50 protein-coding genes and 1 other RNA gene (2 of these 51 cut by a window edge) are annotated in these 57,671 nt (G+C 39.4%); 6 read left to right on the top strand and 45 right to left on the bottom strand.

What is annotated here, in order from left to right; all coding sequences use genetic code 11:
* The 9 genes from murG to lgt all read right to left on the bottom strand — a co-directional run.
* Positions 1-352: the beginning of an undecaprenyldiphospho-muramoylpentapeptide beta-N-acetylglucosaminyltransferase gene (gene murG / locus ISALK_RS08430; RefSeq protein ID WP_160721198.1), read on the bottom strand. The gene continues 728 nt to the left of window position 1, outside the view; only the first 352 of its 1,080 coding nucleotides appear in the window; it begins with the start codon at positions 350-352; its stop codon lies beyond the left edge, outside the window.
* Positions 349-1,479, bottom strand: a complete 1,131-nt coding sequence (ftsW, locus tag ISALK_RS08425; protein ID WP_160721196.1) for a putative lipid II flippase FtsW — start codon at positions 1,477-1,479, stop codon at positions 349-351. Before ftsW ends, murG begins: the two co-directional genes overlap by 4 nt.
* Positions 1,472-2,848 carry a UDP-N-acetylmuramoyl-L-alanine--D-glutamate ligase gene (gene murD, locus ISALK_RS08420; protein WP_160721194.1) on the bottom strand — a complete coding sequence of 459 codons (1,377 nt, stop codon included), beginning with the start codon at positions 2,846-2,848 and terminating at the stop codon, positions 1,472-1,474. The genes ftsW and murD overlap by 8 nt, the downstream gene beginning before the upstream one ends.
* A 66-nt stretch (positions 2,849-2,914) precedes the next feature.
* On the bottom strand, positions 2,915-3,907 hold the full coding sequence (gene mraY / locus ISALK_RS08415) for a phospho-N-acetylmuramoyl-pentapeptide-transferase (protein ID WP_160721192.1): 993 nt from the start codon (positions 3,905-3,907) through the stop codon (positions 2,915-2,917).
* Positions 3,900-5,312 carry a UDP-N-acetylmuramoyl-tripeptide--D-alanyl-D-alanine ligase gene (locus tag ISALK_RS08410; RefSeq protein ID WP_160721190.1) on the bottom strand — a complete coding sequence of 471 codons (1,413 nt, stop codon included), beginning with the start codon at positions 5,310-5,312 and terminating at the stop codon, positions 3,900-3,902. The genes mraY and ISALK_RS08410 overlap by 8 nt, the downstream gene beginning before the upstream one ends.
* A 228-nt stretch (positions 5,313-5,540) precedes the next feature.
* On the bottom strand, positions 5,541-7,739 hold the full coding sequence (locus ISALK_RS08405) for a penicillin-binding transpeptidase domain-containing protein (protein ID WP_160721188.1): 2,199 nt from the start codon (positions 7,737-7,739) through the stop codon (positions 5,541-5,543).
* A 20-nt stretch (positions 7,740-7,759) separates the two neighbouring features.
* The gene (locus ISALK_RS08400) at positions 7,760-8,296 is read right to left on the bottom strand and encodes an FtsB/FtsL family cell division protein (RefSeq protein ID WP_160721186.1); all 537 of its coding nucleotides are present in this window, start codon (positions 8,294-8,296) and stop codon (positions 7,760-7,762) included.
* Between the two features lie 16 nt (positions 8,297-8,312).
* Complete coding sequence (rsmH, locus tag ISALK_RS08395; protein WP_160721184.1) at positions 8,313-9,248, bottom strand: 16S rRNA (cytosine(1402)-N(4))-methyltransferase RsmH; 936 nt, start codon at positions 9,246-9,248, stop codon at positions 8,313-8,315.
* Positions 9,249-9,388: 140 nt separating this feature from the next.
* On the bottom strand, positions 9,389-10,120 hold the full coding sequence (gene lgt / locus ISALK_RS08390) for a prolipoprotein diacylglyceryl transferase (RefSeq protein ID WP_160721182.1): 732 nt from the start codon (positions 10,118-10,120) through the stop codon (positions 9,389-9,391).
* Positions 10,121-10,339: 219 nt separating this feature from the next.
* On the opposite strand from lgt, the gene ychF reads away from it, so the two are divergent.
* Complete coding sequence (gene ychF, locus ISALK_RS08385; protein WP_160721180.1) at positions 10,340-11,434, top strand: redox-regulated ATPase YchF; 1,095 nt, start codon at positions 10,340-10,342, stop codon at positions 11,432-11,434.
* A gap of 141 nt (positions 11,435-11,575) precedes the next feature.
* Here the strand turns inward: ychF and deoC are convergent, their stop codons facing one another.
* The 5 genes from deoC to ISALK_RS08360 all read right to left on the bottom strand — a co-directional run bounded on the left by deoC (position 11,576) and on the right by ISALK_RS08360 (position 15,140).
* On the bottom strand, positions 11,576-12,247 hold the full coding sequence (gene deoC / locus ISALK_RS08380) for a deoxyribose-phosphate aldolase (RefSeq protein WP_160721178.1): 672 nt from the start codon (positions 12,245-12,247) through the stop codon (positions 11,576-11,578).
* A gap of 14 nt (positions 12,248-12,261) precedes the next feature.
* The gene (gene pduL / locus ISALK_RS08375) at positions 12,262-12,843 is read right to left on the bottom strand and encodes a phosphate propanoyltransferase (protein WP_160721176.1); all 582 of its coding nucleotides are present in this window, start codon (positions 12,841-12,843) and stop codon (positions 12,262-12,264) included.
* Positions 12,844-12,859: 16 nt separating this feature from the next.
* Positions 12,860-13,402: a hypoxanthine phosphoribosyltransferase gene (gene hpt, locus ISALK_RS08370; RefSeq protein WP_160721174.1), complete on the bottom strand. Its 543-nt coding sequence runs from the start codon at positions 13,400-13,402 to the stop codon at positions 12,860-12,862.
* 14 nt (positions 13,403-13,416) lie between these two features.
* Complete coding sequence (locus ISALK_RS08365) at positions 13,417-14,262, bottom strand: 3-hydroxybutyryl-CoA dehydrogenase (protein ID WP_160721172.1); 846 nt, start codon at positions 14,260-14,262, stop codon at positions 13,417-13,419.
* Between the two features lie 101 nt (positions 14,263-14,363).
* Positions 14,364-15,140: an enoyl-CoA hydratase-related protein gene (locus tag ISALK_RS08360; RefSeq protein ID WP_306770722.1), complete on the bottom strand. Its 777-nt coding sequence runs from the start codon at positions 15,138-15,140 to the stop codon at positions 14,364-14,366.
* A 259-nt stretch (positions 15,141-15,399) separates the two neighbouring features.
* Here ISALK_RS08360 and ISALK_RS08355 point away from each other — a divergent pair, with 259 nt between their 5' ends.
* On the top strand, positions 15,400-17,013 hold the full coding sequence (locus ISALK_RS08355) for a putative manganese-dependent inorganic diphosphatase (protein WP_160721170.1): 1,614 nt from the start codon (positions 15,400-15,402) through the stop codon (positions 17,011-17,013).
* A gap of 77 nt (positions 17,014-17,090) precedes the next feature.
* On the opposite strand, the gene ISALK_RS08350 is transcribed toward ISALK_RS08355, so the two are convergent.
* Positions 17,091-17,939, bottom strand: coding sequence for a universal stress protein (locus ISALK_RS08350; RefSeq protein ID WP_160721168.1), 849 nt, complete (start codon positions 17,937-17,939; stop codon positions 17,091-17,093).
* A complete protein-coding gene (gene tkt, locus ISALK_RS08345) occupies positions 17,929-19,929 on the bottom strand; it encodes a transketolase (protein WP_160721166.1) in 2,001 nt (666 codons plus the stop codon). The genes ISALK_RS08350 and tkt overlap by 11 nt, the downstream gene beginning before the upstream one ends.
* A gap of 191 nt (positions 19,930-20,120) precedes the next feature.
* On the opposite strand from tkt, the gene ndk reads away from it, so the two are divergent.
* Positions 20,121-20,528 (top strand): nucleoside-diphosphate kinase, encoded by a 408-nt coding sequence (ndk, locus tag ISALK_RS08340; RefSeq protein WP_160721164.1) that lies wholly within the window; start codon positions 20,121-20,123, stop codon positions 20,526-20,528.
* 6 nt (positions 20,529-20,534) lie between these two features.
* Here the strand turns inward: ndk and ISALK_RS08335 are convergent, their stop codons facing one another.
* The 15 genes from ISALK_RS08335 to ISALK_RS08265 all read right to left on the bottom strand — a co-directional run bounded on the left by ISALK_RS08335 (position 20,535) and on the right by ISALK_RS08265 (position 37,870).
* The gene (locus tag ISALK_RS08335) at positions 20,535-21,539 is read right to left on the bottom strand and encodes a slipin family protein (RefSeq protein WP_160721162.1); all 1,005 of its coding nucleotides are present in this window, start codon (positions 21,537-21,539) and stop codon (positions 20,535-20,537) included.
* Positions 21,540-21,559: 20 nt separating this feature from the next.
* On the bottom strand, positions 21,560-22,858 hold the full coding sequence (locus ISALK_RS08330; protein ID WP_306770724.1) for an NfeD family protein: 1,299 nt from the start codon (positions 22,856-22,858) through the stop codon (positions 21,560-21,562).
* Between the two features lie 221 nt (positions 22,859-23,079).
* Positions 23,080-23,420, bottom strand: an RNA gene (gene rnpB, locus ISALK_RS08325) — RNase P RNA component class A.
* Positions 23,421-23,486: 66 nt separating this feature from the next.
* Positions 23,487-24,596, bottom strand: coding sequence for a Nif3-like dinuclear metal center hexameric protein (locus ISALK_RS08320; protein ID WP_160721158.1), 1,110 nt, complete (start codon positions 24,594-24,596; stop codon positions 23,487-23,489).
* Complete coding sequence (locus ISALK_RS08315) at positions 24,587-25,363, bottom strand: tRNA (adenine(22)-N(1))-methyltransferase (protein ID WP_160721156.1); 777 nt, start codon at positions 25,361-25,363, stop codon at positions 24,587-24,589. Before ISALK_RS08315 ends, ISALK_RS08320 begins: the two co-directional genes overlap by 10 nt.
* 120 nt (positions 25,364-25,483) lie before the next feature.
* A complete protein-coding gene (rpoD, locus tag ISALK_RS08310; RefSeq protein WP_160721154.1) occupies positions 25,484-26,629 on the bottom strand; it encodes an RNA polymerase sigma factor RpoD in 1,146 nt (381 codons plus the stop codon).
* Positions 26,622-28,457: a DNA primase gene (gene dnaG, locus ISALK_RS08305; protein WP_160721152.1), complete on the bottom strand. Its 1,836-nt coding sequence runs from the start codon at positions 28,455-28,457 to the stop codon at positions 26,622-26,624. The genes rpoD and dnaG overlap by 8 nt, the downstream gene beginning before the upstream one ends.
* A gap of 186 nt (positions 28,458-28,643) precedes the next feature.
* The gene (locus ISALK_RS08300; protein WP_160721150.1) at positions 28,644-29,672 is read right to left on the bottom strand and encodes a deoxyguanosinetriphosphate triphosphohydrolase; all 1,029 of its coding nucleotides are present in this window, start codon (positions 29,670-29,672) and stop codon (positions 28,644-28,646) included.
* A gap of 180 nt (positions 29,673-29,852) precedes the next feature.
* Positions 29,853-32,483, bottom strand: a complete 2,631-nt coding sequence (ppdK, locus tag ISALK_RS08295; RefSeq protein WP_160721148.1) for a pyruvate, phosphate dikinase — start codon at positions 32,481-32,483, stop codon at positions 29,853-29,855.
* A 16-nt stretch (positions 32,484-32,499) separates the two neighbouring features.
* Entirely contained in the window at positions 32,500-33,333 is an 834-nt protein-coding gene (locus tag ISALK_RS08290) for a pyruvate, water dikinase regulatory protein (protein WP_236660330.1), read from the bottom strand.
* A gap of 11 nt (positions 33,334-33,344) precedes the next feature.
* A complete protein-coding gene (ccpN, locus tag ISALK_RS08285) occupies positions 33,345-33,974 on the bottom strand; it encodes a transcriptional regulator CcpN (protein ID WP_503466087.1) in 630 nt (209 codons plus the stop codon).
* A 209-nt stretch (positions 33,975-34,183) separates the two neighbouring features.
* Positions 34,184-34,762 carry a hypothetical protein gene (locus ISALK_RS08280; RefSeq protein WP_160721144.1) on the bottom strand — a complete coding sequence of 193 codons (579 nt, stop codon included), beginning with the start codon at positions 34,760-34,762 and terminating at the stop codon, positions 34,184-34,186.
* A 182-nt stretch (positions 34,763-34,944) separates the two neighbouring features.
* Complete coding sequence (locus ISALK_RS08275) at positions 34,945-35,889, bottom strand: DUF1848 domain-containing protein (protein ID WP_160721142.1); 945 nt, start codon at positions 35,887-35,889, stop codon at positions 34,945-34,947.
* A 41-nt stretch (positions 35,890-35,930) separates the two neighbouring features.
* On the bottom strand, positions 35,931-36,947 hold the full coding sequence (locus ISALK_RS08270; RefSeq protein WP_160721140.1) for a ThiF family adenylyltransferase: 1,017 nt from the start codon (positions 36,945-36,947) through the stop codon (positions 35,931-35,933).
* 11 nt (positions 36,948-36,958) lie between these two features.
* Positions 36,959-37,870, bottom strand: a complete 912-nt coding sequence (locus ISALK_RS08265) for an aminoglycoside phosphotransferase family protein (protein WP_160721138.1) — start codon at positions 37,868-37,870, stop codon at positions 36,959-36,961.
* Positions 37,871-38,104: 234 nt separating this feature from the next.
* Between ISALK_RS08265 and ISALK_RS08260 the strand changes: the two genes are divergently transcribed.
* Entirely contained in the window at positions 38,105-39,307 is a 1,203-nt protein-coding gene (locus ISALK_RS08260; protein WP_160721136.1) for a metal-dependent hydrolase family protein, read from the top strand.
* A 9-nt stretch (positions 39,308-39,316) separates the two neighbouring features.
* Here ISALK_RS08260 and ISALK_RS08255 read toward each other — a convergent pair whose 3' ends face one another.
* The 8 genes from ISALK_RS08255 to ISALK_RS08220 form a co-directional block, all read right to left on the bottom strand.
* On the bottom strand, positions 39,317-40,267 hold the full coding sequence (locus tag ISALK_RS08255; RefSeq protein WP_160721134.1) for a hypothetical protein: 951 nt from the start codon (positions 40,265-40,267) through the stop codon (positions 39,317-39,319).
* 75 nt (positions 40,268-40,342) lie between these two features.
* A complete protein-coding gene (locus tag ISALK_RS08250) occupies positions 40,343-41,269 on the bottom strand; it encodes a pseudouridine-5'-phosphate glycosidase (RefSeq protein WP_160721132.1) in 927 nt (308 codons plus the stop codon).
* Between the two features lie 99 nt (positions 41,270-41,368).
* Positions 41,369-42,475, bottom strand: coding sequence for a PfkB family carbohydrate kinase (locus tag ISALK_RS08245; RefSeq protein WP_160721130.1), 1,107 nt, complete (start codon positions 42,473-42,475; stop codon positions 41,369-41,371).
* A 131-nt stretch (positions 42,476-42,606) separates the two neighbouring features.
* Positions 42,607-43,782: an alpha/beta hydrolase gene (locus tag ISALK_RS08240; RefSeq protein ID WP_160721128.1), complete on the bottom strand. Its 1,176-nt coding sequence runs from the start codon at positions 43,780-43,782 to the stop codon at positions 42,607-42,609.
* A 252-nt stretch (positions 43,783-44,034) separates the two neighbouring features.
* Entirely contained in the window at positions 44,035-45,081 is a 1,047-nt protein-coding gene (locus tag ISALK_RS08235) for an ADP-ribosylglycohydrolase family protein (protein ID WP_160721126.1), read from the bottom strand.
* A 119-nt stretch (positions 45,082-45,200) separates the two neighbouring features.
* On the bottom strand, positions 45,201-46,679 hold the full coding sequence (locus ISALK_RS08230) for an alpha-amylase (protein ID WP_160721124.1): 1,479 nt from the start codon (positions 46,677-46,679) through the stop codon (positions 45,201-45,203).
* Between the two features lie 228 nt (positions 46,680-46,907).
* Complete coding sequence (locus tag ISALK_RS08225) at positions 46,908-47,885, bottom strand: zinc-binding metallopeptidase family protein (RefSeq protein WP_160721122.1); 978 nt, start codon at positions 47,883-47,885, stop codon at positions 46,908-46,910.
* Positions 47,886-47,963: 78 nt separating this feature from the next.
* Positions 47,964-49,205: a GTPase gene (locus ISALK_RS08220; protein ID WP_160721120.1), complete on the bottom strand. Its 1,242-nt coding sequence runs from the start codon at positions 49,203-49,205 to the stop codon at positions 47,964-47,966.
* Positions 49,206-49,403: 198 nt separating this feature from the next.
* Here ISALK_RS08220 and ISALK_RS08215 point away from each other — a divergent pair, with 198 nt between their 5' ends.
* Complete coding sequence (locus tag ISALK_RS08215) at positions 49,404-51,047, top strand: BCCT family transporter (protein WP_160721118.1); 1,644 nt, start codon at positions 49,404-49,406, stop codon at positions 51,045-51,047.
* On the opposite strand, the gene ISALK_RS08210 is transcribed toward ISALK_RS08215, so the two are convergent.
* The 3 genes from ISALK_RS08210 to ISALK_RS08200 form a co-directional block, all read right to left on the bottom strand.
* Entirely contained in the window at positions 51,044-52,063 is a 1,020-nt protein-coding gene (locus ISALK_RS08210) for an alpha-hydroxy-acid oxidizing protein (RefSeq protein WP_160721116.1), read from the bottom strand. The genes ISALK_RS08215 and ISALK_RS08210 overlap by 4 nt on opposite strands.
* A 46-nt stretch (positions 52,064-52,109) precedes the next feature.
* Complete coding sequence (locus ISALK_RS08205; RefSeq protein ID WP_160721114.1) at positions 52,110-53,942, bottom strand: PAS domain-containing hybrid sensor histidine kinase/response regulator; 1,833 nt, start codon at positions 53,940-53,942, stop codon at positions 52,110-52,112.
* 140 nt (positions 53,943-54,082) lie between these two features.
* The gene (locus ISALK_RS08200; protein ID WP_160721112.1) at positions 54,083-54,610 is read right to left on the bottom strand and encodes a PsbP-related protein; all 528 of its coding nucleotides are present in this window, start codon (positions 54,608-54,610) and stop codon (positions 54,083-54,085) included.
* 216 nt (positions 54,611-54,826) lie between these two features.
* Between ISALK_RS08200 and ISALK_RS08195 the strand changes: the two genes are divergently transcribed.
* Entirely contained in the window at positions 54,827-55,246 is a 420-nt protein-coding gene (locus ISALK_RS08195; protein WP_160721110.1) for a hypothetical protein, read from the top strand.
* 9 nt (positions 55,247-55,255) lie between these two features.
* Here the strand turns inward: ISALK_RS08195 and ISALK_RS08190 are convergent, their stop codons facing one another.
* The 3 genes in view from ISALK_RS08190 to ISALK_RS08180 are tightly spaced (at most 15 nt apart) and all read right to left on the bottom strand, a layout consistent with a single transcriptional unit that may run on beyond the window.
* Positions 55,256-56,050 (bottom strand): ABC transporter permease subunit, encoded by a 795-nt coding sequence (locus ISALK_RS08190; protein ID WP_160721108.1) that lies wholly within the window; start codon positions 56,048-56,050, stop codon positions 55,256-55,258.
* A 15-nt stretch (positions 56,051-56,065) separates the two neighbouring features.
* A complete protein-coding gene (locus tag ISALK_RS08185) occupies positions 56,066-56,869 on the bottom strand; it encodes an ABC transporter permease (RefSeq protein WP_160721106.1) in 804 nt (267 codons plus the stop codon).
* 14 nt (positions 56,870-56,883) lie between these two features.
* A protein-coding gene (locus ISALK_RS08180) for an ABC transporter ATP-binding protein (RefSeq protein WP_160721102.1) crosses the window boundary here: on the bottom strand, positions 56,884-57,671 show its 3' portion. It continues 85 nt past the right edge of the window; the window shows 788 of its 873 coding nt (coding positions 86-873); its start codon lies off the right edge, out of view — the gene reads right to left on this strand; its stop codon occupies positions 56,884-56,886.

Genomic DNA, 57,671 nt, shown 5'->3' with positions numbered 1-57,671 from the left:
TGGGAAAATTCTCCCTTGCAGCAGTGTATACGATCGGCCCGCTTACAAAACCTCCGGTTCCAATTACAACATCAGGCGAAAACTTCCGAAGGATCTTTTTGGATTGAGCTAGACCCTGTAATAGTTTCAACCCGCTTTTAACATTATGAAAGGATAGCTTACGCTTTAAATATCCTACGGTAATAAACTCAATAGGATAGCCGTATCTCGGTATAATTTCACTTTCTAAACCATCCTTCCTGCCCACGAAAAGAATTTCCGCGTCGGGATTTTTAGCTTTTATGGTATCGGCTATGGCCAGGGCAGGGTATATATGTCCCCCGGTGCCACCACCGCTTATAATCACTTTCATTTTGTGCCTCCTTTAGTAAAGTCACAGTATTTTGAGATGTTTATCATTATGCCCATAGCCGTCATAAAAATCAACAAAGAACTCCCCCCATAACTAATGAAAGGAAGAGGCATGCCGGTGACTGGCATGGAAGAAGTGGCTACCGCAATATTGATAATCACTTGAACAGCAATCATGGTAACAATTCCCGTAGCCACTAATGTACCAAAGAGATCCGGCGCATTCATGGCGATTTTAATACCTTTCCAAATCAGCAACATAAACAGCAACATTACGAAGAGTCCTCCTATAAACCCTAATTCTTCACCTATTATAGAAAAAATGAAATCGTTATGAGCTTCCGGAAGATACAAGTGCTTTTGCACACTTTTTCCCAGACCCTTTCCTAGAATACCTCCGGCTCCAAGGGCATATAAAGATTGTATTATCTGATAACCGTCTCCCTGGGCATAAGCCCATGGATCAACAAATGTCATTAAGCGGTCCGTTCGATAACTGGCTCTTTCCGCTACAAAAACTAATTGATAGAGCATATATCCTATTCCTGAAAACACAACACCGCTTAACAAAGCAAAGTGAGATATCTTCATACCACCAATAAAAACCATGGTAATCATTATAGCAATCACCACAATAGCAGTACTAAAATCATGTTGATCAATCAAGTAAAAAAACACCCCTCCAAGTACTAAATAGGGAAGAACCCCAGTAAAAAAATTTCGAATTCCCTCTCCTTTATTCTCGATAGATGCCGCTAAATAAATAATAATTCCCAACTTAGCAATCTCCGAAGGCATTATACGTATCGGACCGACGCCTAGCCAGCGGGTTGCCCCTTTCACTGTAATTCCCAAGGGGGTAAACAAAAGTAGTAAAGCTACTAAACTCACGACGAGAATAAACTTCGACCACCTTTTCCAAACAATGTATTTGATTTTTGAAGCCATAAACATCCCGAGACTTCCTAGAACTGTCCACATGCCCATCCGCTTTAAATAATGAAGACCATCGTTATATTGTACCAGAGAATATGTATAGCTGGCACTAAATACCATGATGATACCTATAGTCACCAAGCTTGCAACGGCAAAAACGATGGTTAAATCCGTTGCTTTTTTTTTAATCATCGGATACCCTCCCTAATTTTTTAAAGATCTCTTTAAAATGTTCTCCTCTTTTTTCATAGCTCGAATACATATCCCAGCTAGCACAAGCAGGGGATAATAAAATCACATCCCCGGTTACCCCTTGATCAAAAGCAAACTTTGCTGCCTGTTCCAAATTCTTCACGGCTTTTGTATTTCGAAAGCCTTTTTCTTTCGCCGTTTTTTCAATAACTGGAGCAGTTTCCCCATAAACCACCAAATACTTTACCCTTCCCGGAAAATGATCAATCAGCGCTTCAAAATCACTGCCTTTATCCATCCCTCCGGCCAAGAGGATAATAGGGTCATTTACGGCTTCCACCGCTTTTATTGATGCGTCGGGATTTGTTCCCTTTGAATCATTGATAAAAGTAATCCCATGGACTTCCCCACAAACTTCCATACGATGTTCGACCCCTTTAAAGCTTTTTAATCCCGCTCGAATATTTTCAATACTGATGCCAAGGCTCCAAGCTATTGCAGTGGCTGCTAATGCATTTTCTACGTTGTGCTCCCCTAAAATCTTCAAGTCTTTTTTATCTACAACTGCGATCTCCTTGTTATGAGTCTTTACGGTAATTTTTTCTGATTTTATAAAAACCCCTTCTTCCAAAGGTGTCAGGCGACTGAAGTAAAATTTTCGAGCCCCTAAGTGCAGTGTAGCATCCCTTAAAAATGAGTCATCATAATTAATGATCGCCGTATCATTGAACCTTTGGTTGCTAAAGATGTTCATCTTACATCGGGTATAATTCTCCATTGTTTTATGGCGATTTAAATGGTCCGGTGTAAGATTAAGAATTGCGGCGATATCCGGCCTGAAATTTTTCACGCTTTCAAGTTGAAAGCTACTGACTTCTGCAATAAAACAATCCTCTTCGGTAGAGTTTAACACTTTAGATATCATTGGGAACCCAATATTTCCTACAATATGGGTTTTGGGATTCTCTTTTTTAATAATCTCACCGGTTAAGGCGGTTGTTGTGGTTTTTCCGTTGGTTCCTGTAATCGCCACTAGCTGTCCCTTCATCAATCGGTAAGCCAGTTCAATTTCTCCAATCACTTCAATTCCATTTAGCTTCGCATCTAACACAAGGGGAATCTCCGTCGGCACCCCCGGAGAGAGGATCACAAGCTCCGGATCCCCTGCTTCTTTTAAATTCCTTAATTGTTGCCCTAAAAGTAGTTCTTCCCCGGTTAATTTTAATTTTTCCGTAGTCTCTTGCAGTTCTTTTCTAGACTTAGTGTCAGTAATCATCACCTTTGCCCCCAGCTTTTTCAGTACCTTTACCAAGGGGATCCCCGTTGTTGCCAAACCCACAATTAGTACTTTTTTATTTTTTAAATTCATTATCCCACACCCCTGTTTTATATTTCAAACCGGACACTAACGATACTGAATAAATATAAATCATATTTAACGAATAGCAAACACTGCGAATACAGCCAGCATTGTGGTTGCGGTCCAAAATACCGTTACCACCTTCGTTTCTTGCCAACCGCTCATTTCAAAGTGATGATGAATCGGACTCATTTTGAATACCCTTTTTCCGGTAAGCTTAAAGGAGATGACTTGAATAATAACTGAAAGAGATTCGATAAAAAAGATCCCTCCCACTATAGGGATCAATAACACGCTTTCCGTCAATACGGCCACTGCTACAATACCCCCCCCAAGAGCCAATGATCCGGTATCACCCATAAAGACCTTCGCCGGGTTTGCATTGAATATTAAAAACCCAAGACAAGCTCCGGCAATTGCTCCGCTAAAAATACCCGCTTCTATAAACCCTAAACTTGTGGCGAGCAAAGCGAAAAAAACCGCTACCACTGCAGATACCCCGGAGGCCAGTCCATCTAATCCATCCGTTAAATTTACACTGTTTACTGTTGCAATTATCACAAATATCATAAAAGGTATGTAAAATCCGCCTAAATCAAGATATTCCGGAATGATGAACCCTCCTATCTGAATACTTTCCTTAATAAAAGGGACCAGTACAAAAGTGCTTCCCGAAGTTTGCAAATGGAACAATACCAATAATAGAGCAGCAAGAAATTGCATAATAATCTTTTGATAGGCCCTCAGACCAAGATTTCGTTTTAATACAACTTTGATGAAATCGTCAACAAAACCGATGGCTCCAAAGACCAGAAGAGAGAAAATAAGGATCCACATTTCCGAACTGCTCCCACCAATAATCAAGGCGGCAATAATCGTAGCCAGGATGATGATAATCCCTCCAATAGTTGGCGTTCCAGCTTTTGAAAAGTGACTTTCCGGCCCCTCTTCCCTGATACTTTGGCCGGCTTTTATTCGTCTTAACAAAGGGATTATCAATGGACCTGAGAGAGCTGCAAGAAAAAAGCTTACAAATAATGTGATGATGATTTGAGTATAGTTAAGCATTTTGTTGTCTTCCTTTCTTTAGGATTTCAATAATTTCTTCCATTTTCATGCCCCTCGAACCTTTAATCAGCACGAGATCTTCCTGCTTTAACAGTCTATCTAAAAGCTCTGCAGCTTTTTTATTTGTCTCAACATGTTCTACCATCTCCGAAGGAAAGCCCTGTTCGATCGCTTCTAGACCAATCCACTTAGAATCAGTCCCTTTGGTAATTAATCGGTGGAAACCGCCTTTTGAAATAAACGAACCAACTTTCCGATGCCCCTCCTGAGAATACTCCCCAAGTTCAAGAATATCTCCCAGAACTAATATCCGGCGACAACCTTCCATTTTTTTTGCAACAGCTATGGAAGCTTCCATAGACTCGGGACTGGCGTTGTATGCATCGTTAATGATCTTTGCCTTTGAAATTTCATGGGTTTCAAATCTCATATCAGAGATCTTAACTTTCCCTAGCCCCTGCTGAATGTACTTATATTCCATATCATAATAACAACCAATCCATATTGCGCTTAAGGCATTGACTATTTGATGTTTCCCAGGAAGTCTTATGTGAAACTTTCTAATTTCGCCGGCTATTTGAACCTGAAATTCACAACCGGTGTCCTCTTCCCGAATTTCAAGAGGATAAAAGTCATTACGTTTATTAATTCCGTAAAACACTTTTTCATAAGGGGTGTCCATAGTTCGAAGACTCCAAAGTAAAGGATCATCTCCATTTAACAAAAGAACATCTCCCTCTTTCAGCTCACTTGCTATTTCTAACTTAGCCTTTAAAATATTTTCTTTGGATTTCAGGTTTTGAATATGGGCTGATCCAATATTCGTAATTACTGCAATATTAGGGGGTGCAAGTTTTACCAAAGTTTGAATTTCCCCTAAATCCGACATTCCCATTTCCAGCACTGCCAGTTCGTGATTTTCCTGAAGGTTCAGCAATGTTAACGGAAGCCCCACTTCATTATTGAAGTTCCCTTTAGTTTTATGGATAGAGAAGTCTTCTTCAAGCACTTGAGCGATCATATCCTTCGTGGTGGTTTTTCCCACACTTCCAGTAACACCGATGATCTTCGGTGAGATTTTAGCCGTTTGATACCGTCCTAGGTTTTGCAAAGCTACTAAAGTATTATCCACTTCAATGACATTTATCTCAGGATAGTTTTCAAGGATTTCCTCTGTTTTCAAATTACTCCAGAATTTTTCTTTAAAAAAACCTAGGGCTCCTTTATCGATGGCTTGATAAATAAACTCATGGCCATCGAAATTTTCTCCTTTAAGCGGCAAATAAAAATCCTTTGGGCGGATGGTTCTAGTGTCTATGGATAAGTTTTTGACCGAGGTATCCGGATCCCCTTGAATCAATGTTCCCTTCGTAGCTTCCAACATGTTTTTTATTGTTAAGTTCAAATTGATCCTCCTTCTAAACTTTCGTTCGTTTTAACAAGAGATGTTTTGTAATCTAAAAGTTTTACAATCATCTATATTATAGCAGATTTCATCCAAGGTTATCTATGGCTATTTAGTCTTTATTACTATTTAGATTCACTTCTTTATCTCCAAAGTTTACTATCGGTATATAACTATAATTAAAAGAGAAAACTATTCCCCATTACTATCTCTGAGGAATAGTTTCTTTTATTGAAATTCCACTACGATAACCTTTTCTTTTTCCACAATCGTACCCGGTGCAGTATCCTGATTCACGACTCTACCTTCTCCTTGTACTTTAAGCTGTAACCCCATAGCTTTCAGTATTCTTTTCACTTCCGATACAGTCATTCCTTCCAGGTCTGGCATAAGCAGTTCTTCTTCCTGGTCACCCTGTTCAATATAAATACTGATTGTAGAATTTTTTTCGACTTTTACCCCGGGCTTTGGACCGGTTTCCACAACTAAAGCTTCTTCATTCACCAAAAATTCATTAACCACCAGATACTCTAAATTATCATGCCCCAGTATTTCCCTGGCCTCTTTTAGTGTTTTATTCAGTACGTTTGGAACTTCAATTTTTTCCTCATCCTCAATTTTCTCTAGTTCTTCCTCTGTATATCTTGGTTCAATTCCTAAATAGCGAAAAGTTTCGGAAAAAATTTCACCAGCAATGGGAGCAGCGGTGGTATTACCATAAAGGGTTCCTCCCCTTGGTTCATCTACAATGGTTATTACTGCAATTTCCGGGTCATCCATAGGGGCTGCTCCGACAAAAGAACCGATAACCACCCCCGAGGGGTAATGGCCATCCACTAGCTTTTGTGCAGTCCCCGTTTTTCCTCCTACCGCATAACCGGGGACATAGGCCTGACTGTTACCTAGACGCATAGCTTCTTCAGAAATCCGTCGAATATCCCTGGATGTCTCTTCGGAAACCACTTGACGTACCATCCGATGCTCAACTTTCTCTACTGGGTTTCCCTCAGCATCCAAAAGTTCTTTAACAATCTGAGGTTCCATTAGTTCCCCATTATTTACCGCCGCTGAATAAGCGGTTAGAATCTGTAAAGGTGTGGTATTAAAAGATTGGCCAAAAGACATCGTTGCTAAATCCCGGGTGAAATTTTCCGGTCCTTCGGGTCGTACCTCTTCCAAACTTGGGATAATAGATCTTGATTCTCCAGGAAGATCGACCCCTGTCAGATCAAAAAATCCAAAACCTTCGATGTACTCATAAAAAGCCTCGCCTCCCAAATCTTGGAGCATCTCAACAAATACGGGATTATCTGAATTTCTGTAAGCTTCGGAAAAAGTTTGATGACCAAAAGGATCATAATATCGCCAACTGCGAATAGGCGGTCCTCCTACATCAATATAACCATCGGAATAATATTCGGAGTCCAAACTTGCCGTTCCCTCTTCTAAGGCCGCAGCAGCAGTAATTGCTTTAAATGTAGAACCCGGCTCATAACTATCATTAATAACAGGGTTTCGCCACATGCTGAACCAATACTCCAATCGCTCTTGAGAATCCATTAAAGCTAAAGCTTCTTTTTCCTTCAGATCCAAAGGTTCCCGTGGATTGTTAGGATCGTAATCCGGTTTTGCAGCCATTGCCAATATTTCTCCGGATTTCACGTTCATAACCACTGCCATCGCTCGCTCCGGGTTGTGAATCTCCATAGCATTGTCTAAAGCTTTTTCCGTAATATGTTGAATCACCTCGTCGATAGTCAGAACTATTCCTAATCCTTCTTCCGAAGGGTGATATACTTCTGAAGAAGAGGAAAGTTGTCTTCCGTCACGATCCACAGTTCTTATCCACCTTCCGGGAACGCCGCTTAAATGTTTATCATATCTCAACTCAATCCCTGCAACTCCCTCATTATCCGCATCGGTATGACCCAGTACATAGGACGCAAAATTACCATAAGGATAATAGCGTTTATGATCGTCAGTTATCCATATTCCCCGAAGTCCTTTATCTTCAATTTCTTTTCCTGTAGATCGGTCTACCCAACGCTTTATAGTTATCACCTGAGACGTTTCATTTTCCATTCGTTCCAGTAAGTCTTTGGCATCAACTTCCAACAGCTTCGCTAAAACCTTCGCCGTTTCTTCTTTGTTGCCTATTTCATCAGGACTGGCATAAACCGCATGGGTACTGGCACTTAACACAAGTTCTTTTCCATTTCGATCATAAATTGTCCCTCTACTGGGAGTGAGGGTGATATCACTGGTTTGTTGTCGCCTAGCCATCTGTTGAAACTCTTCTCCACGGATTACTTGAAGCCACCCTAAACGTAGAACCAGAGCAAATATGCAAAGACTTAAGGTTAAAAACACTAGAACCAATCGGGTCTTGGTGGATTTCCCAGGTTTTTGATTCTGATTTCTCGTCATGCTGAACCTCCTTCATAGGTCTAAAACAGAGCCTCTACCCTGGATAACCACTGCTGTACTCTTTCATTAGCTTTTTCCATGAATCCCGGGGCTAAAGACTCCCGGTTATCTAACTCTTCTAAATGGTTGGCAACTCGATTAACCTCATTAGAATCCACCTGTACATAATTCACTTCTTGAATCTCAGGATAAATCATTTCTAATCTTTCAGCGGCTTCAAGCTCCACACGATTAGAGCGGGACAAAGTTTCCAGCTCGATGCGTAGGGCCCGCTCATCATTTTTCAACTCTGTTATTGCACTGTTAAGTTGATGAATATCATGTCGAGCTTCAGTAATCATTACATATCTTAACAGCAATCCCAGGGAAACCAAAGTAATCACCAGAATCATCGTGCAAAACAATAATTTTTCCAGACGATATTTCTTTTGCATTTCTTCATGCTGTTTTCGAAGTATTTTCTTTTTTTTCTTTTTATGAGGTTTTGCTCTACCATTTTTCAACGGTTTACTATTTATTTCTTCCGGATAAATAATTTCTTCTCTTGCGGCCTCCATGCTTTTCACCTCACTCTTATCGTTTTTCCATTATTCTCAGCTTAGCACTTCTGGATCTTGGATTTTGCTCCAGTTCTTCCTCCGAAGGAAGCACCGGTTTTCGGGTAATGATTTTTACTTCCGAGCGTTTATCACAATTGCAAATTGGAAATTCCGGCGGACATACACAAGACTTGGCAAGCTCTTTATAGGTATTCTTTACTATTCGATCCTCTAAGGAGTGAAAAGTGATAATCACCAGTCTGCCTTTTGTTTTTAGGTAAGGCAAAACGGATTTAATTGTGTCTTCAATAATCCCCAACTCATTGTTTACCTCTATTCGAATCGCTTGAAAAGTTCTTTTAGCCGGATGAGGTCCTTTCTCACGAGCTTTTTTAGGAATAGCTCTTTTAATGATGTTTACCAATTCTTCGCTCCGGGTAATCTCTTTTTCTTTTCGATCTTCTATAATGAATTTCGCAATTCTCTTTGCCCAATTTTCCTCTCCATATTCTTTGATAATTCGATGGAGTTCTTCTTCGCTATATCGGTTCACAACTGTTTTTGCAGTGAGTGACGCATTGGTATCCATTCGCATATCCAACTCCGCATCCTGCATATAGGAAAAACCCCGATCTGCCGTATCTAATTGATGGGAAGATACTCCGAGATCCAATAACATTCCGTCAATTTCGTTAATTCCCAATTCCGTTAGAACTTCTTGGATATTTCTGAAGTTATTATGTACCAGTTGCACATGTTCTTCATAATTTTGTAACTTTACTTTGGCATTGTCTAAAGCTTGTTGGTCCTGATCAACTCCAATTAAAAGGCCTTCGCCTCTTAGTTTCTTAACAATTTCTAAACTATGGCCGGCTCCTCCCAGGGTACCATCCACATAGATGCCATTCTCGTATATATTAAGTCCTTGAATACATTCATGTAATAATACAGATTCATGATTATAGTTCATTGTAATCTCCTTTTCTATACTTTTGTCGGATTTCCTATTACTATACTTATATATTCGCTGTTTTTCAATGAAAATCCTTCTTTTTTTTAAAAAAAACTAAAAAAAATAAAAAAACTGCCATTTTTGGCAGTCTTTTATGACTAGTGTGTTTTTTTCCTAATCAAAATATGGCGAATCCCAAAGGCTGCAAGGATTAAAGCTACACTGATCAGCTGAGCAACCCGGAACTGACCAAGCATTAAACTGTCCGTCCTAAGACCTTCAATAAAAATTCTTCCCAAAGAATATAAGGCAATATACAGTAAAAACACTTCTCCTGTAACCTTTTTTTTCTTAGAATAGACCAATAAAAATACAAACACACCGATATTCCAGAGAGATTCATATAAAAAAGTGGGATGGACCATTTCTCCGTTAACTTCAATCGCCCAAGGTAAATCCGTAGGCCCTCCGTGGGCCTCTTGATTTACATAATTCCCCCAACGACCAATGGCCTGTCCTAAGATAATACTAGGAGCCACGATATCTGCCAACTTCCAAAAATATATGTTTTTGTATTTAGTAAAAAGATAGCCCCCAAGAACTCCTCCGATCAAACCGCCATGAATCGCCAACCCTCCGGATCGGAAGGAAAATACATCCAAAAGACTGTGGATTTCAGGATTGTAAGTGAAAACAAAATAGTAAACCCTCGCACCTATTATAGCAAGGGGAATAGCGACAATAGACATATCCACTATAGTATCGGAATGCAGTCCAGCTCTATTAGCCCTAATACTTGCAACGACAACTCCGAGGATCATTCCAAAGGAAATAATAATCCCATACCAAGCCACGTCCACTCCAAAAATTGTAAAAGCTATTTGATTCATTATAGCAGCTCCTTTAACTCTTTAAATTCAATTCCGTTCATATCCTCCATTATAGGCAAGACCTTAGGAAAAGTCAATTGTTTTGAAGTTTTGGTTGAAGGTTTAACGGTTATAAGGTATAATCGTATAGGTTTACATTATAAACGTTCTATCGGGATTTTTCATGCACATCCCTCCTATAGTTCTTAAATAATTACATTGAAATGAGAGGAAGATTTTATGAAGTTAGGAATAGTTGGTTTACCCAACGTTGGAAAAAGCACATTGTTTAATGCGGTTACTAAGGCCGGAGCCCAATCGGCAAACTATCCGTTTTGTACCATTGATCCGAATATCGGCGTGGTATCCGTACCGGACAAACGTTTAAAAGTACTTGAAGAAATGTATCAATCAAAATCCGTAATCCCTACCTCTATAAATTTTTATGATATTGCAGGTCTTGTTAAGGGAGCTAGTAAAGGAGAGGGCCTGGGTAATAAATTTTTATCCCATATTCGGGAAGTTGCCGCTATCTTACATGTAGTTCGTTGTTTTGAAGATTCCGATGTGACTCATGTAGACGGCAGTGTGGATCCAGAAAGAGATGTAGAAACCATTGGTTTAGAGTTAATTTTTTCCGATATAGAAACCATTGAAAAGAAAATGGAACGTTCGAAAAAGCAAGCTAAAACTGATAAATCCTTACAGGAAGACATGAGAATACTTGAATCCATAAAAGAACGTCTTGAATACGGTCACTCTGTAAGAGAGATGGATTTGAGCGAAAAGGAAGAGTCTGTAACTCGTGAGCTGAACCTTTTATCTTCCAAACCCGTTATTTACGTAGCGAATGTCTCTGAAGAGTATATTTCCGATGACACCTTAAGCAATAAGTACCTTGAAGCATTGCAAAAAATTGCGGATGCTGAGGGTTCCGCCATGATTAAGGTATGTGCAAAAATTGAAGAGGAAATATCAGAACTTGAAGAAGAAGAGAAGGCTATGTTCTTAGAAGACTTGGGACTGGAAACTTCCGGCCTCGATAAACTCATTCAAACCTCCTACGAACTTTTAGGTCTTATAACGTACTTAACCGCGGGACCACAGGAAGTTCGGGCTTGGACGATTAAAAAGGGAACGAAAGCACCCCAAGCCGCTGGAAAAATTCATACCGATTTCGAGCGGGGGTTTATCCGGGCGGAAGTCACCGCCTTCGATGATCTTGTTGCTGCAGGAAGTCCTGTGGCGGCTAAAGAAAAGGGATTAGTTCGCTTGGAAGGCAAGGACTATGTAGTAAAAGACGGAGATGTGATTCTCTTTCGATTCAATGTATAAGACTCCCTATTTTTCATTAATCAACTGTATAACCCGTAAGTAAATCCTATGGTTTTCACAAAACATTTCAAAAAGGATGGCACTCATATCAGAGTGCCATCCTTTTTACTCGTACTGATTTTTACATCTTTTGAGTTATCTTTACTTACTTTTCTGCTCTTTTTCAAACTCTTCCACAATATCCACGGATGCGCTGGCTCCAATTCGCGTAGCTCCAGCCGCGATCATTTCCTTTGCCTTAGCAAAATCTCTAATCCCTCCGGAAGCTTTTACTTCTACGTCGGGACCTACGGTTTTTTTCATCAAGGCAACATCTTCCTTCGTGGCACCGGCCGTACTAAAACCGGTTGAAGTCTTTACAAAATCAGCCTTGGCTTCCTTTGCCAACTCACAGACTTTAATTTTTTCATCATCACTTAGTAAGGCCGTTTCAATAATTACTTTAACAGCGGCCTTTCCCTTTGCTATATCCACAACAGCCTTAATATCATTAAAGACGTAATTATGGAAACCATCCTTCAGAGCACTGATATTGATAACCATATCAATTTCTTCCGCTCCTTTCATAATGGCATTTTCCGTCTCGAAGACTTTTGTTTCCGTAGTTGAAGCCCCTAGCGGAAATCCAACTACTGCTGCAACTTTCACTTCTGTATCCTTCAAGAGTTCTTTTGCTTTTTCCACATAAGCCCCATTTACACAAACCGCATAAAAGTTATATTCTATAGCTTCTTTTACGAGTTTTTCAATATCCCCTAGTCGGGTATCCGCTTTTAGCGCGGTATGGTCTAAGTATTTTTCAATAGACTTCATTTTATTTTCTCCCCCTATTCTGTGATCATCTCAACTAGTACCCCATTCTTGAGGTTCGCTGCATTTCCTTCATCGGTGTCTAAGTGCATTTCCAGGGCATATTTGGGACTTACCCGCACAAGTACGTTTTCAAAAACAACAGCCCGTTCTCCAGAGGTTCTGACTTTCACCTTTTGTTTATCTACCACATTAAACCGTTCCGCATCAGAGGTATGCATATGAATGTGTCTCGCAGCAATGATTACGCCTTTATTAAGATTAACTTCTCCTTTTGGCCCCCTAAGGGTTACTCCCGGACTTCCTTCGATATCTCCGGAGTCCCGAACTGGAGGTTTTACGCCTAATATAAAACTGTCACTAACTGAAACTTCAATTTGAGTTTGAGGTCTTGCAGGGCCAAGCACTCGAATTCCTTTAATTTCTCCTTTCGGACCGATCATATCCACTTTTTCTTCACAGGCGAATTGTCCCGGTTGGGATAGGTCCTTCAACGTACAAAGATTGTAATTTTCACCAAACAATTGCTGAATATCTTCTTGGGATAAATGTAAATGTCTGTTGGATAAAGCTGCGGGAATCATTTTTTTCTCCGTCATAGGTATTCCTCCTTTTTTACTGGTAAACTTCTCTTTTAAGTGTTGCAATATAGGGAAGGTTTCGATATTTCTCTGCGTAATCAATTCCATAGCCTACAATAAACTCATCGGGAATTTCAAACCCCACGAAATCCACAGGGATTTCTACTTTTCTTCGATACTCTTTGTTTAAAAGAGTAACGATTTTTATACTGTTGGCTTTTCTAGTTCCCAAATTTTCAGTAAGATAATGTAGGGTTAATCCTGTATCGATGATATCTTCAACAATTAAAACATCTTTGTTTTCTACTTCCATATCCAAGTCCTTGACAATTTTAACAACACCGGAACTCTCTGTGGATTGTCCATAACTGGAAACCGCCATGAAGTCGATGTAAAGAGGGATATTCATTTTCCGAACTAAATCCCCTAAAAACACATTAGCTCCTTTTAAAATTCCGATCACCACTAAATCCTTTTCCCTATTTTTATAATGCTTTTCAATGGATTTCCCTAGTTCCTCGACTTTCTTTTGTATTTCCTCTTCACTAAACATAATTTCTTGAATGTCTTTTTCCATAAGTACAGTCCTTTCTATGCGTAAGAGTAAAAGCCTTCGCCGGTTTTTCTTCCTAGTTTTTGTGCCCGAACCATTTTTCGCAGTAAAGGATGAGGTCTGTATTTGGAATCTGCGAACTCTTCATACAAGACTTCCATTATGGCTAGGGTAACGTCTAAGCCAATCAAATCTCCTAGAGCAAGGGGACCAATGGGATGATTTGCCCCGAGTTTCATAGCTTGGTCAATATCCTCAGCCTTTGCTACTCCGTCCCCTAATACACCGATGGCTTCATTAATCATCGGTACAAGTATTCGATTTACAACAAAACCCGGGGCTTCCTCGACTTCCACAGGAGTTTTCCCGATGTTTACCGTTAGTTCCACCACTTGATCTTTTACTTTTGCATCTGTGGTAATTCCTTTGATAATTTCTACAAGCTTCATCATTGGTACAGGATTGAAGAAGTGCATCCCCAAAACCTTATCAGGCCGGGAAGTTGCTGTGGCTATTTCCGTAATCGATAAAGAAGAAGTATTCGTTGCTAAAATGGTATCCTCTTTACATACTTCGTCAAGCTCCTGAAAAATCTTTTTCTTTACCGCCATATTTTCTGTAACTGCTTCAATAACCATATCACAATCCTTGATTTTTTCAACTTCAATAGTAAAATCAATGCGATTCATGGTTTCTTCCAGTTCAACTTCTTCCATTTTTTCTTTGGCAATCAACTTCCCTAAACTTTTTTCAATAGATTTCCTTGCCTTTTGTAAATTTTTCTCCGAGAGATCTCGAACTACGACATCGAAACCCTTCACCCCAAAAGTCTGAGCAATTCCTGTTCCCATGGTTCCTGCACCTAAAATGCCTATCTTTTTCATATAAACCCTCCTCTTTTTAGTTTTTATAAAAGAACCCTAACACACCTTATTCCTTTAGTAAATGAATCTTCTTTCACTGGTATTTATTGGTTTGGATGGAATCACTTAAAGTTTGGTTTCCTTTTATTTAAAAAAGCATCCATACCTTCTTTTTGATCCTCTTCAGCAAAACAAAGACCGAACAAGTCCCGTTCAATTAAATTCGCTGTGTCTAAATTTTGCATGTGGGATTTCTCAATAGATATTTTGCTGTATGCTACCGCTGTTTTACTATTATTACTAATTTTCTTTGCCACCTTTGTAGCTTCTTCCACAACCATTCCTTCAGAGGTAAGCCGGCTAACCAAACCGATTTCATAAGCTTTTTCACAATTGATAATCTCTGCAGTAAAAATCAATTCCTTCGCCTGGGATATCCCAACATGTTTTGCTAATCGGTGGGTTCCGGAAAATCCAGGGGTGATCCCGAGACCTACTTCTGGTTGTCCAAATTTGGCATTTTCATCGGCTATGCGGATATCACAACTAAGGGCTAATTCCATTCCTCCCCCCAAGGCATAACCATTAATTGCCGCAATAACAGGACAGGGAAATTGTTCAATCTTTTTAAAAAGAGACTGCCCTGTTAAAGCAAAATCCCTGGCCTGTTGGGGAGTCATACCGCGCATCTCCTGAACATCGGCTCCGGCTATAAAAGCCTTCCCTTCCCCTGTAATAATTAAAGCTCTTAGTTTTTCATTTTCCAATTCTGAAAAAATCTGCTGTAATTCATATAAAAGTTTGTGATTAAGAGCATTAAGAGCTTTGGGCCTGGAAATCATAATTTTCCCGATCTTTTGATCAATTTCAGTGTATTTTATTGTTTGATAATCTTTCAATGTATCCCCTCCTCTTATGATTCTTCATTATATTATAACAAACTTCATTCCCAGTTTGTAGACAGGCCACGGATTTCTTTGTTTTTTTGTGTAATTTTTGTCTATAGCTCTATTGACTTGGATGTTTTTTCTATATATTATAGGGGTACTTCTTTTGATGAACCCTAAAGAATTTTTCTAAAATGATATGCTGTTTTCTATGGTTCAATATTATAAGGCAAATTGTTAGCTACTAATTTATTTATAAAGGAGCAGTGTTATGTCAACTTTAATTTTTGGTCATAAAAACCCCGATACAGACTCTGTAGTATCGGCCATATCCTTATCTTATTTAAAAACACAACTAGGATACGAAACGATGCCCTGTATATTAGATCCTATAAACAAAGAAACCGCCTTTGTTCTTGATTATTTCCAATTAGAAATCCCTCAACAAATTGATAACGTTAAGGTTCAGGTTAAAGATCTGGATTTCCATATTACTGAAGGTATCAAAGAAAGCACTTCAATTCTCTCCGCCTATAATCTTATGGACAAAGAAAAAATTGCCACATTGGCTATTGTAAATCAGCTAGGAGAGTTACTAGGGATCGTTAGTATCAAGGATATTGCTGTCAGCCTTATTACCGGAGACTTCCGAAAACTGGAAACCTCTATGGACAATCTTATTTCCGACCTAGATGGGAATTTGCTTTCGAAGGGCTTATGGTACTTCAGAGGGAATGTGTCGGTAATAGATGATTACCATAAAACCATCCGAGGTCTCTTAGGTCCTGAAGATATAATCATTGTCGGGGACCGCTACGACATTATAGAATACGCTATTGAATCCAATGTACAATTAATTGTTGTAACTGGAAACCGGGAAATACCTGAAAAATTTCTTATTCGAGCTCAAGAGCAGAATATTGCCATGATATCCGTTCCCTATGATTCTTTGTATACCACAAGAGTCATTGACCAATGCAATTACATCTCTAAAATTATGCGTTCCACTAATATCACCCGATTCAGTAATAGAGACTATTTGGATGATGTAAAGGAAACCATGAGCCAAAGTCATTATAGAAACTATCCCGTAGTCAATCAGGATAAGAAATTCTTAGGCTTTGTGGGACGGAAGCATATCCTTAATCCAAAAAGAAAAAAAGCCATCCTAGTGGATCACAATGAATACGCCCAAAGCGCTGAGGGTCTTGAAGAATCTGAAATTCTGGAAATAATCGATCATCATAAATTAGGTGATATTTCCACCGCCATGCCAATATCCTTCAGGAATAATCCCGTAGGAAGTACAGCTACCATAGTTTACTCTATGTTCCGGGAAAACCAGGTAAAGATACCTGTTTCCATTTCCGGAATCTTACTTTCCGGGATTTTGTCCGATACTTTATCCTTTAGGTCTCCCACTACCACTCCAGCTGATCAAGCAGCCGTTAAATCATTAAATGAAATTCTTAACTATGATTTGGAAAACTATGCTATGAAAATGTTTAAAGCCGGAACATCCTTAGAAGGACAAAGCATCGATGAAATATTTTATAAGGATTATAAGGAGTTCAATTTGAACTTTTATAAAGCAGGTATCAGTCAAGTTTTCACTTTAGACATTGAAGAAGTCTTCCGGCAAAAAGAAGAGTTTTTAGCTTTCATTAATCAAACTCATAAAAAAGAAAATCATGACATCACCCTGCTTTTAATCACTGATATCCTTAAAGAAGGCTCTTATATTCTCTATGCATCAAAAAAAACAAATATTATATCAACCGCTTTCAACATTCCAAAAAAACAGGGGGGGTTTATCCCCGGAGTGGTTTCAAGAAAAAAACAGGTGCTTCCAAGACTAATAAATGCAATCGAATTAATGGAGTAAAAAAACCCCGAAAATTAGTTATCCAGTCTAATTTTCGGGGTTTTTTACTTTTTCCGTCATTATTATGGTTTTGTGTTTTAAACCTCCTGTGACGGGAAAATAAGCACCGGCGCCTTTGAATTGGTTATTACCGTTGTTGCGGTGCTTCCAATTAGTAGCTCTTTAATTCTTCCTTCCCCTCTTTTAGAGAGAATTACCAGATTCACCGCTTCATTTTCCGCTACTTCCAGAATGTTATTCGATGCCGTTCCCTCTTTAATAATATAATTCGAGGCAAATCCTGCGTTGAACAAATCCATTCGAATTTTCCCTAAATGTCTTTCAAGTTTGTCTCTTGCCTCGGTTAGCTCTTCTTCAGTTTGACTATACTCAATAGCCGAGACCAAAAGGATTTCCCTGATTTTTTTCATTCCTTTTACTTTTTCTAACACACCCATTGCATGAGAAGAATAGTCGATCGGAAGCAACACTTTATCAAACTTGTTTTGAATGAGGGTCCGGTTCTGGTCTTTTTCTACCCCCTTATATTTTTCTACAAGAACCGGTATTTTGCTGAGTCGAATCACATCAAAGGTTGTGCTTCCCAAAAGAATCCGTTTAATAAATCCTTTCCCGTGGGAGCCTATCAAGATTAAATCAACATTCTCTTCCTCCCCTTTTTTCACAATATCTTTCGCAGGAGTTCCTATTTTAATGTCGATCTTAACCTTCAATCCCTCCTTTTCCAACTGCCGTTGATCCGCTTTTAGCGCTTCTTTTTTCTGCTTCTGAAAACTAGGGGCGTTACTTCCTGCAGAATCAATTTCAACCACATTGAAAACAATTACCTCTTCCAGTCCTAAGTCTTTTAATTCATATAATGTTTGAACCAATTTTTCAGACTCTACAGAGAAATCTGTACAAAGCAGGACTTTTTTAAATTCCATTCTTAATCCCCCCTAGTTTTTCAAGTATGCTTTTCATGATGACCTCTGCTTCAAAACCGAATTTTTTTCCCACTTCCGATCCGGGACCACTAGCTCCATAGGTTTCCATTGTAATCATAAGATCCTTTTCTCCTAAGAAGCGATACCAACCACTTTTGACTCCGGCTTCTATCAGAACCCTAAGCCTACTAGGGTCTCCAAGAACCTCTTCTCTGTATTTTTCCGGTTGCTCTTCAAAGGTTTTACGATCAGGAACCGAAACCAACCTGGAAGAGATGCCTTTTTCTTTTAATGCTCTACGGACTTCCATGGCTAAGGATACTTCACTTCCTGTTGCCATTAGTGTTACTTTTTCTTCAAGGTCCTCCGCTACAACATAGCCCCCTTTCGTAAATTTATCAATATCTTTTTTATCTTCGATTAAAGGTACGCCCTGTCTACTTAGAATAAGCGCCGTGGGGCCCTCCTGGTTTTCCAAGGCTTCAATCCATGTTTTTACAACTTCTTCCGTATCTCCGGGCCTTAGCACTTTCAAGTTCGGAATAAGACGTAAAGATTCCAGATGTTCCACTGGTTCATGGGTTGGTCCATCCTCTCCGACATAAATTGAATCATGAGTGAAAATAAAAATCACCGGTTGTTTCATAATCGCAGCCATACGAATCGACGGCCTCATATAGTCGGAAAAGACTAAAAAAGTTGAAACAAAAGGTCTAAGTCCTCCGTATAATGAAATACCGTTAGCCACACCCGCCATAGCATGTTCCCGTACACCAAAGCGAATGTTCCTTCCATTAAATTGTTGCTTTTGTATTTCACCATAGTTATTCAAATAGGTTTTTGTCGATGGGGATAGATCAGCGGAACCACCAATAAGATTCGGCATAACCTCAGAAAGACGATTCAGTACCTCCCCGGAAGATTTTCTAGTGGCAACTTTACCATTTGAATCCAAAGGATAGTTTTCTAGTAATTCCAAAGCTTCTTCCGGCGTGTTTCCGCTTAAAAATTGATTCAGTTCATTTTTTAAACTGGGATATTTCAGAGACCAAGTATTATAGAGCTCTTTCCATTCTTCATACTTCATTTTTTTGGTCAATTTTAACTCTTCAAAATAATCCGTAACCTCTGGAGAAATGTAGAATTCCTCTTCTACCGGAAGACCTAAGAACTTTTTCATCCCTATCAGATCCTCTTTGCCCAGAGGTGCACCATGAACATCAGCAGTATCCTGTTTGGTAGGGGCTCCATAACCAATATGGGTTCTTGCAACGATCAGTGTCGGCTGTTCTTGATTTGCTTTCCCTTCCTTTATGGCCCGGCGAATCTGACCTACATCATGTCCATCAATATCTTCAATCACCTGCCAGTTGTATGCTTTAAAACGGTCAGCTACCGACTCGGTAAATGCAATTTCTGTACCACCGCCAATGGATATTTTATTATCATCATAAATTGCGATCAGTTTTTCCAGCCCCAAATGTCCTGCAAGGGATGCAGCTTCCGAAGTAACTCCCTCCATCATGCACCCATCTCCCAGAATGGTGTAGGTATAATGATCAATAATATTTAAAGAGTCACGATTGAATTTTTCTGCTAGAATTTTTTCCGACAAAGCCATACCCACAGCATTTGAAAACCCTTGTCCTAATGGACCCGTGGTCGCTTCCACTCCGGGGGTGTCTCCATATTCAGGGTGCCCCGGAGTTTTTGAATCCACCTGGCGAAATTCTTTTAAATCATTTAATGACACGTCATAACCGGTAAGATGTAAAAAAGAATACAACAGCATAGATCCATGCCCCGCGGATAGAATTAATCGATCCCGGTTGATCCAATCCGGTTCCTCCGGGAAATAGTTTAGATACTCTCCAAAGAGCACCGCTCCGATTTCAGCACAACCCAGGGGTAAACCGGGATGACCGGAGTTGGCTCTTTCCACAGCATCCGCTGATAAGCCTCTTACAATATTTGCAACATCTTTTAACATATGCAGCCCTCCATTTTGTAGTATTATTCTTTGTAGTATTATTCTTTGTCCTATATTATACCCATAGATTTACTCTTTAATGACCGATTATTAAAATACAAGCTAAACTTTGTAGCTTCCTATGATTTTTCAGTTGCAGAACCTTTCGATAATTTGTATAATTACAATAGAATACATTGGAGGCGATACCTATGGAAAGAACTTTTGTCATGATAAAAAGCGACGGAGTACAAAGAGGTCTGGTGGGAGACATCCTTACACGAATCGAAAAGAAGGGCTATCGACTTATAAAAGCCGAATTAAAACAACCGGATCGAAATACTGTGGAAGCCCACTACGCAGAACATAAAGATCGCCCCTACTTTCAGTCCTTAGTTTCCTTTATTTTGGAAGGACCGGTTATGGCCATAGTAGTTGAAGGGGAAAACATTATAAAAGTAATGCGTTTGATGATTGGAGATAAAAATCCGGGAAAAGCGATTCCCGGAACAATTCGAGGTGATTATGCAAAGGATACTACCCGAAACTTAATTCATGGGGCGGATTCCATAGAATCCGCCCAAAGAGAAATAGCTATTTGGTTTCCTGATGAAGGATAAACTCTATCAATTGTTTTTCTCATCATCCGCATTTTCTTTCGGGCCTTTCTTCGGCCCTGCTTTATTTTCATTTTCGCCGGGTTCTTTTTTCTGCTTTTCCACCATTTTTTTTGCTTTTTCCATTTCTTCAATATCTTCTATTTTCTGTTCTTCAATGTCTTTTTTTATCTTTTCTTTTTTTTGTTCAATATCTTGATCGGCTTTATTTTTTTCCCGATAATCCATAGACTCTTCCATTATTTTATCAAGGTTCGGAAGCAGACGTCGCATTTCCATAGGAACCGGGAATAAAATGGTGGTGCTTTCTGAATTGGACATGTCCGAAATGGTACGCAGGGTCCTTAAGGTTAAGGACCCTTCTTGATGACTAAGGATCTCTGCTGCCTCAGAAATTTTTACCGCGGCCTGTTTTTCACCTTCCGCTTGAATGACTACCGCTCTTCGATTACGCTCCGCTTCTGCTTGACGGGCAATGGCCCGTTGCATAGTTTCCGGTATAATCACATCTCTAAGTTCTACTGCAGTGGCTTTAATCCCCCAAGGGTCTGTAGCTTCGTCTACGATCTCTTGAATTTTTTTATTGATCTTTTCCCTCTCGGAAAGCAGTTCATCGAGATCCGCTTGTCCCACAACACTTCGCATAGTTGTTTGGGCAAATTGACTGGTAGCATCATAAAATTTTTCCACATTTACGACGGCTTTATCCGGCGCTGTAACTCGGTAGTAAAGCACAGCATTCACCTTACAGGTTACATTATCCCGGGTAATAACTTCCTGAGGCGGTACATTGTCTACTACGATCCTTAAAGAAATTCGCTCAATTTTGTCAATAAACGGGATGATAAAAACTAACCCCGGGCCTTTTACTGTCACTAAACGTCCAAGACGAAACAAAACTCCTCTTTCATATTCAGGAAAAATTTTGATTGCCATCTTCAGCAAAAGAAAGAGAATTACTATTAAAACAATAAATGGAACGGCACCTTCTACATTTTCAATAATCTCCGTCATATTTAATCATCCTTTCTCCGTTATTTGTCTTTCCTTTCCCTTTCATCATGCTTTCCCTGTTCTTTTTCAACAATACACACCATACCTTCTCTATTTAAAATCCGAACCTTTTCCCCTTCCTGAATTGTAACAGCATCCTTGGATTTTGCTCGCCATATCTCTCCCTGTACTTTTATCAGCCCTTCAGGGTCAATGGTGTCATTAACAATACCTATAATATCAGCAAATTCGTCATCCCCATGGATCACTTTAGATTTTTTCAAACGGTAAAGAGCGGCTACAATAACAATCAAAAGAACCGAAGCAATGATCGCAACACCGATGGCAATGGTTCGAAACTCTGCTAACCAACGTTCTGAAGCTAGGGGTTCTACAGGTAAATATACTATCCCGAAAATCATACTGATCACTCCTCCAGTTCCGAGCACACCATAAGTTGGTGTGTAAGCTTCCGCGATGATTAATCCTACGCCTAACAAAATCATTATTGCAGCAAAGACGTTCACTTCAAAAAGTCCTAACCCGTAGAGAGCTAATACAAGGGCAATGGCCCCCAGGACTTCAGGGAAAAAGGTCTCCGGCGCGTTGAATCCGATTACCAGCCCGTACACACCTAATAGAAAGAGTATAAAGGCAATCTGGGGATTGCTTATCAAATGGGTAATGGTATCCCTTGTGTTCTTCTCAATATTTTGGATTTCTGCATTATCTGTGTTTAGTGTTACTGTTCTTGTCTTTAGCACAAACTCAAGACCGTCTATATCCTCTAACAAAGCCGGAATATCCTCGGCTATATCATCAATGATCTCTAATTCAATTGCCTCCCTTCCGCTTAAAGTCAGATTTTCTGTTACGAAACGTTCTGCTACATCCGCAGGGCGATTTCTGGATTCTGCAATGCTTCGAATATGACCGGCCAAGAACTGTACAGTTTTGTCATCCGCCGGTTCGCCTTCCCCTTCCGGACTCATGGTCACTGGCATTGCTGCGCCGATGGTAGTGCCCGGTGCCATGACCGCCTTATGGCCTCCTAATAAGATAAATGTTCCTGCAGAGGCTGCAATTCCCCCATCGGGATAAACATAGGTAATAATGGGTACATCGGCATTGATCATATCAGAAACAATATCTAAGGTTGCATTAACAAGACCTCCCGGGGTGTTAAGCAGGATCAGTAAGGCCTCGGCACCTTCCTCCTCCGCCATCTCAATTCCTCTCTGTATATGGGATGTTGTACCTGCTGTAACCATTCCTTCTACCTCGATACTATATACAGTAGCTCTCTTATTGTCTTCTTGCCCGTATCCAACAGTTAACATACTCGCAATCATAACAAAACATAATATCAATAGAGGCCATGGATGTCTCATCTTTTGAAAAGATTTCAATTCAATCCCCCCTTTCTATTCCAAAACAGAAATAACAGGCATTCTATTTTATAAATACCCCATTAAAGTGACTTTAAGAACCGGAATTAGAAGTTATTCAAAAATCAAAAAAAGAAACACCCTTTACTAGGGTGTTTCCTTTTTACTCTCAAAGAGCGAGCAAATCTGTAAGCCGAGTTCTGTATTAAATGGTCATCTATCTAGACTTGCTGTTGCCAGCAAGTTCAAGCAACCTACCACGGGACACGACGGGCAGCCGCATTTCTAGTCCCTACTTGGTCTTGCTCTAGGTGGGGTTTACATAGCAGACTAGTCACCTAGCCTCTGGTGAGCTCTTACCTCACCATTCCAACCTTACCTTCATAGAAGGCGGTATCTTTCTGTTGCACTGTCCTTAGAGTCACCTCCACTGGGAGTTACCCAGCACCCTGCCCTGTAGAGCTCGGACTTTCCTCGTTAACTCTGCGGTTAACGCGACCATTTGATTTACTCGCTCTACATATATTTCATTAGATAATACTACCACAAAATGTCGCGAAAGTCAAAGTTCAACACCTAATCAAAGGACTTTGAAGGGGTTCTTAAGATCCTCAGCTATATAGATTTCCACTTCTTCTTTAAACCGATTTTTTAGTTGATTTTTTATGAACTCTCGGAAAATTATTTCACTTTCATAATGCCCAATGTCTAATATCGATATTTCTTCGTCCATAGCGTCCTGGGCTTCATGGTATTTTAGATCTCCGGTAATAAAACAATCTGCTCCTGCTTTATTTGCCTGTTGTATAAAATCTCCACCGGACCCGTTTAAAATCGCAACCGTAGAGATTTCACGATGTAAATCCCCTACATAACGCACTTCTTTTAATTTTAAAACCTTTTTCAAGTATTCTATAAAACTCTCAACACTTGTAGCCTGTTTAAGCCTTCCGATTCTTCCCAATCCAACTTTCCCTAAAGGAATTTCCAAAGGATAAAGATCATAAGCCACTTCTTCATAAGGATGGACCTTTTCCACTTCTTTTAACAGTTTTCCAATATTTTTTCGCTCTACAATAGTTTCTAGTTTGTTCTCTTCTGTCCTCTCCAACTCATCTTTCTTCCCAAGAAAAGGGTTGGAGCCCTCCCCAGGCTTAAAAGTTCCGATGCCTGCAGTTCCAAAGGTGCAATGACTATAGTTTCCGATATGCCCACCGCCACCTTTGTCTATAGCCTCAATTACTATCTCCCTATGAGTTTCGGGAACGTAGACGATAAATTTACAGTATGGCTTTATTTCCAAAGGACTGATTACATCCATGTTCTTTAATCCAATTTTTTCACCAATATATTCATTGAGTCCTTCCGGAGCAATATCCATATTTGTATGACTGACATAAATATGAATATCCTCTTGAATAATCCTTTGAATCATAGCTCCTTTTCTGCTTTCGAAGTCAATCTCATCTAATGCTTTAAAAATTAAAGGATGATGAGAAATGATGAGATCCACTCCCCTCTCCGAGGCTTCTTGAAGAACTTCCAGATTTATTTCAAGCGTAACCATAATCCGCTGAACCTCTTTTTCTGGTGAACCGATCTGCAGCCCTACTCGGTCCCATGCCATTGCATAGGACTTTGGTGCGATGGATTCCATGTGCTTTATAATATCTTTTACTTTTAGAGACATCCTTTTACCTCCTTAAGATTTTCCAATTTTTTCATCGCCCTTTGATTCACTAAATTCGCTGCTTGACTTTTAGCCCCTTGGGTTTCACGGATAATTTTCTCCATTTGGTTAATCTTTTGGTCTAAAAACTTCAAAACAAGGTTCTTAGGGTTCTCAAAAAGAAAAAATCCTAACTCCCATCGTAATTCATTATAAATTTGAAAACCAGTAGGATGGTTTTTAGCTATTTGAGCCGTTTTTTCTCCCAAGACAGAATTCTCCCGATTTGATTTTCCCCCACTGTTTGAGTAAGTTTTTAAAGATACTACAAGGACTTCATAAATTCTCCGGTCTTCCTGTACTAATAGATCCTTTTTGATGTCAAATCCTTGCTTAAACAAATACATACGCAATTCTTTTTGTTGTTGCATAGGTTGTAAAATTATACGATCCACTGACTTTTTTAGGGATCTGCTTTCTTTTAAAATCTCGATTATGAGTTTCCCACCCATACCGGCGATTATCACAACATCTAAATTTTCCGTCTCTAAGGGTAGTGTCCCCGCTCCTAACTTAGTTTTAATCTGCTTTTCCATACCATGACTTTTTATATTCTTATATGCGGCTTTTAATGGCTCCTGATTGATATCTGTTGCAATAACTTCTTTTGCAATGCGATTTTCGACTAAATATATGGGCAGATAGCCATGGTCCGTACCAATATCCCCCACCTTTTCTTCAGACCGAATCTCTTCTGCAATTTTTAGAAGTCGCGGAGTTAGATCCATTTACACTCCTCCCAAATTATGAATGATTTTTTTAAAAATGAAGTTTTCTCTATTTTATCTAATAGGAAACCAATAGATTCGATTAAGAAGCTATTGGCTTAGTTTGATTTGTTTATATGCTTATTCTAAATAGTCTTTAAGCTTTTTACTTCGACTCGGATGCCGAAGCTTTCGAAGGGCCTTTGCTTCAATTTGTCGAATTCGCTCCCTTGTTACCTGAAACTCTTTACCCACTTCCTCTAAGGTTCTTGCTCGTCCATCATCAAGTCCAAATCGCAAGCGAAGCACTTTTTGTTCCCGCAGGGTTAAAGTATCCAGCACTTCAATTAGCTGCTCTTTCAGCAGGGCAAAAGCTGCTGCTTCTGCGGGTGCAGGAATATCTTCATCAGGTATAAAATCGCCTAAATGGCTATCTTCCTCTTCCCCTATAGGGGTTTCTAAAGATACCGGTTCTTGAGCAATTTTTAGGATTTCTCGGACTTTTTCCTCGGTAATATCCATTTCTTTTGCTATTTCTTCGGGATGAGGTTCCCGCCCAAGGTCTTGAAGGAGTTGTCTCGAAACCCGAATCAACTTATTTATGGTTTCCACCATATGCACAGGGATACGAATGGTACGAGCTTGGTCTGCTATAGCTCGAGTAATCGCTTGGCGAATCCACCAAGTTGCATAGGTGCTGAATTTATAACCTTTAGTGTAATCAAATTTTTCCACAGCCTTGATAAGACCTAGGTTCCCTTCCTGAATCAAGTCCAAAAAGAGCATTCCTCGCCCAACATATCTTTTGGCAATACTGACAACCAAACGCAGGTTTGCTTCAACAAGTTTTTTCTTCGCTAGCTCATCGCCTTTTTCCATTCTTTTTGCTAAATCAATTTCTTCCGGTCCAGTCAACAAAGAAACCTTTCCAATTTCTTTTAAATACATTCGGACGGGATCATCAATGTTTACCCCTTTAAGAAGATTTGCGTCGGGCTCCATACTTTCTTTTACCACTACTTCAGGATCAATTTCCACCTTTTTTAGATCTTCCGCTTCTTTTTCTCCAACGATTTCTACGCCCATAGTGGCGAGGTTGTCATAAACTTCATCCATTTGTTCTTTATCCAAATCTACTTTTTCCAGAGAATCCATGATTTCTTTGTAGGTAATCACCCCTACTTTTTTCCCTTTTTCTAATAAATTCTTGATGGCTTCCTGCTCTAATTCCAAAGTTTTTTCTATTTCAATCGGTTCTTTCGGGGTATTTTTTTTACCATTACTCATCCTGGCCCCTCCCTTCTTTTGATTGATGATTTTGAAGTTCTTTGTTAATTTCCATGATTTCCATTCCTATTTTCAGCAATATTCTATCTACCTCTTCCTTCTCAAAGTTGGGACTTTCTATAAGTTCCTGTTGTTTTTTTTCCAGCGACTTTTTCCGATAGATCAACTTATATTTTTTAAGATTATATAAATAATCTTCCAGGATCTTCTGGATTTCTCCCTCTTGACGATCCAGAGAAGAAATTTCATCGAGTAATTCCTTATGTTCCTGCAGTTCATGATCTCTTGTACTGCGCTGATTTTCATAAAATAAATAACCTACTATTTTTTGATGTTTTTCAATAGAAAAGTCCTCAATGTCTACATGTTCTTTGATAAAAGGAATTCGATCCTCATTATCCATCATAAACTTGATAATGAGTTTTTCCAATTTTATGTGTCCATCCTGTTCAATGTCAGGCATAGTATGCAAATAGTTTGTCCTAGATCTATCTTTTGACCCAAGGGAAGTCCCCTGATCTTTAGAGGGCTTGTTGGTGTATTTTTGATTTTTTTCTCGAATCTCTTTTAACAAAGATTCTTTGGAAAGGTTCAGTTCCTTCGCTACTTCTTCAGCATAAGCTTCCTGTTCAATCGGACTTTTCACTTGCTGCAAAAGCTTTATTGCTTCTTTGGAAAAATCGACTTTGCCTTCTGTGCTCTCCAAAGAATAATTATCTCTGATTTTTTGGATTTGATACTCAATGTGATTTGGAGATTCTTTTATGCGTCTATAGAAAGTATCTTTCCCCTGACGTCGAATAAAATCATCGGGATCTTCTTTTTTCCCCAAGGAGAGTATCCTTATTTTCAGCCCTTCATTTTCTAGGATTTGAATGCTTCGCAAAGTCGCTTTGACTCCGGCTTCATCTCCATCAAATGCCAGGACAACTTCCTTCGCGTACTTTTTTAACAGCTGTCCGTGTTCTTTGGTTAAGGATGTCCCTAAGGTAGCTACTGCATTTTTAACACCGTTACCATATAAAGCAATCACGTCCATATAGCCTTCCACTAAAATAAGTTGTTGGCTTACGATATTCTTTTTTGCCAAATTCAGCCCATACAAAGTTTTTCGTTTGTTAAAAATTTTAGTTTCCGGAGAATTTAAGTATTTCGGTAAACTTTGATCCAAGACCCTTCCTCCGAAGCCAATGACCATCCCACGGGTATTAAAAATAGGAAAGATGATCCTATTCCGAAAACGGTCGTAATATCGATCCCCTTTCTTATTTTTTAAAATAAGACCGGTTTTCTCAATTGTTTCTTCAGAGTAGTTATCCTTTGTTAAATATTCAAGCAAGCTGTTCCATCGATCCTCTGCTAGTCCAAGTCCAAAGGCTTTGATCTCATTTGAACCTACTCCTCTGTTTTTCAAATATTGCAATCCCTTATTCTGGGAAGATGTCAATTTTCGATAATAAAATAACCCCGCTTTCCGATTAATATCGTAAAGTAATTTTGTTTCCTGCCTTTCGTGATCGGAAATATCATCTTCCAGCTCCACATTAATATTTGCTTTTTCTCCCAGCATTTTCAGGCTATCAATGAAATCCAAATTTTCCATTTTCATAACAAATTGTAAAACATCACCGCCTTCTCCACATCCAAAGCACTTATATATCTGCTTTTCTTTATTAATCATAAAAGAAGGAGTTTTTTCGTTATGAAAGGGACACAAAGCTTTATAGGATGAACCTGAAGACTTTACCTCAATATAATTTCCAATAATGTCGACAATGTCATGGGCTTCCTTAATTTCTTCAACTTTATTTTCACTTATTTTTCCCATAGGATCACCTTATTTTTTTGAGTTATCATTTTCATGGGAAACTTTCACCCACGAGCCTTATATTATAACCATATTTCATCAAAAAAATCAATAAAAATCAAAGATGAAATATCTCTCACTTATAAATTAATTCGACATCCTTCTTTTAAATCCTTCTTAATTCCTAAAAAAAATATATTCAGAATATTATCTTGGTGTAGGGATAAACTTGTCTTTAAATAATTTTATGATATATCCATCAGTACAACCGGCAATAAAATCTGTAATCCCTCGTTCTAAACCTTCCTCTTCAGCAATAAAACGGTATTTTTCCGGTAATTCTTCAGGATGATTTAAAAAATAAGAGAATAAAAATTCTATAATATAATGGGCTTTTTTTCGTTCCCTACTACAAAAGTCGCCTCTATAAACTCTTGTAAACATAAAACTACGAAGTTTTGCCATCATTTCTTTTGCTTCTTCGCTTTGATGGGTTTTTATTTTTTCTTCAATGCCTACATTCGGATTTTCCAATATCTTTCTTGTCTCTATTATCAGATCTTTTGTTAAGGTATTTACCCGCTCGCTATGGGTGTGCCCTAAATAAGCCAGCAGATCTTTTGGAATTTCCGACTCTCTTAAAACACCAACGCTTAAGCTATCCTGTATGTCATGGCATAGATATGTGATCCGATCCACAATTTTCACCACATTTCCTTCTAGGGTTTTGCAATATTCACGCCCGGTATGATTTAATATTCCGTCACGAACTTCAAAGCTTAAATTAAGTCCTCTTCGCTGTTTCTCAAGTTTATCAACCACTCGAAGACTCTGCTCGTTATGCTTAAAATGTCCGGTAATTTCCTTTAACGTGTCCTCACCACTATGACCAAAACAAGTATGTCCTAGATCATGCCCCAGACTGATGGCTTCAACTAAGTCCTCATTGAGTCGCAGGGCCCTTGCTACGGTTCTTGCAATTTGACTAACCTCTAGAACATGGGTTAACCTGGTCCTGAAAAAGTCGTCCTTAACAATAAAAACCTGGGTCTTTTCCTTAAGCTTTCGAAAGGATTTCGAGTGAATAATCCGATCCCGGTCTCTTTGAAAAATGGTTCGGATTTCACAGGGTTCTACGTATTTTTTTCTCCCTTTGCTGTCAATACTATGCATAGCATAGGGAGAAAGTATTTTTTTTTCAACAGCTTCGCTTTCCTGGCGTATATTATACTCCATAGGAGTCACTCCTTTACACAAACTATGATGCCTTATATATACCCATTCTATAGACAAATAAAAATAAATGGAGTATTTGTCTCCATTTATTTTTAGAGGTCCTGACTTTTAAATTTTACACAGCTTTATATTTTTTTTATTCCTCAGTTCATTTTTTAAGTGTTTATTAGAATTTACACCCTACTTATGCTTTGGAAATCGAAGGGCCGCTTGAGCCGCCGCAAGTCTTGCTACAGGCACTCTATAAGGGGAACAGGAAACATAGTCTAGTTTTAGCAAATGGCAAAATTCTACAGAACTTGCTTCTCCCCCATGCTCTCCGCAAATTCCCAGCTTTAAATCCTCACGGGTTTTCTTACCAAGATCCACGGCAATTTCCATTAATTTACCTACCCCCGGACGATCGATTTGTTGGAAAGGATCTTTTTCTAAAATCTTTTTCTCTTGGTATTCCTTTATGAAACGTCCGGCATCATCTCTAGAAAAACCGAAGGCCATTTGGGTCAAGTCATTGGTTCCGAAGGAGAAAAATTCTGCTTCTTCAGCAATTTTATCGGCGGTAACTGCCGCTCTTGGAACTTCAATCATGGTACCGATGAGGTATTTAGCGGTGGTTTGGCTTTCCATCAACACTTCGTTTATCGTGGCAATAATCAGTTGTTTAACATATTGAAGCTCTTTTAACTCTCCTACAAGGGGTACCATGATCTCCGGTATTACCTCTAGATTCTGTTCATTTTTCAGTTCAACCACGGCCTCCATGATTGCTCGGACCTGCATTTTATATATTTCAGGATAGGTAACAGCTAAACGGCAACCACGATGACCAAGCATTGGATTCACTTCTCCTAAATCTTCGATAACAGAATGTAGGTGAGCTACGGAAATATCCATTTCCTTCGCCAGTTTTTTAATATCCTCTTTTTCTTCGGGTAAAAATTCGTGTAGTGGAGGATCCAGCAACCTTATAGTTACCGGTCTTGAACCCATGGCTTCAAAAATCTCTTTGAAATCCGATCGTTGCATTGGCAATAGCTTATCCAAGGCTCTTATTCGATCTTCTACTTCTCTGGAAAGTATCATGTTTCGAACCACGGATATTCTTCCCTCTTCAAAGAACATATGCTCGGTACGACAAAGACCAATTCCCTCAGCACCAAAATCTATGGCTTGTTTCGTGTCCTTAGGTGTATCTGCATTGGTCCGTACCTTTAAGACTCTAAATTGATCAACCCAGGACATAAACTTCGAAAAATCTCCGGAAAGTTCCGGCTTTTCCGTCTGGATTTTCCCTTTATAGACGTTTCCTTTATTTCCATCAAGGGAAATAAAATCCCCCTTTTTAAACCGTTGTTCCCCGGCTATAAAATAACCTTCTTTTTCGTTCACTCGAATATCACTGGCTCCTGCAATGCAACATTTGCCCATGCCTCTGGCAACTACCGCTGCGTGGGATGTCATCCCTCCTCGGGCGGTTAAAATTCCCTTGCAAGCTACCATCCCTTCAATATCCTCGGGAGAAGTTTCGGTTCTTACCAGAATTACATCTTCCCCCCGTTCCTTCGCTTCCGTAGCCCCTTCCGAGGTAAAATACACCTGTCCGGAAGCCGCTCCGGAGGAGGCCGGAAGCCCTTGGGTAATCTGTTCAGCCTGCTCGAGCATTTCAGGATCAAAAGTCGGATGCAGTAACTGCTCAATTTGATCCGGTTCAACTTTCATAACCGCTTCTTGTTCTGTGATCTTCCCTTCATCTACTAAATCCACAGCAATTTTCACTGCTGAAGCCGCTGTGCGTTTTCCGGTACGGGTTTGTAATATGAAAAGCTTTTCTTTTTCGATTGTAAACTCGATGTCCTGCATATCTTTATAATGCTCTTCCAGTTGATCACAAACATTTACAAACTCCTCAAAAACACGGGGCATTTTGTCCTTCAGTTCGATAATATCCTTCGGTGTTCTTGTACCGGCAACAACGTCCTCTCCCTGAGCATTCAACAAATACTCTCCGTAAAGTTTTTTCTCCCCGGTAGAGGGATTCCTAGTAAAGGCTACACCGGTTCCACTAGTATTTCCCATATTCCCAAAAACCATTTCCTGGATGTTTACTGCGGTACCCATATCATCAGGAATATTGTTTATTTTTCGATAGATTTCCGCCCGGGGATTCATCCAAGAGTTAAAAACCGCTTCTACAGCGATCAACAGTTGGTCTTTTGGCTCTTCAGGAAAAGGTGAGCGGTTTTCTTTTAAAACCAGATTCTTATATTCCTTTACAATTTGCATCAGGTTTTCCGTAGAAAGCTTCGTATCTTCATCTACCCCATTTTCATTTTTAACCCGATCAAAAATAATGTCGAACTTATATTTATCAATTTTCAACACCACATCAGCGTACATTTGAATAAAACGTCGATAGGAATCATAAGCAAACCAGTCATTCCCCGTTTCCTTTGCCAGTCCGATTACCGACTGATCGTTAAGACCAAGGTTTAGGATCGTATCCATCATTCCGGGCATTGATATTGCCGATCCGGATCGTACGGAAACCAACAGCGGATTTAGCTCATCACCGAATTTTTTTCCCGCACGCTCTTCCAAATCATGAAGATGTCGAAAAATTTCACTCTTTAGTCCTTCCCAAAGCTCTGAACCTTTGGCTAAGTATTCATTACAGGCCTTAGTCGTAATGGTGAATCCTGAAGGCACCGGAAGTCCAATGCTTTTCATTTCTGCCAGGTTCGCACCTTTTCCACCTAATAATGCTTTCATTTCCCTATTTCCTTCGATAAACGAATAAACCCACTTTTCCATATTAGACACCTCCAAATTATTTTGTGCTTCCTACTTTATACCCTTTTTCTTTAAAAATCTCCAATATAATACTGGCACTTTCCTCAACTGCCCTAGTGGAGACGTCAATTACAGGACAGTTTAATTTCCTCATAACTTTATCCGCATAGTCCAATTCTTCAAGAATTCGTTCCATGGAAGCATAATTCGCTCCATCCTTCAGCCCAAGAGCTTTAAGTCTCTCCTGCCTTATTTCTATAAGTTTCCTAGGATTTGTGGTAAGACCGATGATTTTTTCTGACGGTGCATTAAATAGCTCCTTCGGAGGTGCTACTTCCGGTACTAAGGGGACATTGGCCGCTTTGATATTTCGATGAGCCAAGTACATACTTAAAGGAGTTTTCGAAGTCCTGGAAATTCCAACCAAAACAATGTCTGCTTTATTTATTCCCCTAGGATCCTTTCCGTCATCATACTTTACCGCAAATTCAATGGCTTCGATCTTTTTAAAGTATTTCTCATCAAGCCGTCGAATGGTTCCCGGTTCTTTTTTGGGTTTCATATTCAATTCTTTGCTGATTAAGTTCAGTAACGGGGTCATAATATCCAGGGTTCGAACATTCGCTTTTTCCGCTTCTTCTACTAAGAATTCCCTTAGTCCATTGATGACCATGGTAAATACAATAATGGCATTTTCATTTTTTGCTTCACTTATCACTTCTTGTAATTGGGCTTTTTCCGTGGTAAATGGAAACCTTCGGAGCTCGTAATTTCTTGTATCAAATTGTCCAATTACAGCTTTCGCTACTTGTTCCGCTGTTTCGCCTACAGAATCCGAAACGATATATAATACCATTGGTTTGTCTGTCAAATAAACCCCTCCTATTTTTTGCATAAGTTCACAAACAGTTCTGTGATATTGCTTTTGGATACTTTGCCGATAACTTTCAGACGTTCCTTCCCGTTTTCTTCCATCACTTCTACAACGGGCAAACTATCCACTTCATTTTCTACGATTCGATTGGCCGCTTCAATGATCGTCTCATTCTTTGTCACCGTTGCCAAATTAGGCATACGGGTCATAATCATGCCCACTGGCATTTTATTCATATCTCCGCCGCCCATTAGGGTTTTTAGAAAGTCTTTTCGAGATACTACTCCACTTAAATAGTTATTCGCTACTACATATATTGTGCCCGTGTCTTCTAGAAAAAGGGTTACGATGGCATCGTAAATGGTAGAATCCTCCGTAACTACTACAGGCATTTTCATAACATCTTCTACCAGGTACTTCTCTGCTTCCTGTGAAAAAACATTGATATCCGATTTACCGGAATAAAAATACCCCACCTTTGGCCTGGCATCCAGAATACCCGACATGGTTAAAATCGAAAGGTCCGGTCTTAAGGTTGCTCGGATGACTCCTAGTTTTTCAGCGATTTTTTCACTTGAAATAGGCTCATTATTTTTTACTATTTCAATGATTTTTTTCTGTCTCTTAGTAAGTTCTATGACTATCCCCCCTTATTCTGTTACTCTATTGGTTATTGTGCTATATTATATAATATTTTCTCCTCATTTAAAAGGTTTTTTTTAGTTTTTTTCTTCAAATCACACTATTTAAGCTTACGCTACCCGGTTTGACGATATAAAAACTTAAATGAGAGTCTGCTATAGGGTATGCAGACTCTCCATTTAATAATTGTAAATCACTATTCATTCTATGCTTTCATAATCTTTTCCAAATTCTCCAAAAGATAAGCTTTTCCTTTTGTGTTAATTACCACCATGTCATATTCATTCCCATTTTTATCCCGCTTTTCAGTCTCGAAACCTATACCCAGGGAATCTTTGTTTGTTACGGTTCGTTTTTTTCCTCCCTCTAATACTTCTTCCGATAGAACCCCCAGTTTTTTAAGCTGTCGGTTAAGCTCCACCCCTGTGAGTTTTTTGCTGATATGAAGATCAATATGTTCATTGATAATTCTGGAAAATTCATTCACTCCAATTTTACGTTCCGGCAAACGTATTTTTGATTTTTGCGCCGGGGTAATAATGAACTCCGTTAACTTTCGATTATTATATGTTCCTTTCTTGACATTTTCCAGTACTTGCTTAGCAAAGTAAAAGCTACGGATAACCTCCGGATCATGGAGAATATGATCTTTTTTCACTGCCTTTTGTGTACCGGGATCCAATCCCTTTGCTAGATTTTCTAGAATGCTTACTGTCCTCTCAATGCTAACCTTTTCCTGTTGAAGTTCCTTTACCTCTTTTACTTCCATTTCTTTCGTAGCCATTTGATAACCTCCTTAAGATTTTGATTTTTCTTACCTTAAGAAGATTATATCTCATGCTTATTACAAAAAGGTCGCTTCTCAGGCGACATCGGTACAAAATTTGATGTAAAAACCGACTATAAATTTCCTAGTACTTAACCACCTACTTGCTGGCTTGGAAAATAGCTATCCTTGCAATTTTTTCAATCATCAAATAAGGATAGTTGACGGTTTTTAATAATTAAACTTTCAGTTTTTCGTGCTCTTACAACATCCCCTTTTGCAACTTTTCCAATTAAGAGGGGAGAATCAGGATCATGGTTCTTATACTGACCTTCAATGATTTCACTACGGCAATTAGCATAGCAATATGTACATTTATGAAGACAACTATCATAACTTCCAACATCAATACTCTCTATGCATTCACAATTTGGGCGTTGATTCTTATCTTTACGTTTGATTATTTTTTTTTCAATGAGTCTTTCAATCCGATTTGGATCAATACAGCTTCCGGGAAACAGACCCTGGGGGATGAGAACTCTTTTTTCTGCACAGCTTCGAATATTGAGCTTATTTCTTTCTGCTATTTTCACCATAGCCTCCATTAAGGTATCCACCTCGTGAAATCTTGGTGCTCGTACTTCTAACGTTTCCATATTTCCGCGGATTTTCCGATAATCATCCAAAAAACTCACCATTACCGTATCGGTGTAATACCGAAGGATTTCTGCAAGCATGGTAAATGATGCAATATGATAATCCACCCCCCGGCTTTCAGTAAAAATAATGGGGTCGTACCTCCAAACTACTCGCTCCGGCCCAATACAGTCCGACAATTGCTTGAAGGTCTTTAACCGTTCTTCAAGGACCGGGACATTTTTTTCAAATGTTTCATCGTAAGGATTTAAAGTGTATTGAAAATAATAGGGATAGGGTTGTAAGTAATCAATTTTCTCTATTGCCGGCTTCGGATTTTTCGTCCAAAATACAATGGCATCAACGACGTCAGGCTTTGTTGAGACTTTATAAATCTGTTTCGGGTTCATCGGATTTTTGACCATCAAAGAACCTTTTTGTATGCGTTTCACAAACCAGTCAAAGTAAAATGCTGGGATGTCCGTCCTTCTGCTTACACTTAGAATCATAGGACCCTTCCTTTCCAGGCTTATATTCTTAAATCTTATGCTTAATAGCCAATGTATTTTGCATAAATGGACTTTGCCGTTTCTTCATTTTTTGCATTTTTTAAAATGGCCCGACCGTCTTTAAAAACTTTCACCTCTACACCATCCGCTTCGAAGCTCAAAAGATAAGGGTTTCTGCGGGTGGTAATGTTTTTATTCTCTAGACGCTGCTGAATTTCTTTTAGATTCATATTATCCTGCCCCAAGTTGATTTGGATACTGTTTTGTCCACAAATGTAAGTGGCTTCCGGCTTTTTATTGTCCAGATAAATATACTCTTTCTTCACACAACAGGTACAACTATCATTTTTTTGCTGAGGGATTTTTTTAAAAGTATTATCCCAAAGATCGATAAATAGCAAATCTTTCTCTACTTCTTTAATTGAGCCCAAAAGAAGTTTCAGGGTCTCATTGCTTTCCATAGAGGCAACAACTCCGGTTAACGTATTTACCACACCGGCAGTATCACAAGTGGGAAGAGAACCACTATCCGGGGGCTTTGGAATCATGCATTGAAGACAACCCCAGTTTTCCTCCGGGAGAAAAGCCTTTACCATTCCGGAAGTCCCTAAAGCTCCGCCATATATCCAAGGTAGATCATTTTTGAAGGCGACGTCATTGATCAAAAACCGGGTCTTGAAATTGTCGGTACAATCAACAATGCAATCCACTCCCTCTATAAAGTCTTCGATGGTCCGACTGTTTACCTCTTTGACAATACCTTCTACCGTTACCTCACTATTGATCTTTTGAAGTTTCATTTCCGCCGCTTTGGCCTTCGGCATCTCTTTTTTTAAATCCTCTTCATCAAATAATATCTGTCGATGAAGATTTGTAAGTTCCACATAGTCCCGGTCCACAATTCGAACATGTCCGATTCCCATTCTAACCAAATTATTGGCCACCACAGTCCCTAAGGCACCGCAACCTATAATTAAAACCTTTGATTTTTGCAGACGCTCCTGCCCTTTACGCCCGATTTTTTCGTAATTCATCTGTTTTTCGTATCGCTCAAACATCTATTTCCCTCCTAATCTCTACTTTTTTCTCTATACCAATTTGGTTTACTTGCGATAAAATCCCCGTAGGACTTCAAGGTTTTTTGAGACAACTCTTTTATTATTTCAACATCCGCTCTTCCGTACTCCAATGCCCAGGGCAGAGCAGCTATTTGATTTACCGCAATATAAAATTTCAATAGCTTGAAAAATTTCAGGGGTACCTCCTTTCGAAAATAGCCATGGATTTGCCCTATGGCAAATTCAGTACTTACTTCCGCAGAAAAAGTTATTCGATTAAACTCCTCCCAGGGATCTCCAAAATTAAACCGGTTAAAATCGATAATCCCCAGTTCCCTTTGATCATTCAAAATCATATTTCCAATGTGATAATCTCCATGTTGGAAACACTGGGGTCTATCTATAAGTAAGTGTCGATTCTCATTAATATATTTTAAATAATATTGATCCCCTTCTAATGAATCCCCACATTGCTGATACGCTTTAATCTTTAGATCAATTTTTTCATTATACCGTTTTTCCCATTGGGGTTGTCTCTTCGGTGCACTATAAGAATGCAGTTTCTTTAATATTTCTCCAGCTTCTTTTCCTAGGGCGTATTGCTTCTCGAGGGAATATTTAGGCAGTAATATTTCCGCATCCTGTCCTTCAAGCCAGGTAAAAAGAGTATATACCGACTTTCCCCCATTGCATATTCCGGTCTCTATTGGTGTAGACATCCAAATATTCAAAGGCTTTAGATCGCTCAGAAGTTTAAATTCTCTTTGTTTGCGTTCCGTCTGTTCCCGATCCACAATTCTCAGTAGACGAGTCTCTCCCGAATCCAGGGTGATTTTAAACTTTTTCTCTAAAGACCAGCCTTTTTTCACTTCCTCAACTTTCTTCCATTTTCGTGCACCTAAAATATCCTGGTATATGGTCATCGCTTAAACTCCTTTACTTTTGTGTGATTATTAACTTATTATACCCCATTACCCCTTCTAAAATCGACACATTCCATTAGAATATTTGTTTCATTAACTGCTCGGTTTGCAAATTTCCAAAAACCGATGCTAAATATATGAATTTACTGACTCTTATCTTGCCACTCCTGGTAAGAACTGTTAGGATAAGATTAGTTAAATATAAAATTTCATACTACCCTAAAGGAGGAAACTATGAATAGATCATTACTGATTACTTGTAAAGGATTAATCGACGGAAAAAACAAAGAGCTTCAAGAAGATGTCTATCTTCTTATAGAAGATGGGGTGATTTCAAAAATCGGTTCCCAAGGAGATATCCCTCATCTGGACTTATCCCAGAGAAACATCGATTTTCTGGATTATCGTCACGGATATATCACCCCAGGCATAATCGACACCCATGTCCATATAACCTTTTCCTCAGAAGCTGATACCATGGGCTCCTTAACCAATAAAAGTAATGCTCAACTTACCATTGACGGGGTTAATAATTTACAAAATACTTTAAAAGGTGGTATTACCGTTATTCGGGATTTAGGTGCCCCGGAGTATATCGACATCGATATAAGAAATGCTCAAAGAATTGGGAAAATACCAGGTCCGAAGTCCCTGGTCAGCGGAAAATTCATCACTATGACCGGAGGCCATGGATGGCAGATTGGTCGGGAGTGTGATGGCATCGCTGAAGTCACAAAAGGAGCTCGTGAACAGTTGAAACAGGGAGCCGATGTATTAAAAATCATGGCCACCGGAGGAGTACTAACCCCGGGAGTGGACCCTAATGCCTCTCAGTTATCGGAAGCAGAAATAACGGCGGCGGTTACCGAGGCTCATAAAGCCGGTAAAAAGACTGCTACCCACGCTCAGGGGATTTTTGGAATCAAAAATGCGGTGCGCGCCGGTATTAATTCCGTTGAACATGGAGTATTTTTAGACGATGAAGCCGCTGATATGATGGCGGAACGAGGAACCTATCTTGTCCCGACTTTCTCTGCAATTTATAACATTATCAAATACGGAGAGGAGCACGGCATCCCAAAATTTGCCGTAGATAAAGCAAAAGCAATCAAAGAAGTACACTTTGAAAGCTTTCAACTTGCTCGAAGTAAAGGTGTTAATATTGCTATGGGAACCGATGCAGGGACTCCTTTTAATCGTCATGGCGATAACCTTTTCGAACTTAAATTAATGGTGGATATGGGTATGACACCTTTAGAGGCAATACAATCCTCTACCTATAGAAGTGCCCAACTCCTGGGTATTGATGATTCCCATGGCAGCCTGGAAGTAGGAAAAAAAGCGGATTTCTTATTAGTAAAAAACAATCCCTTAAGGGATATCCACAACCTGCTTGCCTTCGAAGGCCTTTATCAGGAAGGCCGTAAAGTGCTTTAGCTTTGCTTTCTAATGATCTATTACACCGAATGTCTTTAGAATTTTACACCGATTCACAATCAGGATTCCTTGCCAGATTCTTTTTGCCACAGCAAATTCTTCAGGATACTGATCCCAATCCCAAGTAATATCCCAAACACCTTCGTCGGTCAAAGAAGTAGCATAGAAGGTTAAGTTCTTTTCCACAAGACTTTCTATTTCAGAAATCTGAATGTTTTTCATTTGCTCAGGATGATTGATAAAATCCAGGGGTAGAGCCAGATAGTCTTTACCCCAATTCTTATAGCTTTGATCCATGCAGCCTTCAATAAGTTTCCAGACTTTTTTCTCCACCTTCTCAAAAGAGTGGGGCATTCGCCGGTTAAACTCCAGCACGTCACCACGCAGTATATCTATCGCATTTTTATAATTATTTAGCTCATGGCGATCCATTTCCGTTTGCTCCATCAAATGATCTAATGCCTTCGCCATAGACTCCCATGAGATTTTTAAAGCATCATGATTATTTTGAGACCAATAAATCAGATATGCGGAAAGCTCGACTGCAGGATTGAACATCCAATTAGCCTGTACGTCTTCTTTCCAGTGCCACCAGGGAGCATGAGGGTGGTCATTGTTTCCCGGTACAGATGATGGCCACATTCCTGTGTTACGGTTCATAGTGCTTACTAAGTATCTGACTAAGTTTTGTACAATTTCTTCTTTGGGATCCGTGTCAATTTCCTTAAGAATTTGAGCTGCTCTCCAGCTTGCCATAGGAGTGGAAGCCGGATTCCAAAAATCCGGTTCAATCCCGTGGCCAAAGCCGCCATCGTGATTTTGAAAAGCTTTTAGACAGGTGAAAATCTCTTCTTTTCCCTTAGATTCCATATGATATCTCCATCTTGCCAGTTCTAGTGGTCTTGCGTTTCGAAACATCCAATTTTGCTGTTTTCGGAATTTATCATTTTTGAACCTCATAGAACCTCCTCCTTATATAATTCCCCTCTATTAATCCTTTCATCGCAATCCATAGAATATTGTTATCGTTTATTACTATGGGGCTTTATCTTTCAACGTCGCATAGGCCACTGCAATATCCGCTCCCACCCGGGCATTGTTATACACCAGCTCGATATTGGCATCTAAGCTTCTTCCTTTGGTCGCTTCCTTCAGATGGGAAAGCAAAAACGGGGTAACTTCTTTTCCCTGAATCCCCTTTTCTTCAGCTAATGCTATGGCCTTTTCTATGGCATCGTTAATAAACTTAGGGTCTAACTCCGCCTCTCTTGGAATAGGATTTCCTATGACAATTCCTCCCTTTAAATCCATTTCCCATTTATCCTTCATGATTCTAGCCATGGACATTCCATTATCCACTTGGTAATCTACTTTGTATCCGCTTTCTCTTGTGTAAAAGGCGGGAAAAGATTCGGTTTTGAATCCCACCACAGGCACCCCTTGAGTTTCGAGATATTCTAAAGTCAGCCCGATATCCAGAATAGACTTTGCACCGGCACAGATTACCGCCATATCGGTTTTCGAAAATTCCATTAAGTCCGCTGATATATCCAAGGTGTTTTGACCGCCTCGGTGGACCCCTCCAATACCTCCCGTGACAAAAACTCGAATTCCCGCCATGCCGGCAAGAATCATGGTTGAAGCAACGGTGGTAGCACCATCCTTTTTGTTTGCGGTGATATAGGGAATGTCTCTGCGACTGGTTTTTAAAATTCCCTTCTCCGTTGCAAAATACATAAGTTCTTCTTCCGTTAGCCCGATCTTCAATCGGCCTTTCATAATGCCTATTGTTGCCGGCACCGCTCCCCGTTGTCGGATAATTTTCTCTACTTCTCGAGCTGTTTCCAAGTTTTTTGGGTAGGGCATCCCATGAGAAATAATGGTTGACTCTAAGGCCACCACCGGATTCCCTTTTTCCAGGGCTTTTTTTACTTCTGGATGAATCTCCATATACTTTTTCATTTTTAAGCCTCCTATTTATTATTTCACACAAGATTCCTTATGTGTCAAAGTGATTATTAATTCTTCACTGTTTGCTTTAATGCATTTCATATAATACAACTAGAAATAGGTTATTATGAACTCATTACTATTCAAGCTTTTTATTACTTCTTCTCCTGAGAAATTCGGATGTATGGTGTGTTCACTGCTTAACGTTTTGAAGGCTGCTCCCATGGCAAATTTCAAAGTTTCTTCCGTAGTGGTCTTTTGTAAAAACCCGTAAATAACTCCCGCCATGAAAGCATCACCGGCTCCGGTGGCACTATTAAATATTGGGGGTTTTCCAGTGATCACTGCTTCAAAATCTTTACTTCGTGTATATACCCCATCTTCACCTAAGCTTATATATATGTGACTGATTCCCTTATCCAAAAATCGTTCGCCGGCTTTTCGCACCTGATCCAGAGTATTCAGAGTCATGCCTAAAAGTTTTTCCGCTTCCCTTCGATTGGGTTTAAATGTATGAATTTTTTCTAATACATCCTCGAATACTTGAATCTTTGAAGTAGAAACCGGGTCAGCGAAAATTGGTGTTTCCCCGGCTTCTTTAACAATATAATCCACAGCTTCCTTAGTAAGATTCCCATCAATGCATATGACCGAGGCATCTTTAAAAAGAAATTTCTTTTTCTTCAACCAATTTGGGTCCATCAAAGTGAGAATGTCCATTTGGGATATTGCCGCCCTCATATCGTTCTTCTCGTCCATTAAAGATAAATACATAGAAGTAGGATATTCACCGGAACGAAGAACATGATCCATATCCATTCCTTGCCGTTGACCTTCTTTGAAAATTTTTTCACCGTAAAGATCTTCCCCTAAAGCTGTGAGAAAACGTACAGGGATAGATAATCGGGCTAGATTTTCCGCAATGTTTCTTCCTACTCCCCCTTGAGAAGTTTCAATTCTTCCTGGATTCGAGTCATAAAACTTCAGCTCCTGACAAGGACTTCCTTCCAGGTCAATATTTGCGCCCCCAATGATTAAGGCTTTTTTCTCCTCTTCCACAATATAGCCTTTCCCCTTAATATATCCCTTCTTCATAAGATTTCCTATGTGGACCGCTACGGAAGAACGGTTAATTTTCAGTTGATCCGCAAGCTTTTGTTGGGATATTAAGGGGTTTTCTTTAATCCTATTAAGAATTTCTTTTTCTCTTGACGTCATTTTCTAACCTCCTATCGAATACATTTTGTAAACATAAGTTATATTTTATCACATTTGTTTATATTATCAAGAGCAAAACAAAAACAGCCTGAGATTTTGTCATAAATCTTTTGTAAGGCTGTTTGAAATGTTTACTGATTTTTTACACTGGGTACCCGGAAAACTTCCGGGTAGTTATCTTCCAAATAATCTCCATAATCCCTTTGTAAGCCTTGTAAGCTGCTTTCAAAAAATTCCAATACAAAGGTTTCCTGGATTTCCTCAAATCGATCACGATCTAAAGAGCCAGTAAGCCCTACTACACTTGTCATTGGAGAGTACATATAAATCATGGTGAAATCCACATGGGTAGTGCCCTGAATTTGAAATAGTTCAGCTTGATTATTATTGTTCAAAACTTCACAAAGATTTACGTCGTTCTTATGTCCCTTCCATTCCTCACTGCGCAAAAACAAATAGGATGCTGTCGTTTCTTTTTTTACAATATTATTGGAAAGGGGTTCCACCCATGGATCCAAACCCATGATTCCTCGTACTCTCGGGTCCATCGCGGCTACTTTTACACCGGCCCCTCCTCCAGTGGAGTGACCTAATAGTCCGATTTTATTCAGGTCCAATAAACTTCGAAGGGCTTCGTCCATCTGATTCCCATCAGAGTCGGTTATAACGTCTAAGACAAAAGAGATGTCTTCAGCATAAGTGTTTATAAATACTTCAGCATATTTTAAGAAATCCGGATCATCTCTTCCCGGTAATGCTTCTCCGTCAATACTGACCTCTTCCCCGTTTTCAAAAACAACTACCGGGGCACCATAGGTATGGTCGATACCCAAAACAATAAAGCCATGGCTTGCCAACAATTCACCTAAATCTGAATGAAGTGTACGAAAACCACTCCAGCCGTGGGATAATACAACAACAGGATATCCTTTATCCTGTGACAAAACCGGTGCTTTGAGATAACTGTTGGATAGTACTTCTTCAGACTGATCCAACATAAAAGGAGGAAAATAAAAAGTTCTTGCCAGTTTTCTAGAAACCACTCTTCCTTCAGGAATCCAGGGAAGTTGTTCAAAACCCTCCACAGTATTTGCAGGATACCAAGCTTGAACTTTTATTTTACGAAGATTGGTTCCAGCTTCATCACCATAGGTTTCTAACCGTTCATGATCGGTCCAATCATAAATTTGCGTGCCTACATCATAGGGTCCGCTGGGAAATTCCATAGCTGTCACCGGAAAGGCCATATGAAATATTATTGATAGAAAAAAAGCCAAAATATAGATGAAAAAAGTTCTATTTTTCATGTTTAAAAACCATATAGAATGATTGAAGCTATTTGCAAAAAATGAATATCTTTTCATTTTAGCATAAACTAATAAGCTAGCCAGGAACGCCCCGTAAAATGGATAATAATACCATTCAATGTAGCCCCTCATTTCTTCCCCTCCTACTAAAACTTTATTCCATAAATCTTTACCGCAACTGTAACATTTGTAGGGCGCTCTTCCAACAGCCATCAGTAGCAATATGCTTAACAAAACTTTTATAATTTCAATTTAGTATCCGGGATACCGCTCCCAATTCATAGTTTCCTCATCATACTCTTTTAACAAATCATCAGCAATCAATACTAATACATCTCTTAATTCAATCTTGGAAATCCAATCACCGGGTATATTTGCAACTCCGTTATAAGCTCCTAAAATATTGCCGGTAATAGCTCCGGTGCTGTCACTATCTCCGTCATGGTTTACAGCTGCAATCAATGCTTTTTTAAAGCTATTCTGATACTTCACAGCACAGTATATACTGATGCCTAGGGCCTCTTCTCCCAGCCATCCTTCGCCGATTTTTGCAATGGATCGGTAATTTGTAAATCCCAATTTTGAAAGCTCTATAGCCATATTGATCTTTTCACTACATTCCTGATGATTATCATACTCCTCTAATTTCAAAAGGGTACTGGTTACCGCCGGTTCCAACTCTTCCCCTGCAATAATTGATGAAATTAGGTATGCCAAAGCCCCCGCTGACAAATAAGCGGAGGGATGACCATGCGTTAACGCAGCGCATTGCATGGCTACATCAAATGCTTCATTTTTTCGGAACATAAGGCCCAGGGGAGCAGTTCGAGCAAGAGCGCCGCAACCTTTACTGTTATTTACGGGTTCTTGAATACTTCCTTGTTTCCCACTAAGTAAAGATGACACACAGGCTCCTCCTGGAGCTCTTTGGTGGAATAGCTCATTAGCAAATAACAACCAGCTCTTCTTTAAAATACTTTCATTCAAGTCTTCGTTATAGCCCTGGGTATATAACCATCTTTGATAAGCATAATAGACTACGGAAGGAATATGACAAATGCCTTTTGACAAAAATCGGTTTTGTGCTCGCAGAATCCCCTCCGCGGTAAACAAAGTCATTTGCGTATCATCGGTGATTTCCGCCACCCCTCTTGATGAAAGAGTTAAATCGCGGATTCCACCAACACCATATTTTTCAAGAATTTCTCTATAGCTCATAAACTCAACAGGCCATCCAAGGGCATCGCCTATAGCTCCCCCTAATAAACAGCCTCGAAAATAGTCGGAACTTCGTTTCATAGTAAGCCTCCTTTGGCAAAGGGGAACTTTTTTCAGGAAAGTCTGTCTTATAATTTATTGTTACCCCTTGCAACGCTTATCAAATCATAATTAAAAGTAATTAGAGCTTTACAGGAAACTTAACTGTCCAGCACCCACACCGATATAGATTTTTTCTTTACAGAAAAAACGCCCCAACCCATTTCATCGGTTTTTACCCTTTTGTCTATATGCTCTGTCAGGTCTTTATAAACCTTATTCCCTAAAGGCATTTTCATAGACAGTTTCCTATTTTCACCCGTACTGATCAATACCGCAAGTCCTCCTGAATTATCTCTAGAGCCTTTCCGGGTCCAAGCCAGTAAATTTTTCTGATCAGAATAATTGTCCTGGTCTCCATAGGCATAATTTTTTCTTGCATAAAGAAATTTATTAATCATCCATTGATGACTGACCAGTTCAATTTCATATTCTTTTCCGTCATGCCCCTGATCTTTGTATTTGGCTCCATGATAATCCGCTATAAAGACCGTGGGATAACCTTCTCTTCGAAGTAAAATGATGCCGTATGCCAGCGGAACAAACCAGGGTTCCACTACTGACTCAAGTGATTGCAGCGGCTGAGAGTCATGATTCGAAACAAACGTTGCTGCCAAATGGGAAGCATTTTTCATCAATGTATGCTGGAATATTTTCCTAATATCAAAGTTTTCCGGATCTTTACTGACCTTTACAAAATTATAATGCAAATTCACATCGAAAAGCATAATGTTTTCCTGGGTATCATCAATGAAATCACACAGTTCCCGTAAGTCCTTGGACCAGTATTCTCCAACGGCGAACAGATTTCTATTTTTATGCTTTCTCATAGTATGAAGCCACTTTAGAAAAAATTTGGACTTCACATGTTTTACGGCATCAAAACGAAAACCATCAATCCCCGTAGTATCAAGGTACCATTTTCCCCAATGGATCAGTTCTTTTTCCACATCGGGACTGTTTAAATCCAAATTACACCCCATTAGATAATCATAATTGCCTTTTTCTTTGGCTACATCATCATCAAAGGTTTTTCCTTCAATTAAATATATAGCATCCCTTTCCTCATCCAGTGCGCTATAATCCACAGCATTAAAATGCCACCAATGCCAATTAAGTTCCGAGTATTCACCCTTCCTGCCTGGAAATGAGAAATGAGTCCAAGCTCTAATTTTATGTTTTTTTCCGATTGCTTCCCGACGGTTTTCAGGATTAATGGGGACTCCGTAAAACTCTTCAGCATGGTCGGCGCCAAGGCGATGGTTCAGCACAATATCCCCATAAACTTCCATTCCCGCCTTTTGAGCTTTTTTTATTCCTTTAATATAGTCTTCTTTACTTCCATATTTTGTGGCTACCGTACCTTTTTGTTCAAATTCTCCCAAGTCAAAAAGATCGTACACACCATATCCTACATCAAAGCCTCCACCAGCCCCCTTGTAAGCCGGCGGTAACCAAATCGCCGTAAATCCTGCCTCTGCTAAGCTGGTGGCTTCCTTTTGGAGCCAGTTCCAAAGCCAGCCGTCCCCTTGGGTATACCAGTGAAAAGCCTGTAACATAACTCCATTCTTTTCAGTCATTGAACTCATCCTTCCTCTTAAAGATATCCTGTTTTTGAAATAAGTCTTACCAAGCCTCTTATTATCTCTTAAGCAAATCTTTTCATAACTATTCCCATAGATACCCTTTCAGTGTAAGAAATCTCAATCAATTGATATATTAAAAATCAAAACACACCACAGCATAAGCTGTGGTGTGTTTTTGAGGCAAGGAGTCTTCTATGCCCTAGCTCTTCACTTAGGGTTTCATTATTCAGTGCAGCTTTGGAGATTCTGGTTTTCATTAAGATATTCCTCAATGGTTTTTGGAGGATTATGATTTTTTAGAATTTTCCTGGTTTTCTTTGCATTATCATAAAGTAAATCCACAATGGTCAGAGCCATGATTTTTGCCGGAATAATGTATGCCGTATCCTTATCCATCAATTCAAAATCCTTCCCCCCACGGACACCTCGAACCCCTCCTGCTAACGGCTGAAGGGTAGGCATGACCTTTGATAATTCCTGTATATTAAAAAATTCATCTCGAATAATATTTTCCGACCATTTAATCTGTGATTCCCCGTAAAAAAGCTTAGCATTTTCCTGAAATATTACCCCGAGTCCATCATAAACAGGAATCGATGGATGGTTTGGAGAAATAACCAATTTTGTTTTTATATCTCCCAAATCCATGTTTTGTATTGATAGAGCAATATCAATTTCATCAAAACATTCCCTTTTTAATAGTTCCTGGATTCCGTACCGATAATGAATTTTGCCATTTTCAATAAGGTGGTCCCGATATTCCAAATCAACGGACTCCTGGGCCGGCACAGCTACGAAAGTCACTTTCCCGTCAAGGTTTTGAACCGCATGGGATTTAATTAGCCCAAAGGCAATGCCAATCATCATAGCAATTTGATGATTGTTTCCTCCGTTATGGACTATACCCTCTTCATTAGCATCGGGTTGAGAGGGATTCAGCCCTGCATCCAAAGCTGCTATTACTGCTAGATTGGGGCCTCGTAAATCTTCATTAATGGTTGCTTTGCAACCGGTAAGAGCTAGATGGTCTTCCACATCCAAATCCATTTTTTCAAAAACCTTAGCAATCTTTTTACTGAGATATTCTTCTTTAAATCCCAGCTCCGGATGACTTTGTATCTCCCGTGCAATTCTCAGGATCTCCTTTCGATGATCATCAATACTGTTACAAACCAGTTCTTTTAAGATTTTCTTCGACAAATCTGATCCCTCCTTCAAAACACTTCATAATACTAATTATACCACATTCTGAAAAACTAGGTATTTTTCTCTTGGTACCTAGTTTCCCTTTATATTTTTGGGATTTACGACCTTACCATGAAAGAAATACATTTCAGCAGATTTTCCCAGCGCATAGGTTGCAGAACTGGCAATCCCTCCGGAGATGAACATTCCCCCCATGGGAATCATTTTCGTTAATTGATGGGCGAGGGATCGAAAACCTAAAGCCGCACCGATATTCAGTCCCATAGCGGCTAGATACTCATGGGCGGTTTCTATTTTCATCTCTTTGCCTGATAATGTTCCGATTATAATAATCATCAGAAGCTGAAGAGGTGTAATCACAAAAAAATCTGCCACGGGAATCGGTGAAGACCCGACTCCCCCTGCAACCGTGGAGAAACGTTTAATAACCGATGTAGTGAATTTTTTCATCTGAGCGGTTTGATTTTTCACTTGTAGATAATCAAGCTTTGCTCTTTCCGGTAGCACTTCTCCGATAAATTCTTCTAAGGTATCAATATTCCAAAGATTGTCGGGATAGGTGCTTACGGGAATTATTCCTACATAATGATCTCCCTTGAGAATATAACCCCTTGCAGGATGATGCAAGTTTAGAAACTTCACTTTCGGCTCTTCGATTTGGAAAACTTCTCGAATCAGGTAGTTCATTCCCTGAATAATTTGTCCTTGTTTCTCCGGGGTTTCAATAGGGAGCGTTGGATTCCCAAGAATATCCACATTGCTTAATATGGTAACAATGGGAATTCTGATGTTTTCTTTTTTCAGTGTGTCTCCTATGTCTTTCATCACCAATAAATCATTGGACATTGTACGAACCTCTTTGATATTTATTACATGCAAAAAAATATCCGGACGGTGTTCCAGAATTTCTTTTTTAAGCTGTTTTACCCCATCCTCTCTATGGCCCCGCCCCTCGTTAATAACGTCAAAAAAACCTCTGGTATCAATCATTCTCCATGTGGCACCATACTCTTCAAAGGGAACCTCATAATAAGTGGAGCCTCGGGTTTCCGGAACCACCGGATTTACCTTGGCCACCTCTTTTCCAATTAACGCATTGATCAAGGAAGATTTCCCGTGACCGGAACGACCTAGAGTCATCATTACCGGAGGTCTGCTTTCTTCGATCATTTTTTGAACATCCTTGAGGGCCGGTCCTAAAACAACGTTTTTAATATATGCTCTTTGTTTCGCGGACATTTTCATCGGTAATTGATCGAATAATACATCGATGTCTTGTAACAGTTTTTGGGTTTTTTCTTTATTGAATCCCATAACCCCACCACCCAACTTCTTTTTTTAAGGCTCTACCTTTATTTCAAAACCTGTACTTATTCTCTTGTCGAAAGTCTCACTTCTTAGGGATTTCCCTTAGAATTATTATAACATTCTTTCCGGTTTTTTATTTTTTTGTTATAGTATGATTTAACTTGGGTAAACCCATAGATAAAGATATATGAGGAGGAATTTTTTATGCCTAAAGAAGAAACAAAGCAAAAATTATTATATCAACGGAATTATACCAAATTCGGTCTGGATTTTAATCCTCCCGTATCCATTGTTTCAGGTTTATTTATTTTGATCTTTGCCGGTTATGCCTTGTTGAATCTTGAACATGCTAATCAACTCTTTGATCAGATCTACAGTAGAATCATTAACAATTGGGACTGGCTTTTTTTATTGGGTAGCAACTTCTTTATCGGAGTCTGTTTGTATTTGGCCTTTTCCAAACTGGGAAATGTAAGAATCGGTGGGATGTACGCAAAAGCAGAATTCAGTACCTTCGCTTGGTATTCTATGCTTATTTCTGCAGGTATGGGGATCGGACTGATGTTTTGGGCTGTGGGAGAACCCCTGACCCACTCTCAAATAACCCCTTTTATTTATGAAAGTGAAAGCGCTGTTACCAGTGCTATGGCTGCAACTTTTTTCCACTGGGGGTTTCATCCTTGGGGAATCTACGCATTATTAGGGCTTTCCCTAGCATTTTTTGCTTATAATAAGAACCTCCCCCTTTCTCTACGTTCAGTATTTTATCCCTTATTTAAGGACCGGATTTTCGGCAAAACCGGTGACATCATTGATATCCTTGCCGTTCTTGCTTGCATGTTTGGCCTTGCTACCTCCCTTGGGCTGGGCGTTCAGCAAATGAACAGCGGACTCAATTACCTCTTTCAGCTCCCGGAAAATGTTACTATACAAGTGCTTTTAATCTTCATAATAACATTAATGGCCATATTTTCAATTTTAGCCGGAATCCATGGAGGGATTCGCTTTTTATCGGTACTAAATATTCGCTTAGCAGGATTGTTTATGCTTTTGGTTTTCCTGCTGGGACCAAGCTTTTATATACTCCGGGTATTTATGAATGGACTGGGACTTTACTTAAGTGATTTTCTTCAAGCATCCTTCTCATTGTCCTTTAAAGGTGATTCATGGCAAGGGGACTGGTCCATTTTTTATCTATCCTGGTGGATCTCCTGGTCCCCCTTTGTGGGAATGTTTATTGCTAGAATGTCTAGAGGAAGGACCGTGAGGGAGTTTATTCTTGCAGTATTGATTGTACCCTCGTTCCTTTCCTTTTTATGGCTATCAGTATTCGGCGGCACAGCCATATCCATAAACGAAAATACCGGTGGTGCTTTATTCGAGACCGTACAGGACAATTTGCCGGTGGCCCTGTTTGAGCTCATTCACCAACTGAACGTCCCTGTCTTGGCAAACCTTAGCATAACCCTTCTTTCTATTCTCGGTACCCTGCTGGTTATGTCTTATTTTATTACCTCCAGTGATTCCGGCTCTTTGGTAGTTGAAAAAATCACCGCCAGTGGTAAAGAAGATACCCCTAATAAACAGCGAGTTTTTTGGGCAGCGGCGGAAGGCCTATTAGCCGCCGTGCTGTTGTTAATCGGCGGCGAACAAGCCCTGGATGTTTTACAAACCGCGGTCATCAGTACCGGTCTTCCTTTTACTTTCGTTCTAATTGCAGCGAGTATAGCCGTTATCATCGGGGTTCGGGAAGCTTCCGACCGAAGAGAGGATTACATTCGAAACAAGCTTTTTGAAGATGTAAAGGAACATGTGGTTCAGGGGGATGAAGAATCCTCGGAAACTTAAAGGACCGTAATTTTATCCCTGTTTATATCCTTGAGATCCGATGCTCCTGTTAAGATCATGGACTGGTAAAACTCCTGTTTCATTTTTTCCAGTACCATGGTCACACCCTCCTCAAAGCCCCCAAAGGCTCCTATAACAATCGGGCGACCAACGAGGACCCCGTCGGCTCCCAGAGCGATCATCTTAAAAGCATCCACGCCGGAGCGAATGCCTCCGTCGGCTAAAATGATTATTTTTCCCCTTACCCTTTCCGCTATTTCAGGTAACACTCTAGGGGTTGATTCAGCATGATCCAAGACCCGCCCTCCATGGTTAGATACCACAATAGCTTTGGCACCGATTTCAACGGCGAGATCAGCCTCTTCCGGAGTCATTATACCTTTTAACACAACGGGGAGTTCTGTAGCCTTAACAATCGCTTTTAATTCTTCCACGGTCTTTGGGCCTACCGGTTGACCTTTTAAGGCCATGGTTATAAGCCCTGCTCCGTCAATATCGACTCCTACAGCACTTAATCCGATTTTTTCAGCTTTTTTGATGTTTTCAATGATATCCTGATTGACTCTCGGTTTAATGATCGCAGCGCCTTTACCCCGGACTTGTTTAAGCGCCCGTAATCCCTCGTCATACATTGTAAGATCAGCAGAATCCCCAATCATTGCCAAAGTTCCTGCATTTTCACTTCCCTGAACTGCACTTTTGATATATTCTTCTTCCCGTAAGGCCCCCCCCATATTAAAAGCACTACCTGTTACCGGAGCTACCAATATAGGAAAGCTCACTTTATTGCCGAAAAACGAACTTTCTATCCTGGGATCTTTAGCACTGTGAATAGTCTTTAATTTGAGTCGAACGTTTTTTAAATCTTTTACGTTATTCTTAAAGGCTGCAGCGGTTCCAGCTCCACCCATTCCTGGAACCTCACCAGCACAGGCGTATCCGTCGCACTCGGGACATACTCGGCAATATCCTTTTAAGTTGACCCTAGCTTTTCTTTCCATTTCGAGAAAATTCATCAAATCACCTCTTAAATTTATTTTTTAAAAACTCCTTGGTTACAGTCTATTCATTTTCTCCATCTTTATTATGACAACCAACCTTCTCAGTGACTTTTTCCAGTGGCATTCGCACCTCAAAGAAGCTCCCTTCCCCGTAGGTACTGTTAATAGAAATTTCCCCTTCCATCACTCCAAGAAGTTCTTTAACGATTGCAAGACCCAGTCCGGTACCCCCATAACTGCGAGTATAAGTATCATCCGCTTGATTAAAGGGCAAAAAAATCTCCTTGATCTCTGATTTTTTTAGACCGATTCCTGAATCCTTTACTGATAAAATCAATATTATATGCTTTTCATCTTTGTCCTTTGCTTCAGCTTTTACCCTAACCTTACCTCCCGGCGTAAACTTAATGGCATTGGTGATTAAGTTAGTAACTATTTGCATCAGCTTTGTGGCATCGGTATTAACTTCTTGGCAAAGGTTATCGGATATATCAACTTCATAGTCCAGCCCTTTACTTTTGGCCCTATATTCAAAGGGATGTACGATGTTATCGATGGTTTCTTTTAGATTAATTCCTTGAATATCAAAAGAAATTTCCCCCGCTTCTATTTTGGACAAGTCCAATATATCATTAATAATATTTAAAAGATTGATACTAGAGTTATCAATATGCTCAATATACTCTTTTTGCTCTTCACTTAAAGGGGTTTCTTCCAAAAGCTGCAAAAATCCTCGAATTCCATTCATCGGTGTTCGGATCTCATGACTCATGTTGGCTAAAAATCTTGTTTTTGCAAGATTTGCAGACTCTGCATTTCTTTTTGCCCTTATAAGGGTCTGTTGGATTTTTCTACTCTCAGTTACGTCGCGTACCAGTGCCATAACATACTGTTTTCCGCCGAAGCTTATTTTTCTTGCTCGGATTTCCACATCCAGCACTTTGCCTTTTTTTGTTATATGCCCTGTACTAAATTCGATGATTTCATTTTTTGTCCACTTATGCCACATCTGTTCAAAAAACTCCTGTTTTCCCTTATAAGGATGAAGATTTAAAATATTTAGTCTTAACAGTTCTTCTCTTTTATAACCCATCTCTTTACAGGCTGTTTTATTTACGTCAATAATTTGTCCTTGTAAATCATGAAGGTATAGCATCTCCGTTGACTGCTCCACCAAGGTTTTATATTTTTCTTCGCTGACTTCTAGTCTCCTTTTATTTTTCTCCTGCTCTGTGATATCTCGAGCCACTGCATAAATCTTTTTCCCTACAGGTTTTGCTCTCCATTCTAACCATCGATAAGTACCATTTTTACAACGGTACCGGTTGATAAAACCTTTGACTTCCTTATCATTTCCTAAATCTTTAATTACTTCATAAGAGGAAAGGATATCTTCAGTATGTAAAAACTCCAATATTTCTTTGTCTTTCAACTCTTCAGTCGTATAACCCAGAACTTCTTCCCACTGTGGGTTGAGTCTTAGAAAGCGCCCTTCCATATTGGCTATGCATAAAAGGTCTAAACTTGAGGAGAAGTAGACATCCAGTTCATTTCGCTTTTCAATCAACTCCGTTATCTCTTTAAACTGTTCCACAACATGAGTAACTTCCCCTTCATTGTTTAGTATCGGTGATGCCACTTTTTGAAAGTAGGACTTTTGGATTTTAATATGTTCCTTAGACTTACTAATTTTTCCGGTATTCACTGCCTTTTCAGAAACATCCACTTCACTATCACACTTTCCTACTAGCCGTTGTCTTTTTTCCATGGCTCCAATCAGTTTATATCCCGCAGGATTACATCTTAGAACATTTAACTCTCGACTTTTTATAATTATCGGATCCGAAATAGTGTCAATGATCCCCTCTAGCAGTTCAAATTCTCTCTGAAACATTTTGTTAAACCTCCTTATGCGGACATATTACCATTATACCTGATCCGAAGTGTTTTTTGTGTGTTATGAGGAAATTCCAAAATTATTTTCCCCTTAAGGAATTTTTTAGTTATACAAAATTAATTTCTGTTATTCTTCATCTAATTTACTATCACTTCAATCGATTCAATCATTTCTTCAACGATGTCCTCTTGCTCATCATAAGCTTCAGTGGTCCCTGCAAAGTTAATCGCCAACTGATGGTACGAAAAAACCGTTGCGACAGTTTTTCGTGTTCCTCTGTCTTCCTTATGATCTACTATTTTGATTCCGGGATAACTGTCAATTTCTATTTCTTTGTTTTTTGTAATCTCGAAGCCTTCTTCTTCCGATTGTTCGATTGCTAAGGCTTGCATCATCTCCAGCTTCTCCTCTTCCTCTAGCCAGTTTTCAATACCGGAAATGCTCATTTCAAAGACAAAATCCTTTCCTTCCTCTTCAAATTTAACTGCTATCAACCCTTGGGCCTCCACTTCTTCATAGGACCATGAGGCAGGATACTCCATTTGAATGAATTGATTTTCATAGGTTTCCCAACGAATCTCCGGCTGAAGACTGTCACAGCCGGTTAATACACTGAGTATACTCAAACTAAATAGCATAACAAGAACGATAAATTTTATTAACATTAGAATCGGTCCTTTCTATATTAGATTTTTACTGCTTTCTATTTATTCAATTAAATCATAATATTTCAAGGCAGGATTCGTCAAGTTTTTGGTGTGATTCCCTTTTTCTAAAATACTCTCTTGCACAATAAAAGATTCTTGACTATACTGGTATAGTTAAGAATAAATTAATTAATTTTCCACGTCCAAATTCTTTTAAGATCAAGGAGGTTTATTATGACTTTTCATCTGGAAAAAAATCAACTGCTCAGAGGCATGGGATTATCAATAATTACTTTTTTGCTTTTAGTAATCGGAGCAGGGGTTTTATTAGGAGTTTCCCTTCAGCTACAAAATGTGGCGGTATATTTTGTTTTTTCAATATTAGCTGGATTTATTTATCTGATTCTTAGCGGATACGCACTAACAATTGTGTTGTTTTTCTTTATGACCGGTTTGCTGGTAGGGTTTATTGAAATGTATCGAGCTTTTTGGCAAGGCCTAGAAGGCTGGGGAGAAATCATTGGTATTTTAACTTTGCTGATCTGGCCGACTATCGGTATTATCCTCGGTGTAATTATTCAAATCGGAGTCTGCATTTACAATAAATACCAAAATAAGAAGACTCAGAATACGAATAGTAATAATGAAAATTAGAGTTCGTAGCTACAATTTCAGATCTCGACGGGGATATACGATAAAGACACCGAACAAAGCTATAAATACAATAGTTGATGTTAAACCCAGGTATATTCCTTCAAACCCATCATTTTGCAGAATTTCAGAAGCTTGATAATACTTAAATGGGGTAAAGTACTTTAAAAACTCCACGGAATCACTTAAGGATTGGATCACGGATATCATATACATTACAATTACCAGTGCCACGGAAATGGCGCTGGATTTTTTAAAGACTTTTGCTGAAGCCGCAATAAACAGCCCAAGACTTAAAAAAATCATTTGAATCAAAAAAGCCGCTACAAGAATTTGAAGAATATATCTAACATTATCCCGGTCAGGATTGTACCGACTAACGGCAATGGCAATTCCCACTCCGGCTACTGCATTCAGCAATAAACAATTTATTACCGCTACTGCCACTTTGCTTATTAAGACTCTATAGCGTTTAATCGGCATGCTCATTAAAAATTCTCCGGTTTTGTCCCGCTCTTCCTTTCCGATGATATTGTTCCCCAAAAGCACGGAAAATATCCCTAACATAATATACAAGTATAAGGCAACAATGGACATATACCCATTAATGGTGGTAAGGTTGGCTCCGTACATGCCAAAGGCCTCGAGCATCCCTCTAGGAATGGTGTCCAGTATTTCCGCCATTTCAGGATTATCGTAGTATGCATCAAACTCTACAAAAGCCATCAGAATAAAGAGGAGGATGACCACAGACCAGATAACAAACCCCTTCCTATGATCTCTCATTTCTCTAATAAAAATGTTCATTCTCTCTGCGCCTCCTTACTGAGCTCGAATATTTCTTTTTAAATAAGCAAAATAGGTTATTATATGGGCTAACAAAATCATACTGATGCTGATAATTGCTCTGTCCATAGGCATAGACCCCTCCATTAATATATAAGATGATTCAAAATGATAATAGGGAGTAAAAAAACCGAGAAATTCTCCCCCTACAATACTTCGAAAAGCATTTAGTACGTAAAGCCCAAATCCAAAGCCCAGAGCGTAACTGATCACGCTTCGAATTCTTTTTGTTCCCACGGTAACCAGCATTCCTATACTGAAGAAAAACAATTGAAATAAAGGGACTGACAGAAGTTGTATAACCAAAGGGCCCACTTCATAACCACTGCCGTCACGGAAAAGCTCAATGGAGACAAATGTACTTGCGGTAACCACCAAAGTTGTGAGCCCTAAAATGGTAAAAGCGGCTAAATACTTTTCCACTAAAATTCGACTTCTAGTCACCGGCTTGGTAAATAAAAAATCCGCAGTGTGTTCTCTTTCTTCCACGGAGAGAAACTGAAAGCCATAATAGGCACTCTGGACTCCTACAAGAAGTTGAACGAATACAAAAACAAAAGTATAATAACCCAACACCGTAGCCAAGGAAACATGCTCTCCAAGACCTATGGCCTGCAAAAGCTCCTCAGGGTAATTTTCCATAATCAAATCCATCATTTGGGCGTCCCTTGCCATGGTGGGATAAAATATCATCATAATAATTTGCAACACTATAATTCCTAAGGACCATAGAATAAAGGACTTCCAATAGGTTTTTAATTCAAACTTGTATATATTCACCTTACATCCTCCCTTTATTCGTAATAATGCATAAAAATCTCTTCTAGTGTGGGATCCTCAATGAGTAAGTCTTTTATCTTATATGGTTGTAGTTTTTCCTTTACCTGATTGATGTCTCCTTTAAAGAAAAACTTCAGTGTTTGGTTTTCCAATGTTAAATTTGTTACCCCTTTGAAATCGAAGGGTTTTATTGACAAGTTTTCACCTTTGACCATTATTTTCTTATAGTTATTCTTCTGTAAAGTAGCGATATCCTCAACCTGTATAATGGATCCATCTTTAATGATCGCAACACGATGACAAAGGTGCTGCACCTCCGATAGAATGTGGGATGAGAAAAATATCGTTGCCCCTTCCTGATTTTCCTTCCTTATCAGATTAAAGAATTGTTTTTGCATTAAAGGATCCAGCCCTCCCGTAGGTTCGTCAAGCATAATCAGTTTCGGTTTATGAAGTAGCCCCTGGACAATACCTACTTTTTTCTTATTACCGTAGGATAAGTCTTCGATTTTTCGATTTATATCCAGTTCCATAACCTCTGAGAGCTCATTGATGCGATTGGTATAGTCTCCTTTAAAGAAGCTTGCGGAGTAGTTTAACAAATCCCAGACTTTCATCCTCTCGTAATAAAAGGTTTCGGAAGGAAGATAGCCGATAGATCTTCGAACTTCATGACCTTTTTCAATACAGTCTTTTCCAAAAATCTTTGCGTATCCGCTGGTGGGAAAAATAAGCCCAAGGAGTGTTCGAATGGTTGTGGATTTGCCGGCACCGTTAGGACCGATAAAACCATAAATCTCCC

It is taken from the genome of Isachenkonia alkalipeptolytica, assembly GCF_009910325.1.
Lineage (GTDB): Bacteria > Bacillota > Clostridia > Peptostreptococcales > T1SED10-28 > Isachenkonia > Isachenkonia alkalipeptolytica.
Note: the sequence above shows the minus strand (reverse complement) of the source record. Positions and strands in the feature narration are given on the sequence as shown.

Bases quoted from the DNA above. Each gene is read 5' to 3' on its own strand.
- ftsW (WP_160721196.1), bottom strand. From the start codon at position 1,479: ATGATTAAAAAAAAAGCAACGGATTTAACCATCGTTTTTGCCGTTGCA.
- murD (WP_160721194.1), bottom strand. From the start codon at position 2,848: ATGAATTTAAAAAATAAAAAAGTACTAATTGTGGGTTTGGCAACAACG.
- mraY (WP_160721192.1), bottom strand. From the start codon at position 3,907: ATGCTTAACTATACTCAAATCATCATCACATTATTTGTAAGCTTTTTT.
- ISALK_RS08405 (WP_160721188.1), bottom strand. From the start codon at position 7,739: ATGACGAGAAATCAGAATCAAAAACCTGGGAAATCCACCAAGACCCGA.
- ISALK_RS08400 (WP_160721186.1), bottom strand. From the start codon at position 8,296: ATGGAGGCCGCAAGAGAAGAAATTATTTATCCGGAAGAAATAAATAGT.
- rsmH (WP_160721184.1), bottom strand. From the start codon at position 9,248: ATGAACTATAATCATGAATCTGTATTATTACATGAATGTATTCAAGGA.
- lgt (WP_160721182.1), bottom strand. From the start codon at position 10,120: ATGAATCAAATAGCTTTTACAATTTTTGGAGTGGACGTGGCTTGGTAT.
- ychF (WP_160721180.1), top strand. From the start codon at position 10,340: ATGAAGTTAGGAATAGTTGGTTTACCCAACGTTGGAAAAAGCACATTG.
- deoC (WP_160721178.1), bottom strand. From the start codon at position 12,247: ATGAAGTCTATTGAAAAATACTTAGACCATACCGCGCTAAAAGCGGAT.
- pduL (WP_160721176.1), bottom strand. From the start codon at position 12,843: ATGACGGAGAAAAAAATGATTCCCGCAGCTTTATCCAACAGACATTTA.
- hpt (WP_160721174.1), bottom strand. From the start codon at position 13,402: ATGGAAAAAGACATTCAAGAAATTATGTTTAGTGAAGAGGAAATACAA.
- ISALK_RS08365 (WP_160721172.1), bottom strand. From the start codon at position 14,262: ATGAAAAAGATAGGCATTTTAGGTGCAGGAACCATGGGAACAGGAATT.
- ISALK_RS08355 (WP_160721170.1), top strand. From the start codon at position 15,400: ATGTCAACTTTAATTTTTGGTCATAAAAACCCCGATACAGACTCTGTA.
- ISALK_RS08350 (WP_160721168.1), bottom strand. From the start codon at position 17,939: ATGGAATTTAAAAAAGTCCTGCTTTGTACAGATTTCTCTGTAGAGTCT.
- tkt (WP_160721166.1), bottom strand. From the start codon at position 19,929: ATGTTAAAAGATGTTGCAAATATTGTAAGAGGCTTATCAGCGGATGCT.
- ndk (WP_160721164.1), top strand. From the start codon at position 20,121: ATGGAAAGAACTTTTGTCATGATAAAAAGCGACGGAGTACAAAGAGGT.
- ISALK_RS08335 (WP_160721162.1), bottom strand. From the start codon at position 21,539: ATGACGGAGATTATTGAAAATGTAGAAGGTGCCGTTCCATTTATTGTT.
- ISALK_RS08330 (WP_306770724.1), bottom strand. From the start codon at position 22,858: ATGTTAACTGTTGGATACGGGCAAGAAGACAATAAGAGAGCTACTGTA.
- ISALK_RS08320 (WP_160721158.1), bottom strand. From the start codon at position 24,596: ATGTCTCTAAAAGTAAAAGATATTATAAAGCACATGGAATCCATCGCA.
- ISALK_RS08315 (WP_160721156.1), bottom strand. From the start codon at position 25,363: ATGGATCTAACTCCGCGACTTCTAAAAATTGCAGAAGAGATTCGGTCT.
- rpoD (WP_160721154.1), bottom strand. From the start codon at position 26,629: ATGAGTAATGGTAAAAAAAATACCCCGAAAGAACCGATTGAAATAGAA.
- dnaG (WP_160721152.1), bottom strand. From the start codon at position 28,457: ATGGGAAAAATAAGTGAAAATAAAGTTGAAGAAATTAAGGAAGCCCAT.
- ISALK_RS08300 (WP_160721150.1), bottom strand. From the start codon at position 29,672: ATGGAGTATAATATACGCCAGGAAAGCGAAGCTGTTGAAAAAAAAATA.
- ppdK (WP_160721148.1), bottom strand. From the start codon at position 32,483: ATGGAAAAGTGGGTTTATTCGTTTATCGAAGGAAATAGGGAAATGAAA.
- ISALK_RS08280 (WP_160721144.1), bottom strand. From the start codon at position 34,762: ATGGCTACGAAAGAAATGGAAGTAAAAGAGGTAAAGGAACTTCAACAG.
- ISALK_RS08275 (WP_160721142.1), bottom strand. From the start codon at position 35,889: ATGATTCTAAGTGTAAGCAGAAGGACGGACATCCCAGCATTTTACTTT.
- ISALK_RS08270 (WP_160721140.1), bottom strand. From the start codon at position 36,947: ATGTTTGAGCGATACGAAAAACAGATGAATTACGAAAAAATCGGGCGT.
- ISALK_RS08265 (WP_160721138.1), bottom strand. From the start codon at position 37,870: ATGACCATATACCAGGATATTTTAGGTGCACGAAAATGGAAGAAAGTT.
- ISALK_RS08260 (WP_160721136.1), top strand. From the start codon at position 38,105: ATGAATAGATCATTACTGATTACTTGTAAAGGATTAATCGACGGAAAA.
- ISALK_RS08255 (WP_160721134.1), bottom strand. From the start codon at position 40,267: ATGAGGTTCAAAAATGATAAATTCCGAAAACAGCAAAATTGGATGTTT.
- ISALK_RS08250 (WP_160721132.1), bottom strand. From the start codon at position 41,269: ATGAAAAAGTATATGGAGATTCATCCAGAAGTAAAAAAAGCCCTGGAA.
- ISALK_RS08245 (WP_160721130.1), bottom strand. From the start codon at position 42,475: ATGACGTCAAGAGAAAAAGAAATTCTTAATAGGATTAAAGAAAACCCC.
- ISALK_RS08240 (WP_160721128.1), bottom strand. From the start codon at position 43,782: ATGAAAAATAGAACTTTTTTCATCTATATTTTGGCTTTTTTTCTATCA.
- ISALK_RS08235 (WP_160721126.1), bottom strand. From the start codon at position 45,081: ATGAAACGAAGTTCCGACTATTTTCGAGGCTGTTTATTAGGGGGAGCT.
- ISALK_RS08230 (WP_160721124.1), bottom strand. From the start codon at position 46,679: ATGACTGAAAAGAATGGAGTTATGTTACAGGCTTTTCACTGGTATACC.
- ISALK_RS08220 (WP_160721120.1), bottom strand. From the start codon at position 49,205: ATGGGATTCAATAAAGAAAAAACCCAAAAACTGTTACAAGACATCGAT.
- ISALK_RS08215 (WP_160721118.1), top strand. From the start codon at position 49,404: ATGCCTAAAGAAGAAACAAAGCAAAAATTATTATATCAACGGAATTAT.
- ISALK_RS08210 (WP_160721116.1), bottom strand. From the start codon at position 52,063: ATGAATTTTCTCGAAATGGAAAGAAAAGCTAGGGTCAACTTAAAAGGA.
- ISALK_RS08205 (WP_160721114.1), bottom strand. From the start codon at position 53,942: ATGTTTCAGAGAGAATTTGAACTGCTAGAGGGGATCATTGACACTATT.
- ISALK_RS08200 (WP_160721112.1), bottom strand. From the start codon at position 54,610: ATGTTAATAAAATTTATCGTTCTTGTTATGCTATTTAGTTTGAGTATA.
- ISALK_RS08195 (WP_160721110.1), top strand. From the start codon at position 54,827: ATGACTTTTCATCTGGAAAAAAATCAACTGCTCAGAGGCATGGGATTA.
- ISALK_RS08190 (WP_160721108.1), bottom strand. From the start codon at position 56,050: ATGAACATTTTTATTAGAGAAATGAGAGATCATAGGAAGGGGTTTGTT.